The sequence below is a fragment of the Tateyamaria omphalii genome (assembly GCF_019802125.1).
Lineage (GTDB): Bacteria > Pseudomonadota > Alphaproteobacteria > Rhodobacterales > Rhodobacteraceae > Tateyamaria > Tateyamaria omphalii_B.
In genome coordinates, this window is sequence record NZ_JAHVHT010000005.1 from 173,015 (window position 1) to 230,685 (window position 57,671).

Annotated in this window: 52 protein-coding genes (2 of these 52 running past the window's edge); 27 read left to right on the forward strand and 25 right to left on the reverse strand. The window is 59.4% G+C overall.

The window, feature by feature from the left end:
- The 7 genes from KUV51_RS18685 to KUV51_RS18715 form a co-directional block, all read right to left on the reverse strand.
- A protein-coding gene (locus KUV51_RS18685; RefSeq protein ID WP_222522961.1) for a V-type ATP synthase subunit B crosses the window boundary here: on the reverse strand, positions 1-44 show its 5' end (the start). Its footprint begins 1,318 nt before the window's first position; 44 of the gene's 1,362 nt are visible here — the first part of the coding sequence; the start codon lies at positions 42-44; its stop codon lies off the left edge, out of view.
- Entirely contained in the window at positions 34-1,017 is a 984-nt protein-coding gene (gene arcC, locus KUV51_RS18690; RefSeq protein ID WP_222522962.1) for a carbamate kinase, read from the reverse strand. Before arcC ends, KUV51_RS18685 begins: the two co-directional genes overlap by 11 nt.
- Before the next feature lie 2 nt (positions 1,018-1,019).
- On the reverse strand, positions 1,020-2,021 hold the full coding sequence (argF, locus tag KUV51_RS18695) for an ornithine carbamoyltransferase (RefSeq protein WP_222522963.1): 1,002 nt from the start codon (positions 2,019-2,021) through the stop codon (positions 1,020-1,022).
- Positions 2,022-2,042: 21 nt separating this feature from the next.
- Positions 2,043-3,272 (reverse strand): arginine deiminase, encoded by a 1,230-nt coding sequence (locus tag KUV51_RS18700; RefSeq protein WP_222522964.1) that lies wholly within the window; start codon positions 3,270-3,272, stop codon positions 2,043-2,045.
- A complete protein-coding gene (locus tag KUV51_RS18705) occupies positions 3,272-4,633 on the reverse strand; it encodes an amino acid permease (RefSeq protein WP_222522965.1) in 1,362 nt (453 codons plus the stop codon). The genes KUV51_RS18700 and KUV51_RS18705 overlap by 1 nt, the downstream gene beginning before the upstream one ends.
- Positions 4,634-4,636: 3 nt before the next feature.
- Positions 4,637-6,037, reverse strand: coding sequence for a YfcC family protein (locus tag KUV51_RS18710; protein ID WP_222522966.1), 1,401 nt, complete (start codon positions 6,035-6,037; stop codon positions 4,637-4,639).
- A 165-nt stretch (positions 6,038-6,202) separates the two neighbouring features.
- Positions 6,203-7,309: a porin gene (locus KUV51_RS18715; RefSeq protein WP_222522967.1), complete on the reverse strand. Its 1,107-nt coding sequence runs from the start codon at positions 7,307-7,309 to the stop codon at positions 6,203-6,205.
- A gap of 201 nt (positions 7,310-7,510) precedes the next feature.
- Between KUV51_RS18715 and KUV51_RS18720 the strand changes: the two genes are divergently transcribed.
- The 8 genes from KUV51_RS18720 (at position 7,511) to repB (ending at position 17,683) form a co-directional block, all read left to right on the forward strand.
- Positions 7,511-8,545 carry an AraC family transcriptional regulator gene (locus tag KUV51_RS18720; protein WP_222522968.1) on the forward strand — a complete coding sequence of 345 codons (1,035 nt, stop codon included), beginning with the start codon at positions 7,511-7,513 and terminating at the stop codon, positions 8,543-8,545.
- A 140-nt stretch (positions 8,546-8,685) separates the two neighbouring features.
- On the forward strand, positions 8,686-9,759 hold the full coding sequence (locus KUV51_RS18725; protein WP_222522969.1) for a replication initiator protein A: 1,074 nt from the start codon (positions 8,686-8,688) through the stop codon (positions 9,757-9,759).
- Between the two features lie 424 nt (positions 9,760-10,183).
- Complete coding sequence (locus tag KUV51_RS18730; protein ID WP_222522970.1) at positions 10,184-11,905, forward strand: PHA/PHB synthase family protein; 1,722 nt, start codon at positions 10,184-10,186, stop codon at positions 11,903-11,905.
- A 3-nt stretch (positions 11,906-11,908) separates the two neighbouring features.
- A complete protein-coding gene (fabI, locus tag KUV51_RS18735; RefSeq protein WP_222522971.1) occupies positions 11,909-12,682 on the forward strand; it encodes an enoyl-ACP reductase FabI in 774 nt (257 codons plus the stop codon).
- Positions 12,672-14,081, forward strand: a complete 1,410-nt coding sequence (locus KUV51_RS18740; RefSeq protein WP_261385930.1) for a bifunctional enoyl-CoA hydratase/phosphate acetyltransferase — start codon at positions 12,672-12,674, stop codon at positions 14,079-14,081. The genes fabI and KUV51_RS18740 overlap by 11 nt, the downstream gene beginning before the upstream one ends.
- The gene (locus tag KUV51_RS18745; protein WP_222522972.1) at positions 14,078-15,256 is read left to right on the forward strand and encodes an acetate/propionate family kinase; all 1,179 of its coding nucleotides are present in this window, start codon (positions 14,078-14,080) and stop codon (positions 15,254-15,256) included. The genes KUV51_RS18740 and KUV51_RS18745 overlap by 4 nt, the downstream gene beginning before the upstream one ends.
- A gap of 197 nt (positions 15,257-15,453) precedes the next feature.
- The gene (gene repA / locus KUV51_RS18750) at positions 15,454-16,671 is read left to right on the forward strand and encodes a plasmid partitioning protein RepA (protein WP_261385931.1); all 1,218 of its coding nucleotides are present in this window, start codon (positions 15,454-15,456) and stop codon (positions 16,669-16,671) included.
- Positions 16,672-16,693: 22 nt separating this feature from the next.
- The gene (repB, locus tag KUV51_RS18755; protein WP_222522973.1) at positions 16,694-17,683 is read left to right on the forward strand and encodes a plasmid partitioning protein RepB; all 990 of its coding nucleotides are present in this window, start codon (positions 16,694-16,696) and stop codon (positions 17,681-17,683) included.
- Positions 17,684-17,691: 8 nt separating this feature from the next.
- Here repB and KUV51_RS18760 read toward each other — a convergent pair whose 3' ends face one another.
- On the reverse strand, positions 17,692-18,714 hold the full coding sequence (locus KUV51_RS18760) for a tyrosine-type recombinase/integrase (protein WP_222522974.1): 1,023 nt from the start codon (positions 18,712-18,714) through the stop codon (positions 17,692-17,694).
- Positions 18,715-18,839: 125 nt separating this feature from the next.
- Here KUV51_RS18760 and KUV51_RS18765 point away from each other — a divergent pair, with 125 nt between their 5' ends.
- The 3 genes from KUV51_RS18765 (at position 18,840) to KUV51_RS18775 (ending at position 21,797) form a co-directional block, all read left to right on the forward strand.
- Complete coding sequence (locus KUV51_RS18765; protein ID WP_222522975.1) at positions 18,840-19,793, forward strand: DUF1403 family protein; 954 nt, start codon at positions 18,840-18,842, stop codon at positions 19,791-19,793.
- An 80-nt stretch (positions 19,794-19,873) separates the two neighbouring features.
- Positions 19,874-20,416, forward strand: coding sequence for an SMC-Scp complex subunit ScpB (locus tag KUV51_RS18770; RefSeq protein ID WP_222523083.1), 543 nt, complete (start codon positions 19,874-19,876; stop codon positions 20,414-20,416).
- A gap of 265 nt (positions 20,417-20,681) precedes the next feature.
- On the forward strand, positions 20,682-21,797 hold the full coding sequence (locus KUV51_RS18775; RefSeq protein WP_222522976.1) for a Fic family protein: 1,116 nt from the start codon (positions 20,682-20,684) through the stop codon (positions 21,795-21,797).
- A 72-nt stretch (positions 21,798-21,869) separates the two neighbouring features.
- On the opposite strand, the gene KUV51_RS18780 is transcribed toward KUV51_RS18775, so the two are convergent.
- Positions 21,870-24,920, reverse strand: a complete 3,051-nt coding sequence (locus KUV51_RS18780; protein WP_222522977.1) for a valine--tRNA ligase — start codon at positions 24,918-24,920, stop codon at positions 21,870-21,872.
- Positions 24,921-25,061: 141 nt separating this feature from the next.
- Here KUV51_RS18780 and KUV51_RS18785 point away from each other — a divergent pair, with 141 nt between their 5' ends.
- Both KUV51_RS18785 and KUV51_RS18790 read left to right on the forward strand, forming a co-directional pair.
- Entirely contained in the window at positions 25,062-25,367 is a 306-nt protein-coding gene (locus tag KUV51_RS18785; protein ID WP_222522978.1) for a hypothetical protein, read from the forward strand.
- 78 nt (positions 25,368-25,445) lie between these two features.
- The gene (locus KUV51_RS18790) at positions 25,446-26,453 is read left to right on the forward strand and encodes a hypothetical protein (RefSeq protein WP_222522979.1); all 1,008 of its coding nucleotides are present in this window, start codon (positions 25,446-25,448) and stop codon (positions 26,451-26,453) included.
- Positions 26,454-26,532: 79 nt separating this feature from the next.
- On the opposite strand, the gene KUV51_RS18795 is transcribed toward KUV51_RS18790, so the two are convergent.
- The 4 genes from KUV51_RS18795 to KUV51_RS18810 form a co-directional block, all read right to left on the reverse strand.
- Positions 26,533-27,402, reverse strand: coding sequence for a phosphotransferase (locus tag KUV51_RS18795; RefSeq protein ID WP_222522980.1), 870 nt, complete (start codon positions 27,400-27,402; stop codon positions 26,533-26,535).
- 109 nt (positions 27,403-27,511) lie between these two features.
- Positions 27,512-28,234, reverse strand: a complete 723-nt coding sequence (locus KUV51_RS18800) for a hypothetical protein (RefSeq protein WP_222522981.1) — start codon at positions 28,232-28,234, stop codon at positions 27,512-27,514.
- A 45-nt stretch (positions 28,235-28,279) separates the two neighbouring features.
- Positions 28,280-29,191: a glycosyltransferase family 2 protein gene (locus KUV51_RS18805; RefSeq protein WP_222522982.1), complete on the reverse strand. Its 912-nt coding sequence runs from the start codon at positions 29,189-29,191 to the stop codon at positions 28,280-28,282.
- Positions 29,192-29,194: 3 nt separating this feature from the next.
- Entirely contained in the window at positions 29,195-30,661 is a 1,467-nt protein-coding gene (locus KUV51_RS18810) for a hypothetical protein (RefSeq protein WP_222522983.1), read from the reverse strand.
- Positions 30,662-31,056: 395 nt separating this feature from the next.
- Between KUV51_RS18810 and KUV51_RS18815 the strand changes: the two genes are divergently transcribed.
- Genes KUV51_RS18815 through KUV51_RS18825 form a run of 3 tightly spaced genes read left to right on the forward strand, consistent with a single transcriptional unit; the run spans position 31,057 to position 34,888 of the window.
- Complete coding sequence (locus KUV51_RS18815) at positions 31,057-33,189, forward strand: peptidase domain-containing ABC transporter (RefSeq protein ID WP_222522984.1); 2,133 nt, start codon at positions 31,057-31,059, stop codon at positions 33,187-33,189.
- Complete coding sequence (locus KUV51_RS18820) at positions 33,186-34,253, forward strand: hypothetical protein (RefSeq protein ID WP_222522985.1); 1,068 nt, start codon at positions 33,186-33,188, stop codon at positions 34,251-34,253. The genes KUV51_RS18815 and KUV51_RS18820 overlap by 4 nt, the downstream gene beginning before the upstream one ends.
- Complete coding sequence (locus KUV51_RS18825; RefSeq protein ID WP_222522986.1) at positions 34,250-34,888, forward strand: hypothetical protein; 639 nt, start codon at positions 34,250-34,252, stop codon at positions 34,886-34,888. The genes KUV51_RS18820 and KUV51_RS18825 overlap by 4 nt, the downstream gene beginning before the upstream one ends.
- Before the next feature lie 9 nt (positions 34,889-34,897).
- Here the strand turns inward: KUV51_RS18825 and KUV51_RS18830 are convergent, their stop codons facing one another.
- The 5 genes from KUV51_RS18830 to KUV51_RS18850 form a co-directional block, all read right to left on the reverse strand.
- A complete protein-coding gene (locus KUV51_RS18830; protein ID WP_222522987.1) occupies positions 34,898-35,062 on the reverse strand; it encodes a hypothetical protein in 165 nt (54 codons plus the stop codon).
- A 273-nt stretch (positions 35,063-35,335) separates the two neighbouring features.
- Entirely contained in the window at positions 35,336-36,547 is a 1,212-nt protein-coding gene (locus KUV51_RS18835) for an HlyD family efflux transporter periplasmic adaptor subunit (protein ID WP_222522988.1), read from the reverse strand.
- 33 nt (positions 36,548-36,580) lie between these two features.
- Positions 36,581-37,651, reverse strand: a complete 1,071-nt coding sequence (locus KUV51_RS18840; RefSeq protein ID WP_222522989.1) for a hypothetical protein — start codon at positions 37,649-37,651, stop codon at positions 36,581-36,583.
- 399 nt (positions 37,652-38,050) lie between these two features.
- Positions 38,051-39,223, reverse strand: a complete 1,173-nt coding sequence (locus KUV51_RS18845; RefSeq protein WP_222522990.1) for a glycerate kinase — start codon at positions 39,221-39,223, stop codon at positions 38,051-38,053.
- Positions 39,224-39,277: 54 nt separating this feature from the next.
- A complete protein-coding gene (locus tag KUV51_RS18850; RefSeq protein ID WP_222522991.1) occupies positions 39,278-41,011 on the reverse strand; it encodes an SLC13 family permease in 1,734 nt (577 codons plus the stop codon).
- Between the two features lie 398 nt (positions 41,012-41,409).
- On the opposite strand from KUV51_RS18850, the gene KUV51_RS18855 reads away from it, so the two are divergent.
- The 6 genes from KUV51_RS18855 to KUV51_RS18880 all read left to right on the forward strand — a co-directional run bounded on the left by KUV51_RS18855 (position 41,410) and on the right by KUV51_RS18880 (position 48,029).
- Entirely contained in the window at positions 41,410-41,799 is a 390-nt protein-coding gene (locus KUV51_RS18855) for a hypothetical protein (protein WP_261385946.1), read from the forward strand.
- Positions 41,800-41,946: 147 nt separating this feature from the next.
- Positions 41,947-43,011: a hypothetical protein gene (locus KUV51_RS18860; protein WP_222522993.1), complete on the forward strand. Its 1,065-nt coding sequence runs from the start codon at positions 41,947-41,949 to the stop codon at positions 43,009-43,011.
- On the forward strand, positions 43,008-44,534 hold the full coding sequence (locus KUV51_RS18865; protein ID WP_222522994.1) for an ABC transporter transmembrane domain-containing protein: 1,527 nt from the start codon (positions 43,008-43,010) through the stop codon (positions 44,532-44,534). Before KUV51_RS18860 ends, KUV51_RS18865 begins: the two co-directional genes overlap by 4 nt.
- A 1-nt stretch (position 44,535) precedes the next feature.
- Positions 44,536-46,119: a sensor histidine kinase gene (locus KUV51_RS18870; protein ID WP_222522995.1), complete on the forward strand. Its 1,584-nt coding sequence runs from the start codon at positions 44,536-44,538 to the stop codon at positions 46,117-46,119.
- Between the two features lie 101 nt (positions 46,120-46,220).
- Positions 46,221-46,892, forward strand: coding sequence for a response regulator transcription factor (locus KUV51_RS18875; protein ID WP_222522996.1), 672 nt, complete (start codon positions 46,221-46,223; stop codon positions 46,890-46,892).
- Positions 46,893-47,147: 255 nt separating this feature from the next.
- The gene (locus KUV51_RS18880; protein WP_222522997.1) at positions 47,148-48,029 is read left to right on the forward strand and encodes a LysR family transcriptional regulator; all 882 of its coding nucleotides are present in this window, start codon (positions 47,148-47,150) and stop codon (positions 48,027-48,029) included.
- A gap of 31 nt (positions 48,030-48,060) precedes the next feature.
- Here KUV51_RS18880 and KUV51_RS18885 read toward each other — a convergent pair whose 3' ends face one another.
- The 4 genes from KUV51_RS18885 to KUV51_RS18900 form a co-directional block, all read right to left on the reverse strand.
- Positions 48,061-49,518 (reverse strand): pyridoxal phosphate-dependent decarboxylase family protein, encoded by a 1,458-nt coding sequence (locus KUV51_RS18885; RefSeq protein ID WP_222522998.1) that lies wholly within the window; start codon positions 49,516-49,518, stop codon positions 48,061-48,063.
- A complete protein-coding gene (locus KUV51_RS18890; protein WP_222522999.1) occupies positions 49,511-50,449 on the reverse strand; it encodes a DMT family transporter in 939 nt (312 codons plus the stop codon). Before KUV51_RS18890 ends, KUV51_RS18885 begins: the two co-directional genes overlap by 8 nt.
- Positions 50,446-51,471: a quinone oxidoreductase family protein gene (locus KUV51_RS18895; protein ID WP_222523000.1), complete on the reverse strand. Its 1,026-nt coding sequence runs from the start codon at positions 51,469-51,471 to the stop codon at positions 50,446-50,448. Before KUV51_RS18895 ends, KUV51_RS18890 begins: the two co-directional genes overlap by 4 nt.
- 178 nt (positions 51,472-51,649) lie before the next feature.
- On the reverse strand, positions 51,650-52,174 hold the full coding sequence (locus tag KUV51_RS18900) for a LysE family translocator (RefSeq protein ID WP_261385947.1): 525 nt from the start codon (positions 52,172-52,174) through the stop codon (positions 51,650-51,652).
- Here KUV51_RS18900 and KUV51_RS18905 point away from each other — a divergent pair.
- On the forward strand, positions 52,122-52,277 hold the full coding sequence (locus KUV51_RS18905; RefSeq protein WP_222523092.1) for a hypothetical protein: 156 nt from the start codon (positions 52,122-52,124) through the stop codon (positions 52,275-52,277). The genes KUV51_RS18900 and KUV51_RS18905 overlap by 53 nt on opposite strands.
- On the opposite strand, the gene KUV51_RS18910 is transcribed toward KUV51_RS18905, so the two are convergent.
- Genes KUV51_RS18910 through KUV51_RS18920 form a run of 3 tightly spaced genes read right to left on the reverse strand, consistent with a single transcriptional unit; the run spans position 52,270 to position 55,132 of the window.
- The gene (locus KUV51_RS18910) at positions 52,270-53,478 is read right to left on the reverse strand and encodes a hypothetical protein (protein WP_222523002.1); all 1,209 of its coding nucleotides are present in this window, start codon (positions 53,476-53,478) and stop codon (positions 52,270-52,272) included. The genes KUV51_RS18905 and KUV51_RS18910 overlap by 8 nt on opposite strands.
- Positions 53,475-53,984, reverse strand: coding sequence for a cobalamin B12-binding domain-containing protein (locus KUV51_RS18915; RefSeq protein ID WP_222523003.1), 510 nt, complete (start codon positions 53,982-53,984; stop codon positions 53,475-53,477). The genes KUV51_RS18910 and KUV51_RS18915 overlap by 4 nt, the downstream gene beginning before the upstream one ends.
- Positions 53,981-55,132: a fatty acid desaturase gene (locus tag KUV51_RS18920; RefSeq protein WP_222523004.1), complete on the reverse strand. Its 1,152-nt coding sequence runs from the start codon at positions 55,130-55,132 to the stop codon at positions 53,981-53,983. Before KUV51_RS18920 ends, KUV51_RS18915 begins: the two co-directional genes overlap by 4 nt.
- A 946-nt stretch (positions 55,133-56,078) precedes the next feature.
- Between KUV51_RS18920 and KUV51_RS18925 the strand changes: the two genes are divergently transcribed.
- From KUV51_RS18925 to KUV51_RS18940, 4 genes are all read left to right on the forward strand, one after another.
- Complete coding sequence (locus KUV51_RS18925) at positions 56,079-56,507, forward strand: hypothetical protein (RefSeq protein WP_222523005.1); 429 nt, start codon at positions 56,079-56,081, stop codon at positions 56,505-56,507.
- 70 nt (positions 56,508-56,577) lie between these two features.
- On the forward strand, positions 56,578-56,940 hold the full coding sequence (locus KUV51_RS18930) for a hypothetical protein (RefSeq protein ID WP_222523006.1): 363 nt from the start codon (positions 56,578-56,580) through the stop codon (positions 56,938-56,940).
- Between the two features lie 39 nt (positions 56,941-56,979).
- Positions 56,980-57,345, forward strand: a complete 366-nt coding sequence (locus KUV51_RS18935; RefSeq protein WP_222523007.1) for a hypothetical protein — start codon at positions 56,980-56,982, stop codon at positions 57,343-57,345.
- 119 nt (positions 57,346-57,464) lie between these two features.
- Positions 57,465-57,671, forward strand: partial view of a hypothetical protein gene (locus KUV51_RS18940; RefSeq protein ID WP_222523008.1) — the beginning only. The gene runs 9,870 nt beyond the window's last position; the window shows 207 of its 10,077 coding nt (coding positions 1-207); its start codon is at positions 57,465-57,467; its stop codon lies beyond the right edge, outside the window.

Sequence of the window (57,671 nt, forward strand, 5' to 3'; positions counted from 1 at the left end):
ACGATCTCCAGCACCTGCGAATAGCGGATCAGCTCACGTACCATGCCGCACCGCCTCTCCTATGACCGGGCCGCGCTCGGGCGGCGTGTCGTGAAAGGTGATCCCCGTCACGTCGGTCGAAATCAGCGTGCCGCGCTTGCCTGCAACCATCCCGCTCAGATCGGACAGGCTGCCGATGGCCGCCGTCTTGCCGGTCTTGCGCACGAACTGGCAAGCTGCCGCAACCTTCGGCCCCATCGACCCGGCGGCAAAGCTGTGCCGCTCCAGCGCGTCGGGCGACGCGATCTTGATCGCGCGCTGATCCGGTGTGCCCCAGTCGAGAAAGACGGCTTCGGCATCCGTGGCAGAGATGAACAGGTCGGCACCGATCTCCCGCGCCAAGAGGGCCGAGGCAAAATCCTTGTCGATGACCGCTTCCACCCCCTCCAGATCGCCCGCATCGTTGTAGGCAGTGGGAATGCCCCCGCCGCCTGCGCAGATGACAACCGTCCCCTGCTCGACAAGCCACTTGATGGGGCGCAGCTGAAAGATGCGGCGCGGCAGGGGCGAGGGCACGACCCGCCGCCACGCATCGCCATCGGCCCGCATCTGCCACCCCTTCTGGGCCGCGATGCGATCCGCCTCCTCCTTGTCATACACGGGACCGACGAATTTCGTGGGCGCGTCAAAGGCCGGGTCGTCCCGGTCCACCTCGACCATGGTCAGAAGCGTGGCAAGCGGCGTCTCGAAGGGCAGCCAGTTGCCCAGCTCCTGTTCGATCATGTAGCCGATCATGCCATCGGTCTGCGCCCCCAGCACATCCAGCGGATAGGCTTCATCGGGTTTGTAGGCATGCCCCTGCAAGGCCAGCAGGCCCACCTGCGGCCCGTTGCCATGGGTCACGATCAACTGGTGATCCAGCGCGATCCGGGCCAGCGCCTTGGCCGCGATGACGGTGTTGGCGCGCTGGTTTTCGGCAGTGAGGGCCTGACCCCGACGCAACAGGGCGTTGCCGCCCAAGGCTGTGACAATCCGCATGATCAGCGCCCCAACGTGGCCACAAGAACGGCCTTGATCGTGTGCATCCGGTTCTCCGCCTGCTCGAACTGAAGGGCGGCCGGGCTCTCGAACACCTCCTCGGTCACCTCCATCTCGGAGATCCCGAACTTATCGAATATCTCCTGCCCGACCTCCGTGTCGGTGTTGTGAAAGGCGGGCAGGCAATGCATGAACTTCGTGCTGGACTTGCCACTGGCCGCCATCAGGTCTGCATTGACCTGGTACGGAGTCAGTTGGGTGATCCGGCGCTCCCACACCTCATCCGCCTCGCCCATCGACACCCAGACATCCGTATGGACGAAATCGGCGCCCTTCACAGCCTCTACCGGGTCTTCGGTGATGGTCAGGGTCGCGCCATAGGTGTTGGCCGCCTCCTTTGCCGGGCCGCGGAACGCATCGGTGGGCCACAGGTCTCGGGGCGACGCAATGCGCACGTCCATGCCCATCAAACAGCCCGCAATCATCAGCGAATGACCCATGTTCGACCGCGCATCGCCGACATAGGCATAGCTGATGTCATGCAGCGGCTTCTCGGCATGTTCCTGCATGGTCAGCAGATCGGCCAGCATCTGGGTCGGGTGAAACTCGTCCGTCAGCCCGTTGAAGACGGGCACACCCGCATGATCGGCCAACACCTGCACCAGATCCTGCCCGAACCCGCGATACTCGATCCCGTCATACATCCGGCCCAGCACACGGGCCGTGTCCTTCATGCTTTCCTTGTGCCCGATCTGCGACCCCGACGGCCCAAGGTAGGTGACCCCCGCCCCCTGATCCATCGCCGCCACTTCAAAGGCACACATCGTCCGGGTCGAGGTCTTTTCGAAGATCAGGCAGATGTTCTTGCCGACCAGATGCTTCTGCTCGGTGCCCGCATATTTCGCCCGCTTCAGATCGCGCGCCAAATCCAGCAGATACCGCAATTCGCGCTGATCGAAATCCAGCAGTTTCAGAAAGCTGCGGCCGTTCAGGTTAAAGGCCATGGGGCTCGTCCTTTCATTGTCTCAATACGCCACCGGGTCACGCCAGATCGGGCAGGTCATGCAGTGACCCCCGCCCCGGCCCCGGCCCAGTTCGGACCCGGCAATGGTGATGACCTCGACACCGGCCTTGCGCAGCAGCGTGTTGGTGTGGGTGTTGCGGTCGTAGGCAACGACCACGCCGGGTTCGAGGGCGACGACATTGTTGCCATCGTCCCACTGCTCCCGCTCCTGGTTGAAGGCATCGCCGCCGGTCTGCACGATGTTAAGCGCCTTGATGCCCAGGCACTCGGCAGCCACGTCGAACAGGTGGCTGTCCTCCTGCCGAAAATCGATCGTACCCTCGCGGTTGCCGGGGCGCAGGCTGACGCAGGTGATCTCGTTGCAGACCTCGACAAAGGCGGTCGCCGTCTCGCGGTCACACTGGCTGAACACGGTATCCAGATGCATGGCGGCCCGGCTGCGCGGCATCTGGCAAGCCACGATCCGCTCGGCCGCACCCTTGGCGAACAGCGCCTTGGCCACCTGCCCCACGGCCTGCGGCGTGGTGCGCTCACCCATACCGATCAGAACGGTGCCGTTGCCCCAGGGCATGACGTCGCCGCCTTCGACCGTGGCCGGTCCATAATCCTTGTCCGGGTCGCCCCACCAGATCTGGAAATCGCCCTCCCGAAAATCGGGATGAAACCTGTAGATGGCCGTCACCAGCAGTGTTTCGGGCTTGCGCGCCCGCCAGTACATCGGGTTTACGGTGACGCCCCCGTAAATCCAGCAACTGTTGTCGCGGGTGAATTGCGTATTGGGCAGCGGCGGGATGACAAAGCCCAGGGTGCCCAGATAGCTGCCGAACATGCCGGAGGGGGTGAACGGCAAATCCTGCACGGCGATCCCACCGATCAGGAACCGGGCCAGATCCCGCGCAGGCAATTCGTCCAACCAGCCGCGCAACTCGCCCAACATGCCGACGCCGACCTGGTTTTCCGTGATACGACGATCCAACACCCAAGCGCGCGCCTCGGCATCTTTCAGCGTGGTCGCCAGCAGGGCCTGGAACTCGAGCACCTCGACCCCACGCTCCTCCATCTTCATGCGGAAATCGGCATGATCCCGACGTGCCTTGTTGACCCACAATACGTCATCGTACAGAAGCTCTGATGCGTTGCCGGGGGTCAGCCGCGCATGGGCCAGGCCGGGCTCACAGACCATGACCTTGCGCAGCGTCCCGATCTCTGAATGCACACCAAATCCGGACATCACGTTGATCCTTCCTCGCTGAAATCACCGGCCTTTGCCCAGCACTGCCAGACGTAAACAGGCACCCCCGCCATCAGCAGCAGGAAGCCATAGAACACGACCTCCGCCCCCGACCCGAAGATCGCCCAGATGGAATAGACAAAGCCCAGGGCACCGAGCCCGATAACCTTGCCCATCTCACCCGGCGCATGGCCGACCGCACCGCGTGCACGCAGCGCCAGTTCGGCGAGCGCGCACAGCAGATAAGGAAACAACGTGGACAGGGTTGCCAGCAGGACGATGAATTCGAACTGCTGGGCCAGGTTCTCGCTGAAACTCATCAGGATCAGACCGCTGGCCAGGGCATTGGACACGATCAGACCGAAGGCGGGCGTGCCGCCCGCGCTTAGCCGCGCAAATGCCTTGGGGAATACGCCATCCTGCGCCGCTCCCAGCGGCACCTGCCCGCTCAGCAAGGTAAAGCCGTTCAGCGTGCCAAAGGTCGACACGCAGGCACCAAGGGCGATGAACACCGCCCCGCCCGCACCCCAGATCGCCCCGGCGACCAGCGCCAGCGGCGCATTCGACCCCACCAGCTCCGCCGACGGGATCACGCCAAGGGCCACGACAGTGACGCCGATATAGACAAGGGCGGTCAACGCCGTGCCGATGATCGTCGCCAGCGGAATGGTCCGCTCCGGCGCGTCCACATCACCCGCAGGCACAGTGGCGGATTCAAGGCCCAGAAAGGCCCACAATGTCAGCGCCGCACAGGCGGAAATGGCCGACATCGCACCGACCTCACTCGTGTTGACGGGCGTGAAGTTGCCCGGATCAATGTAGGCGACACCCAGCACGATCAACGCCAGAAGCGGAAACAGCTTCATGCCGGTGGTCAGGATCTGGACAATGCCCGCCTCGCGCACACCCCGAACGTTCAGCCACGTCAGCAGCCAGATCGCCCCGAGCGCCGCCGTCACACTGGCCACCGGGCTCTCCCCGATCTCGGGCCGCAGAAACCCAAGATAGCCAGCAAAGGCAACAGCAATGGCCGCGTTGCCGGACCACAGCGCAATCCAATAGCCCCACGCCACGAGGAACCCGGCAAAATCGCCGAACCCGTCCCGTGCGTAAGCGTATGGGCCGCCCGTGCGCGGCGCAATCCGCGCCAGCCGCCCAAAGATCAGGGCCAGCACCAGCGCGCCCGCCGCCGTGACAAGCCAGCCCACCAGCGAAATGGACCCGTAAGCCGCCAGCGAAGAGGGCAGCAGGAAGATACCCGACCCGATCATGTTGCCCACGACCAGCGCCGTACAGGCGATCAGGCCCAGCCCGGCCCCCTGCCCTGCCCCTTGGGCGGAAATATCGGGTGCTGCGCTCATGTCTCAGCCCATGGTCGCAATGCTGAGACCCAACATGATGATCGCGCTCAGCACGATCAGCAGCGGCACCATGAAACGGATCCAGCGATCATAGGGCACCCGCCCCAGCGCCAGCCCACCCATCACCACGGCAGAGGTCGGCGTGATCAGGTTCACCAAACCGCTCGCGGACTGGTACGCGGTCACGACCAGCGACCGCTCCACACCCGAAAAATCGCCAAGCGGCGCCATGATGGGCATGGTCAGCACAGCAAGCCCCGAGGACGACGGCACCAGAAAGGACAGGCCCGCCTGCAAGCCGAACATGGTGTTGATAAAGGCGACCTCGCCCAACCCCTGCACGGCCCCCTCGGCCCAGAACAGAACGGTGTCGGTCATGTTGCCCGCATCCATGACGACAACGATGCCGCGCGCGATCCCGATGATCAGCGCCACGCCCAGAAGATCGCGGGCGCCATCGACAAAGGTGGTGACAAAACGCTCCTCTCCCATCCAGTCGATCACGCCGACGATCAGGGCGGCGACCAGGAACAGGGCCGACATCTCGGCCATCCACCAGCCGCCCGCGGCCACACCCCAGATCATCACGCCAAAGCTGGCGGCAAAGACGATCAGGATGATCTTGTGACGGCCCGTGAATGCGATCTCACCCGCATCAGCGCTCTTCAGGAAATGCGTCCTGTTCTCGGCCTCCATGTCGGCCACGACGGACCGCGCCGGATCCTGCCGCACCCGCGCGGCATAGCGCATGACGTAAGCCACGCAAGCCAGCCAGCAGGCCACCAGCAGAGCCAGGCGCAGGTTGATCCCATCCGTAAACGAAATGCCGGCCGCATCGGACGCAATGACGGTAGCAAACGGGTTGATGGTCGAGCCCAACGTGCCCACCCCGGCCCCCAACATGATGATGGCAACCCCGGTCAGGGCATCGTATCCGGCGGCAATCATTACCGGGATGATCAGCGCATAAAAGGCCAGCGACTCCTCGGCCATGCCATAGATCGTGCCGCCCGCCGCAAAAAGCGCCATCATGATCGGGATCATCCACCGCTCACGCCCCTTCAGGCGACGCATGGCGGTGGCGATCCCCGCATCAATGGCCCCCGTCTTGGTCACGACCGCCAGAAAGCCCCCGATGACCAGCACGAACAGCGAGACGTCGATGGCCCGCGCCTCGTAACTGCCCGGATCGTAGAAGCCCGCGATGGGCGCCAGAAAGACATCAATAATGCCCTGCGGGTTCGGCTCTACCGTCTGGTAGGTCCCCGGCACCGGCACGTCGCGGCCCAGGGCCTCGCTGGCAACACGCTCGTATTCACCGGCAGGCACGAACCACGTGGCGATGGCGACAAGCGCAATCAGGGCAAAGAGGATGGTATAGGCGGTCGGAAACTTCATCTTCATGGTGCGAGGGCTTTTCTGAACTCACGGACGCGGCAGGGCTCAGCCCGTAGTCTAGGCACGGGATGGCACGGGTGCGTTGACCTGCGTCAACCTGGCGAATGATTGGATGGAAGATGCCGATGGCCCGCGCATCTGACGCCAGCGGGCCATGGCAGGGTCAGGACCTCAGAACGTCCACAATGCCCCCAGAACGATGGTGGAATTGTCCTGGAAATCGCCGGTGCCGTCGGAATAGTCGTATTCCTGGTAGGTCAGGTACAGATCCGTGTTCAGGCGGCTGACCTCCTGAACGACACCAATGCCCCAGACATCCGAATCCGACCCATCCACGTTAAAGTCGGACCCGTCCCAGTAGTGCAGACCAAACCCGGTCTTGCCCATGGCAAGCCAATCGGCCTCGTAACTTACCTTGGCATAGTAGTAACGCGGATCGCTGCCCGCATCGTCATCACGATCCCCGGTTGCGACGGTAAATCCCAACCCGTTCTGCAACAGGACAGAGGCGGAGGCGACGATGTCCGACCGATCCGCAGTGTTCAGATCACGGCGCTGGTAGGCCAGACCCGCCGACAATTCGGCGCCGCCCCCGATGGTGGCGTTGTAGAATACGCCCACGTCGTAATATTCACCCTCATCTTCCTGATCGAGAATGTTCTCACCTGCGGATGCGCTAAAGGTGAAACCGGAGATATCCGGTGAATCGTAGCGGATGCGCCCCCGGCGGGAACCATCGAAGTTGTCGGTGGTGTCGGCAATCGCGGGCCCGCTCAGCACGTCAAAGCCATCCCGGAACAGGAAACTGGCATTGGAATCCGCCGTGTAGGAATACAGCGCCGTGCCCACATAGGACAGGTCCACCTCGGCCACACCGTCCGCAGCCATGCTGCCCTGCCCCAGCGACACACGGCCCCAGTTTCCTTCCAGCGAAAAGTCGAAGTGCCGGATGTCATCGCGGGTAAAGCGGCTGTAGTCGGATCCGGCCTGGCTCACCTCGGTCGAGTTGGGCAGGCCCAGACCAGTCTCAAGCCGGAAACGAAATATACTGTCGCCGAAAGCGGCGGCATAGCGCAGGCCGACACGGCTGCTCGACAGATCATTGTCCAGCAGGTTGGTTTCAGTGTCGCGCCCATCATCGACAGAGATGATGGCCGGGTTGAGCTGACCGTAGAAGGTGACCGTCGCACCGGAGCCCAGCGTGTACTCCAGATCGGCCAAGGCCGGACCCGACAAAAGGATCAATCCTGCGGTGGTGGGGATAAGTGGCGATTTCATCTGAGCCCTCGCATCTTGCCATTGCGCATCCCGGCCTTCCTGACAAAAAAACGAGATGGCGACCTACCGCAAACACCTCGCAATTCACACAAAGACCGGGAAAAATTCTTTCATTCCCAACGCTATAGACACGACAGAATGACGAAATGGCATCTTCGGACAGATGCTTGATAATTCCGGCCAAATACATACCTGCCGCACATGAGACAGCTGTCCAACTTGCGCACTGCAACCGGCATCCGTGCCGTTTGCGATGTTGCACAGGACATGGGCCTGGACCCGGCAGAGGTCCTCAAGGACACCGATCTTGCATACGAAGAACTGGTCGAACCCGACAGGCAGGTCACCTGGCTTCAGGAGGTGCAGGCGATCCGCAACATCGTTCGCTGCGCGCCTCGGGACATCGGACTGGGCGCGCGCGCAGGCCGCAAGCTGCACGCCTTTGCCTATGGTGTCTACGGCTTTGCCCTGCTGACCGCACCGACCTTGCGGGCCTCGGCCCGGCTCTCCATCGAATTCATGAAGCTCTCGACAGGACTGACCACCTACTCGGTCGAGGAAACGAGTGATCGGGTCCGGATCAGGTTCGACATGACGGACCTTCCCCCAGACACGCACACCTTCGCGATCGAAGCACAGTCCGTGATCACCATGGACTTCATTGCCGAGATGCTCGGCACCCCCGACTTCAACGACATGGTGGTCGAAACGCCCTATACGGACACCCGCTATGTAAATGATATCGAAGAGGAAATCGGCACCGAGGTCAAAGGATCGATGCCCGGTTTCGCGCTGTCGTTCTCCTCCGCGCTGTTCGATGAGCCCCTGCCGAAGTCGGACCCGGCCACGTTCCAGTACTGCGTGGACCAATGCAAGGCATTGCTCGAACAACCGGATGTGCAGCCGGACCTCTGGTCGCAAAAGGTCAGGGACGTCATCCACGAAAACATCGGCGAAGAGCTGAACATCCAGACCGTGGCCGACCTGCTTGCCACCACCGAACGCACCCTGCGACGCCGCCTGTCCGAAGAACACACCAGTTTCCGCGAGCTGTATCTGGACGCGCGGCTGTCCCGCGCACGCGATCTTCTCGAAGTCTTTGGCCTTCATGTGGACGCGGTGTCGTGGCGCGTGGGCTATTCGGAACCGGCCAGCTTCACCCGCGCCTACACCAAGCGGTTTGGCGTCTCACCCGGTCAGGCACGGCTGCACAAGTCCTCTGTCGGCTCGGGCTAAAGGCGATGCGCGGCACGGCTTTCAAGGTCGACTTGTGCCAAAATCCACCGCCACAACAACATCTTGAAAATATCGGTACATCGGGAACGCAAAACTCGGTATAACGGGAACACGCCAGATTCGGTACATCGGGAACGGACGTGTCAGACAAACAGGTAGACCTCTTCCTCGATCAACTCGCCGACGCGCCCGTCAAGGACGAGCGCGCCCTGATGGAGTTTCCCTTCTTTTCCCTGCAAAAACGGCCCCGCATGACGCCCTTCGTCTTCGACGATGGGACCGTCAAGATCGAGATTCAGCCGGGCCACAAGGGCATCGCCACGATCTGGGACAAGGACATCCTGATCTACCTCACCTCGCTGGTGAACGAACGCATCGAGAGCGGCCGGTTCGAGGTGGACACCTCAAGCACCATCCAGGACAGGACGATCACCTTTTCCGCCTACGACTTCCTCAAGGTCACGGGCCGCAGCTCCGGCAAGCGCGCCTACGAGCTGTTCCTCGACGCGCTCGACCGCCTCCGCTCCACCAACATCCTCACCAACATCACCGCAGGCGACGAACGCGAACGCCGCGGTTTCGGCTGGATCGAGGATTGGCGCGTCATCGAACGCACCAACCGGCGCGGGCAAAAGGTCATGGGCGCGGTCGAAGTCACCATGAACCGCTGGATGTTCAACGCCATCGTCAAGGACCGGCGCGTCCTGACCATCAACCGCGATTACTTCCGCCTCTCCAAAGGGTTAGAACGCCGCCTCTACGAGCTTGCCCGCAAACATGTGGGTCGCCAGCCCGAGTGGTACATCGGCATCAAACGACTGGCGGAGAAATGCGGCTCCATCGACACCGAACGCAAATTCAAGTTCCGCATCAACGAGATTTGCGAGGCCGGGACCATCCCCGACTACCATGTCGAAATCGTGGATCCGGCTGCCGTTTCCACCCCGTTCAAGACCAAGGGCAAGCAGGCGCTGGTCCGCTTCCAGCCGAAATTCGACGACCAAAATGTTCCCGATGTACCGACATCGCAGAACCTCGACGTCGCCCACTCCGTGCTGACCGAGGTCAAGCACGCGAACCCCGAATACGACATTCAGTACATCCTCGGCGCATGGCAGGAATGGGCCACGAAAAAGGACGAACCGGTCAAAAACGCCAACGCGGCCTTCCGTGCCTTCGCCAAAAAATACATCGAGGCCAATCCGATCTGGTGACTCGGTACAACGGGAACACTCTATCGGTACATCAGGAACAACCACATCGGTACATCAGGAACGGCTTTTCGGTACAACGGGAACGCATCTTCGGTACATCAGGAACAGCGAACAAAACCAACAGCTTGGATTCCCTGACTCTTTCCCGACCCGTAACGAATTAACAAACTTAACCAAATTTCTAACAGAAATAACCAATCAAGGGCTTTCCCCGACCCGGTGCGCGTCAACAAAAAGCACAAATTTACTTAGAAAACCGCGCCCCAATGCCAATCAAAGTGTTCCCGAAGTACCGATAACGCGCGTTCACCAACCTGACTGACGCAAATGGCAAGTTTCCGCCGACCTGTTCGGCAGTCTCACGCTTGTGATGCTGCACCTGCATTCCTACCTGCGACCAGAACCATCAGGCGGAGGCGCGCAGATGAAGGACTTCGAGAACGAACCCAATCCAACCAAGGCACTGCCAGATCACCCGATCCGCAAACTGCTGTCCTCCATGACGCACGGCATATCCCCCGCTGCCGAAATCAACATGTGGACCGACTGGGCCCTGCACCTCGCAACCGCCCCCGACAAACAACTGGCCCTCGCCCGGCAAGCCCAGCAAAATTGGACCAGCTGGCTGCAATTCATGGCCAAGGGATGCCCCACCGACCCCAAACACTGGCCCGCACATCCAAAGAAAACCGACCGCCGCTTCACCAACCCGCTCTGGACAAAACCCCCCTACTCCGCCTGGGCACAAGCCTTCCTTCTGGCCGAAGACTTTGCCAACAGCGCCACCTCCGACATCCCCGGCCTCACCCCCGCCCATGATCGGGCCATGACCTTCATGGTCCGCCAGATGCTTGATGCCATGGCGCCCAGCAACTTCCTGGCCACCAATCCGGAAGCGCTCAAACGAACGGCGGAAACCAGCGGTCAGAACCTGATCGAAGGCGCGTTTCACGCCTTTGCAGACACGCAGAACACCCTTCAGGGCACCCGCAAGAAACCGACCAAAATCGTGGGCAAGGACGTCGCCGTAACCGAAGGCAAGGTCGTCTTCCGCAATCATCTGATGGAGCTGATCCAGTACGCGCCAGCGACAGACACGGTACATCGGGAACCGATCTTGATCGTGCCCGCCTGGATCATGAAATACTACATCCTCGACCTCAGCCCCGACAATTCGATGATCCGCTACCTCACCGAACAGGGCTTCACGGTCTTTGCCATCTCCTGGCGCAACCCCACCTGCGAGGATGCAGACCTCGGAATGCTGGACTACCTCAAACAGGGTCCAATGGCCGCCCTCGACCACATCTGCGCCACCACCGGCACGGACAAGGTCCACGCCACCGGCTACTGCCTCGGCGGCACACTCCTGTCGATCGCCGCCGCCCAAATGGCCCGCGACGGCGACAAGCGACTGGCCAGCCTCACGCTTCTGGCCGCCCAAACCGACTTTACCGAGGCGGGTGAACTGATGCTTTTCATCAACGAAAGCCAGGTCTCCGTGCTCGAGGATGTGATGGACGAACAGGGCTGCCTCGAAGCTGACCAGATGATGAGCGCCTTCCAGATGCTGCGGTCCAACGACCTCATCTGGTCACAGGTGATCCGCCGCTACCTCATGGGCGAGGCCGAACCGGAGATGAACGATCTCATGTCGTGGAACGCCGACAGCACACGGATGCCCGCGCGGATGCACTCCGAATATCTGCGCCAGATGTTCCTCAACAACGACCTTGCGACCGGACGCTACCATGTCGACGGGCGGGCTGTTTCCCTGCGCGACATCCGCGTTCCCATCTTCGGCGTGGGCACCGAAACCGACCACATCGCGCCATGGAAATCCGTGTTCAAGATCCACGATCTGGGCCATGCCGACGTCACCTTTGCCCTGACCAATGGCGGCCATAACGCCGGTGTCGTGTCGAAACCCGGCCACAACCGACGCCACTACCGCATCCACACCATCCGCGACGATGAAAACACGCTCACACCCGAGGACTGGCTCGAGGCCGCGGAGATGAACCAAGGCAGCTGGTGGCCCGCCTGGACGGAATGGCTGTCCAAGCGGGCAGGCGACAAAATTTCACCCCCCGAAATGACCGGCGCGCTGGAGGACGCACCGGGCACCTATGTCAAAATGGAGTAGGCCATGTTGCCCAAATCCCGGCTTCTGACCGGCAAGAAGGGGCTCGTCGTCGGCGTCGCCAACGACCAGTCCATCGCCGCAGGCTGCGCGCGTGCGTTTCACCTCTCTGGCGCCGATCTGGCCCTGACCTATCAGACGGAAAAATCCCGTAAATTCGTGGAACCGGTCGCCCAAGCTGTAGACGCCGATATCTTCATGCCCCTCGACGTCACCGACGACGCGCAGACAGACGCGATTTTCGATGAAATCCGGACCCGCTGGGGGCGGCTCGACTTCCTGCTCCACTCCATTGCCTTCTGCCCTCGTGAAGACTTGCATGGCCGCGTCGTGGACTGTTCGAAGGACGGGTTCGGGATCGCCATGGACATCTCCGTCCACTCCCTGATCCGTCTCGCCAAACGCGCCGAACCTCTGATGGCAGACGGCGGTACCATCCTCACAGTGTCCTATCACGGCGCGGAAAAGGTGGTGGACAATTACAACATCATGGGCCCGGTCAAGGCGGCACTTGAGGCGACAACACGCTATCTAGCCGCCGAGTTAGGGTCGAAGAACATCCGTGTGAACGCCATGTCCCCCGGCCCGCTTCAGACCCGCGCGGCCTCCGGCATCGACCATTTCGACGCGCTGATCGACGACGCCCGCAAACGCGCCCCACTCAGCCAGCTGACCACGATTGACGAGGTTGGCGCGATGGCCGCCTGCCTGGTCTCTGACCTCGCCCGCTCCGTCACCGGAAACACCGCCTATATCGACGGAGGACACCATGTCGTCTGATCTCAATCCCAGCATGGGCTTCATCGAAAACCGCCCCTTCGACGACATCGAAGTCGGCGACAGCGCCGAGCTGGTCCGCACCCTCACCGCGCAAGACATCGACGCCTTTGCCGTGGTGTCGGGCGATGTGAACCCGGCCCATGTGGATCACGAATTTGCAGAGGAAGACGTCTTTCACAAGGTCATCGCCCACGGCATGTGGGGCGGTGCCCTGATCTCCAATGTCCTTGGCACGCAACTGCCCGGACCGGGCACGATCTACCTGGATCAGAGCCTGAAATTCCTCAAGCCCGTAGGCATTGGCGACACTGTGACAGTGCGTGTGACGGTCACCGAAAAACACGCCGAGAAAAAGCGCCTCACGCTCGGTTGTGTCTGCACCAATGGCGACGGAAAACCGGTGATCACCGGGCAGGCGACCGTCATGGCCCCGACCCAGAAAGTCCGCCGCCCCCGCGTCGTGATGCCCGACCTCGTGATGCACCGTCGTGGCGCGGCCCATGACAGGTTGCTGGAAGCCGCGAAGAAGCACCCTGCCCTGCCCACCGCCGTCGTGCATCCCTGCGATGCAACGTCTCTAACAAGCGCGATAGATACGTACGATCAGGGTCTGATCCACCCGATCCTCGTTGGCCCCGCCCACCGGATCCACGCGGTTGCCAAGGCCGAAAACTTGGATATCAGCGCCCTCGACATCATCGACACCCTCCACAGCCACGCCTCCGCCGAACAGGCCGTGAAACTGGTCCGCGAAGGTCGCGCAAAGGCGCTGATGAAAGGCGCCCTGCACACCGACGAAATTATGTCCGCCGTGGTCTCCAAGGCCAATGGCCTGCGTAGCGAACGGCGGATGAGTCATGTCTACGTCATGGACGTCCCCACCTACCCCAAGCCGCTGCTGATCACCGACGCCGCGATCAATATCGCGCCCGATCTGCAGACCAAGGCCGACATCGTCCAGAACGCCATCGACTTGGCCCACGCCCTGGGCATCGACACGCCCAAGGTCGCGCTCCTGTCGGCCGTCGAAACCATCACCCCCCGGATGCAGTCCACGGTCGAGGCTGGCGCCCTTTGCAAGATGGCTGACCGAGGCCAGATCACAGGCGGCGTGCTGGACGGCCCGTTGGCCTTTGACAACGCCATTTCCATGCGCGCTGTGGCGTCCAAAGGGATCAAGTCGCCCGTCGCGGGGCAGGCCGATATTCTGGTCGCTCCTGATCTGGAAGCCGGGAACATGATCGCCAAACAGCTCATGTATCTTGCGGGCGCCGAGGGCGCGGGGATCGTGCTGGGCGCGCAGGTCCCCATCATCCTGACCAGCCGCGCAGATGACCGCCGCACCCGCGTCGCATCCGCCGCAATCGCTGCGCTTTTCAGCGGGGCACTTGTGCGATGAGCCGCGCCATCCTGACGCTGAACACCGGTTCGTCCTCTCTGAAATTCGGCCTTTATCGCAATGGCCCGGAACCCGAGATGCTGCTCACCGGGCAGGTCGACGGGGTAGGGGGCAACGCTCGGCTGGAATTGGAGCGAGACGGCGCCGAGACCGCCCGGAAAGTCGACGCCCCGACCCACGCTGTTGCGCTGGAGCAGGTCATCTCCGCCCTGCGTCCGCACATGGCAGGTCTGACCATCTCCGGCGTCGGGCACCGTGTCGTTCATGGCGGTCCGAAGTTCGCGGAGCCGATGGTTCTGACGCCCGACGTGCTGATGGCCCTCGCGGAGTTCTCGCCCCTTGCGCCGCTGCACCAGCCGCATAACCTGGCGGGGGTCGAGGCGGCACGGGTGGCCTTTCCCGAGGCGGTACAGGTGGGGTGTTTTGATACGGCCTTTCACCGGGGGCATCCGTGGGTCAACGACACCTTCGCGCTGCCGCGGAATTTCTATGATGAGGGGGTGCGCCGGTATGGGTTTCACGGGCTGAGTTACGACTACATCACTGGCGTGATTGCGACCGAGGATCCCGGGCTGCACCGGAAGCGAATGGTCATTGCGCACCTTGGAAACGGCGCGTCGATGTGTGCTGTGCGCGAGGGGAAGAGCGTTGGCTCGACCATGGGCTTCTCGGCCTTGGATGGGCTGCCGATGGGGACGCGGTGCGGGCAGATTGATCCCGGAGTTGTGCTGTATCTGATCGAGCAGCGGGGGATGGACCCCAGCGATGTTTTGGCGATGCTGTATCGGGAAAGCGGGCTTTTGGGGCTGTCTGGGCTGACCAGTGACATGCGGAGTTTGCTGGGCTCGGATGCGCCCGAGGCGGGGCAGGCGATTGACTATTATGTGTTCCGGGCGCGGCGGGAGATTGGGGCTTTGACGGCCGTGCTGGGTGGGATTGATGCGCTCGTTTTCTGTGGGGGGATCGGGGAGAATGCTGCGGTGATCCGGGCGCGGATTGTTGAGGGGTTGGAGTATTTGGGGATTGGGATTGAACCCGATGCCAACCTTCGGAATGATCGAGAGATCGGTGTCGAACCGACGCGGGTGATGGTTATTCCGACGGATGAGGAGCGGATCATTGCGCGGGCGGTGAATGTGGCGCTGTCGGAGCGGGCCGTGCGGGTTGCTGAATAGTTTTGACAGCCGTGCAAATCGGATTACGCTTTTGGAAACAATAGGTTACAGCATATTCACGGTTTCTTAACCGTCCCGGAAGACGGCATTCTACTGCCTATGTGCCACAGAAAACTGTTGTGGATAAGTACACGCTGCGGTAATCACAGTTCAAGAGCACAAATCGCGCAAAAAGCGATATTACATGAGGCGGCAGCATGGGAAATCCCCTGTTAGAGACTGATATGGCCCCTTTGCCTTTCGATGAGATCATCCTGCGGCAGGGGGAGTTGATCTCGGACAGGCTGAACATTCTGCGGCAGGAACAGTATCCGCCGAACGCGCAGAAAGGGCTGCGGTCCTTTTCGCTGGCGGAGGTGGCGTATTTCCTGGGCGTCACGCAATCCACGATCAAGAAACTCCATCTGGAGGGGAAGGGGCCGGAGCCGGAAACCTCGCCGTCGGGGCGTCGGTCCTATACCGCCGAGCAGATGCTGGAGTTGCGCCGATACCTTGATGCGCATGGCCGACCGGGCAAGCGGCGGTATGTGCCGCACCGGGCCGAGGGTGAAGAGCTGCACGTGATCTCGGTCGTGAACTTCAAGGGCGGCAGCGGCAAGACGACCACGGCAGCCCATCTGGCGCAGCATCTGGTGCTCAAGGGGCACCGGGTGCTGGCAGTGGACCTGGACCCGCAGGCATCGCTGACGGCGCTGCATGGGATTCAGCCCGAATTAGACTCTGTTTCGTCGCTGTATGAGACGCTGCGCTACGACGAGGAGCGCCAGCCGATCAGCGCGGTGATCCGGCCCACGAATTTTCCGAACCTCGACATCGTGCCCGCAAGCCTCGACCTGCAGGAATACGAGTATGACACCCCCGTCGCGCTGACCAGCAGCGACCCGACGGAGGGGCGGACGTTTTTTACGCGCATCTCGAAGGCGCTGGAGGAGGTGGAGGACCAGTACGACATCGTGGTCATCGATTGCCCGCCGCAGCTTGGGTATTTGACCCTAACCGCGCTCACAGCGTCGAGTTCGGTACTGATCACGGTGCATCCGCAGATGCTGGACGTGATGTCGATGAGCCAGTTTCTGTTGATGCTGGGTGGCATCCTGCAAACCATCCGCGAGGCGGGGGCGGAGATGCGGCTGCAATGGTTCCGCTACCTGGTGACGCGGTTCGAGCCGACGGATGGGCCGCAAAAGCAGATGGTCGGCTTTTTACAAGCGATGTTCCCGGAACAGATGCTGGAAGCGCAGATGGTCAAGTCCACGGCCATTTCCGATGCGGGGATCACCAAGCAGACGCTGTACGAGGTCGAGCGGGGGCAGTTCGTGCGCGCGACCTATGATCGGGCGATGGGGTCGCTGAACGCGGTGAATGACGAGATTACGGGGCTGGTGCATCAGGCCTGGGGCCGCGACCTGCCGTAACGGGCGAGACTAGGAGGATGACATGGCGCGAAAAGACCTGTTGAAATCCGTGATCGGGCAACCGACCGACACGCCGAGCGGGGCAGGGCGGTCGAGCTACGCCATGCGGGGTGCGTCGAAGTCGATGAAGGTGTCGATTGACAGCCTTGCCGAGAATTCGAAGCGCCTGATGGAAGGCGAAACGATTGTCGAGATTGATCCGGCGCTGGTCGATGTGTCCTTTGTCAGTGACAGGTTGAGCGGGGATGACGAGGCGTTTGACGATCTGAAGGCGTCGATCAAGGCGAGCGGGCAGGATACGCCTGTGCTGCTGCGTCCGCACCCCGATGCGGCGGGGCGGTACATGGTGGTCTTTGGCCATCGCAGGGTGCGTGTGGCGCGCGATCTAGGCCGGTCTGTGCGGGCTGTGGTCAAGGATCTGGACGATGTGGGCCATGTGCTGGCGCAGGGCCAGGAGAACACGGCCCGCGCCGATCTGTCGTTCATCGAGAAGGCGCAATTTGCCAAGAACCTTGCCGATCTGGGGCAAGAGCGGGAGGTGATCCAGCAGGCGCTGACCGTCGATGCAAGCCGGTTGTCGCGGATGCTGTCGGTGGCGCAGACCGTGCCTGAGGTGATCGTGCAAGCCATTGGCCCGGCCAAGCAGATTGGCCGGGACCGGTGGGAAGAGTTCAAGAAGCTGATGGCGGATGATGCCAATCAGGGCATTGCGCTGCGCATTGCGCGCACCGACGGCTTTGACACGCTCGACAGCGACACACGGTTCGAGTTGATGCAGACCAAGGTGGCCGAAGCGGGCACGCTGCCCAAGCGCAAGCGGGCGCGCACCGTGGCCCCCAAGCGCACCTGGACGGCCGGAGAGGGCCGGATCAAGGGCGTGGTGGGCCGCAGTGGCCGTGCTTACAGCATTTCACTGACGTCGACCGACGGGCCGGCCTTTGGCGATTATCTAGCGGACAATCTGGATCGACTTTATGCCGAGTTTCGCAAGGGATCGGAGGGCGGTTCCTGAGCCCTTTTCTAAAGCCCTGCGGCTTTTGTGAGGTTGATGCGGAACCTGTCGCGACGGCGCTGGTCGCGTCGTGTCATGTCGGCGGAGCCGTGGCCGAGCTGTTTCTGAAAATGGCGTTCGTCGACCGCGGCGCTTGAGGCCAGCCCGGCGCGCAGGGAATGGCCGGAGAAGAGGGCGAGACGCTCTTTTTCCGGCAGGTCCGCCCGGATGCCGCTTTTCAGGACTGTGGATTTGATCAGCCGCGCGACGTGCTTGTCGTTGAGCCTTGTGTCGAGCGCGCGTTTTCCATCGCGGGAGGTGCGGACAAAGACGGGTCCGGCGTCGATCCTGGCGAAGGTCAACCATTGCTCCAGCGCGTGGACCGGGCAGGACTGGTCGGACGAGCCCCGCCCGATTTCGACCTCGCGCCAGCCTGTTTTGCCGCGGAGCGTGAGGAGGGCGCCGTCTTCGACGATCTGGATCCAGCCGCCGGAATTCGGGGTGTCGTCCTGCCTAGCGTCGAGGCTGACGATTTCGGATCTGCGCAGGCCCCCGACATAGCCCATGAGCAGGATCGCCCGGTCCCGGAGCCCGCGCAGGTCAAAGGGCAGGGTCGCGACCATGGCGCGGATGTCGTCGGGCAGGATGGCTTCCTTCTGCGCGGGCGGGCGCGCGTGTTTGCGTTTGATGCCTGCAAGGATGGCGGCGATGTGCCGGTCCCTGCGGTCGAGGGCAAAGCCGCGCTGCGCGTAGTTCCAGGCGAGGCCGGAGAGGCGCCGGTCTATGGTGCTGGCGGAGAGCGGGCGTTGCGTGGTGTGCGCGGGTGCGGCGAGGTCCGTCAGGTAGAGCCCGATCAGGTCCGGAGAGGGGGGCAGCGGCTCTGCCCCCCTTGCGCGGCACCAGCGGGTGAAGTGTTTCCAGTCTGCGCTGTAGGCCTTGTTCGTGTTCTGAGCGGTTGACGCCCTGGCATAGTCCTGGTTCGTTTCGATCAGCCGATCCAGGGCGCCTGGATTTCCGGTCGGAAGAGGCGTGTTTCGGTGTGTGTCGCTCATGAGTTTGCGCCTATCCCATAATGTCCGATAAGGCAATATTATTGGACATAGGTACGAGCTAAAAGGTGGGGCGGTTTGTGCACTATATTGTGGGCAAAAGCGCCGTCATCGGATAGTCTTGTGGCATGACGCACCACCCCTTAGCCATTCTGAACGACCCGAACAATCTACCGCAGCTTCCGGGATGGGTCACCCGGGAACGTGCTGAAACCCTTGCAACTGTGGCCTTTCGGTCAGGGGCGGCGCTGACCGTGCTGGATCAGTTGATCTCTGGCCCGGGTCCTGGCGTGCCGACCAGGTTGCTTGCCAACGGGTTGGCGCTGGGTGCGGCGACGGCGACGTCGAAACTGGAAGGGCGGATGGCCCGGGAGCCGGATATACGCGATGCGTATCATCTGACGCCGCCGGGTGAAGTGCGGGGTCCTGATGGCGATCTGCTGGCGTTCTGGCGCGATGCGGTACGGCTGCGGATGGGCGCGACGGGGGGGATTGTCGAGCTGGTTGGTCCGCATCTGGGAGGCGCGGTGGACGGTTGGCTGGATGCGGGGCGGGATCGTGTCCGAAGTGACGGGCCATTGGCGGGCTGTACCGCCGTCTTGCGGGATGTTCTGGCCGCTGATGACCGCGCGGAGCGGGCGGCCTGTCTGCTTTCGGACGTCGTCCTGGCGCGGGCGCTGAATTGGAAGACCGTGCTGCCGGTTTCGGCGCAGCACCTTTCGAAGGCGATGTTGCGCAGCCTGGCTGCGGAAGAGCAGGGGGCCGGGCTGGCAGTTCAGCGCGGGGTTCTTGCATCCATCGAGGACACGATCCGGCGGGCCGGGGTCTTGGCGCGGCGCGCGGCGGCGCTGCGCCATGTGATCCCCAAACTCAGGGCGAAGGGGTCGGAGGCGGCTGCCGATCTGTTTCTGACGGAGGATGCGGTGGCGCCGGCGTCGATGCTGTCGCCGCGCATTCGCGGAACGTCGATCCCGATGACCGACCGTGCCGCCCGCCGCTTCTGCGACCGGCTGGTCGAACTGGGGGTCGCGCAGGAGCTGACGGGACGGTCGACCTTCCGGCTCTACGGGATCGCGCCGTGACGGTGCTGTCGACGGGAGCGCCCGAAAATGGGCGAGAGGTCAGCGTGGGCGATGACGGGTTTGACCGGGAGCTTGACGACATGCCGCAGGAGCGGCGCTGGCGTGTCTGGATGGGCCGGATCGAGGCGGTGCTGTTTGCCAGCGCCACGCCGGTGGGCCGCGAGGACCTGGCCCGCGTGGTGGGGCAGGGGGTGTCTGTCGAGATGCTGATCGAGGACATCCAGGCCGAGCTGTCCGGGCGGCCCTATGACTTGGCGCAGGTGCCAGATGGCTGGATGTTCCGCACCAGGACGCAATTTGCAGATGCCATCAAGGTGGCGGCCGATCTTGGTGAGCAGCCATTGGCCTATACCCAGGTGGAGATGGGGGTGCTGTGCGCCATCGCCTATCATCAACCGATCGACCGGGCGGGGCTGGCGGATATCTTTGGCAAGGAGGTCAGCCGAGACCTGCTGGCGCGGCTGCGGTTCAAGGGTCTGATTGCCTCAGGTCCACGTGCGCCACGCCCCGGCGCGCCCCATACCTTTGTGACCACGGAGACGTTCCTGACAACCTTTGATCTGCAAAGCCTACGCGACTTGCCCGAACTTGAATTGATGGCTGATCCCGCGGCTGAGGATTAGGGCTTTGGCGATGTGAGCCGTTCGCCTTCGGTCGTGCGGACGTGTGAGGAGATCATAATGCAGGACGTGTGTGCGTCGGCGCATGTCCAGCGCCTACGGAATACCTGTTACCCACCGACCTGCAATGTTGGGCACCTTCGCGAGCGGTTCCATTGTCGTGGGAGCCTTTCAGCGGGTGCGCCACGCCCTCTGTTGAGGCATGGGATTGACCTCTATAACCCAAATATGATCTTTTTTTGAGTTATAGGAAAGGTGTCTATAACTCATGACCTGGAACTGGCAGATCCCCGGCTGGCCGGACTTTCGGTATGACGCGGCAGCGCTGGCACCGTTGGAACAGCGTTTTTTATTGTCCTCGGGCGAAATCCTGGGGGCTGTCCACCATGTCAGCCCAACCGAACGCGATCAGCTTCGTATTGACCTGTTGAGCGATGAAGCCATGACCACCAGTGCCATAGAAGGCGAGATGCTCGACCGGCTCAGCGTGCAGTCGTCGCTTCGGCGACAACTTGGACTGGCGCCGGATACCTATCCGAACAAACCCCGAGAGCAGGGGGTGGCCGAGATGATGGTCGACGTTTACTCGACCTATGCGGAGCCACTTGGGGATGACACGCTGTTCAGGTGGCACGAGATGCTCTTGTCCCATGACCAGCGATTGGAGGCGATCGGGTCCTATCGGACGCATGAGGATGCGATGCAGATCGTTTCCGGTCGTTTTGACCGGCCCGTCGTGCATTTCGAGGCCCCGCCTTCGGAGCAGGTTCCGAACGAGATGGGCGGCTATGTCGACTGGTTCAACAGGACGGGGCCGGATGCCGGGGCACCATTGCCCGCGCTGACGCGCGCTGGCCTTTGCCATCTGTACTTCGAGAGCATCCACCCGTTCGAGGATGGGAATGGCCGCCTGGGGCGGGCTCTTGCGGAAAAGTCGCTTGCTCAGAACATCGGGCAACCCAGTCTGATCGCGCTTGCCTTCACGATCGAACGGCAACGAAAGACTTACTACGATCAGCTCGAGAGGCACCAGAAGACGCTGGATGTGACGCCCTGGCTGGTGTGGTTTGCCGACGTGGTGCTGACGGCGCAGCAGGTCACCCTGCGACGTGTCGGGTTCTTGATTGCCAAGGCTTATTTTTATGACCGCCATCGCGAGGCGCTGAACGTGCGGCAGGCCAAGGCGATCGAGCGGATGTTCCGGGAAGGGCCAGATGGCTTCAAGGGGGGGCTGAGCGCGGAAAACTACATTTCCATTACCGGTACCTCGCGCGCAACCGCGACGAGGGATCTTCAGGATCTGGTTGGCATGGGTGCGCTGACCCGCACGGGCGAGCGGCGCTACACACGCTATTGGCTGGATCTGGACGCGATGGACGCATGAACGGGACGGCCCGTCGCCGGGCCGCTTCCGCAAGGAAGATGCGGGGTGGTCCGTGGACCGCCCCGCGCTGTTTCAGCCAAGCTCCTGAAGGCGGGCGATGGCGGCTTTCATCTCGGCCTCTTCCCCTTCGCGCAGGCGCAGGTTTTCCTTGGCCTCCGTGACCACGTCCTCTGGCGCGGAGGCCATGAACTTGGGATTGTTCAACCGGCCACGCAGTCCGCCCAGTTCCTTGCCCAGCTTCTGCATCGTCTTTTCCAGACGCGCAATTTCCGAGGCGACGTCGATCAACCCTGCCAGCGGGATGCCGAAGGTGCCGCCATCCATCGGAATGGTGACGCAGCCCTTGGGGAAACTGTCGACATGTTTCAGGCTTTCGATCCGGGCCAGTCGCTGGATGAGCGTCGCGTTGTTGTCCCAGGCCGACTGTCCCTTGGCCTCGAGGCCCATGACGAGCAATGGCACCTTTGCGCCTGCCGGCACATGAACCTGTGCACGGGCCGAGCGGATGTTTTCGATCAGCCCGATCACCCAGTTCATTTCCCGGTCCGCATCGGCGTCGATCAGTTCGGTGCCGTATTGCGGCCAGTCGGCATGGATCAGCATCTTGGCACGGCTGTCCGCCAGCCCCCACAGCTCTTCGGTGATGAACGGCATGATGGGGTGCAGCATGATCAGGCATTGATCCAGCACCCAGCGCAGGGTCTGTTCGGTTTCGGCCTTGGCGTCGGGATCGTCGCCCTGCAGGATGGGTTTGGAAAACTCCAGATACCAGTCGCAGACCTTGCCCCATGTGAACGCATAGAGCGCGTCCGCCGCATCGTTGAACCGGTAGCTTTCCATTCCTGCATCGACGGCCTCGCGCACCTTGCCGGTTTCGCCGATGATCCACTTGTTCAGTGTCTGAGCGGCCTCCGGCCGGATCGCGTCGCCCGGATAGGGGATCTGGTAGTGATTGGCGAAGCTGAATGCGTTCCACAGTTTCGTGCCGAAGTTGCGGTAGCCCTTGATCCGGTCCTCGCTGATTTTCAGGACACCGCCGAGGGCTGCCATCTGTGCGTTGGAAAAGCGCAGGGCATCCGCGCCATAGGCGTCGATCATGTCGAGCGGGTCGATGACGTTGCCGCGCGTCTTCGACATCTTCTCGCCCTTGGCGTCGCGGACAAGCTGGTGAAGGTAGACGGTGTGGAACGGATCATCCTGCAGGACGGCCTGTGACATCATCATCATCCGCGCAACCCAGGGGAACAGGATGTCCTGGCCGGTGACGAGCACATCGCCGGGGAAGTATTTCATCGCGGGATCGTTTTCGTCGGGCCAGCCGAGCGTGCCGAAGGGCCAGAGACCGGAGGAGAACCAGGTGTCGAGGACGTCGGGGTCGCGCCACATCGGGACGCCACCGTTTTCGTCGAACGCCTGTTTGGCTTCGGATGCACTGCTGTAGCCGCTGTGGAAGACGTCGAATGAAACGCCATGTGCCGACAGCGTGCTGGCGATGCTCTGTCGGGCCTCGTCTTCGGTGGCGGCGCAAAATGCCACCGGATCGTCAAAGTCCAGTGTCGCGTCTTCGATCTTGCCCGTGGCGCCGACGTCCTTGATTTTCGGCATGTACCAGACCGGGATCTGGTGCCCCCACCAGAGTTGCCGCGAGATACACCAGGGTTCGATGTTTTCCAGCCAGTGGTAGAACACCTTTTCGCCCGACTCGGGCATGATCTTGACCCGGCCTTCGCGGACGGCATCAAGCGCCGGTTGGACGATTTTGGACGAGTCCACGAACCACTGGTCGGTCAGCATCGGTTCGATGACCACCTTGGAGCGGTCCCCGAAGGGCTGCATGATCTTCTTGGCTTCGACAAACGGGATCGTTGGCGGCACGTCGGCCTGATCGCTGTCGCTTGCATCGAACGCCGGGTTCGCGACCATGACGGCGTTCCCTTCCGCCGTGATGTCGGCAACGATACGCTGGCGCGCCTCGAACCGGTCGAGGCCGCGGTATTCATCCGGCACGAGGTTCATCGCGGCGATCTGGCTCTCTTCGAACGCTTCTTCACCGCGCGCGATGCGATGTGCGGTGGCCGCTGCCGTGGCATAGGGCGCGCCGTCGTCGCGCATGTGGCCCTTGCTGTCCATCAGGTTGTACATCGGGATGTTGCCGCGCTTGGCCACTTCGTAGTCGTTGAAGTCATGCGCGCCGGTGATCTTGACCGCGCCGGACCCGAAATCGGGATCAGGATAGCGGTCGGTGATGATCGGGATCAGGCGGCGGTGTTCCCGGGGACCCACCGGAATTTCACAGAGCTTGCCCACGATCGGCGCGTAGCGCGTATCATCGGGGTTCACCGCGACGGCGCCGTCGCCCAGCATGGTTTCGGGCCGCGTCGTTGCGATGGAGATATAGTCTCGCGTCTCGCGCAGGGTGACGTTCCCGTCCTCGTCCTTTTCGATGTATTCGTAGGTCTCCCCATCGGCGAGTGGATACTTGAAGTGCCACATGTGGCCGGCAACTTCGTTGTTCTCGACCTCGAGGTCAGAGATCGCCGTTTCAAAATGGGGATCCCAGTTGACCAGCCGTTTGCCGCGATAGATCAGCCCGTCGTTGTACATTTGCACAAAGACCTTGAGCACAGCGTCGTGGAAATTGCCCGGCTTCTCGGTCGCGGGCGCGCTTTCCGCGCCGGACATGGTGAAGGCCGAACGTTCCCAATCCATGCTGTCGCCCAACCGACGCGCCTGCTGTTCGATCACGCCGCCCTTGTCTGCCTTCCATTCCCAGACCTTTGAGATGAATTCGTCCCGCGGCATCTCGGAGCGTTTCCGGTTCTCGCCGTCCGCGGCCATCTGTTTTTCGACCATCAACTGGGTGGCGATGCCGGCATGATCCAGACCCGGTTGCCACAGCACGTCAAATCCCTGCATCCGCTTCCAGCGCGTCAGCATGTCCATCAGGGTGTGGTTGAACGCGTGACCCACATGCAGAAAACCGGTCACGTTGGGCGGGGGCAACTGGATACAAAAAGTGTCTGCGCCCGGCTTGGCATTGGCCCCGGCTGCGAACGCGCCCGCGTCTTCCCACATTTCATAGATGCGCGGCTCGGCCTCGGCGGCGTTGAATGTCTTTTCCATCAGCGACTTCCATTGTCTTGCATGGGCTGTACTCCCGTACCATATCCAACAGTCCGGCGGTAAAGCCCAGCCGAAATAGTGGGGTTCGGGTGCTGTCGGCGCCTTGTACGGCGATGGACTTGTGGGTTCGTTTGTCTGGAGATGGCTCCGCGGCTTTTGATCGGCCTGCTTGGGGTGGCCGATGAAACGGCGCCTGACGGTGCCAAATGCGGCGGTCTGGCCCTGGAAAGCCGGGGGCCTTTCAACACCGATGTTTTCATCCGGCCGTTATTGGCGGACATCAGGCAAAGGCTTAAATCCGCGCAAAGGCGTGTGTGCCGGGCTGTTGGCGTGACATTGGTGATACCGCTGCCTAGCTTGCAATCAATGAATTGGATCGCCGTCATCATCGGCGAACTATTGGTCGAAAGCATGTGCGATATTGGATTTTCATTTATTGACGGATGAGCCGCAGAACATTTGAGAATTCAAGCCACCTTGCCGAATGTCGATGATTGAAGTGGTGTCACCACAAGGAGCGTTTCAATGGGTTTGGAGCCGCAGGATCTTCATGAGAAACTGGGCGGGTATTTTGAGGCACGATTTGGTGAAAACCTGAAAATCGGACTGATCACGGGATCCGTTGCGGCGGGCGTGGCAAATAGCCGTTCTGACCTTGATCTGGTAATTGTGCTGGACGACTGCTCGGCGCTGATTGATGGCGATTGCGGGTTCAAGGCGTTCAACATCGAAGGGATGAGAGCCGACACTCTGATCATGACGCAGGCCTGCTTGAAGCGCGTTATATCGCTGATTCCAAAGCAAAGTTTCAAGGACTACACCAAGGACAACATGTGCGTCGAAAAGCTCATGAATGCAGATGTCGTGTTTGGACATGACGCCTATGAGGACGTGATCGACGACACGGTGGCGTTGGAGTTCAGAAAGCGGCTGTTTCTTGGGCAGAGACAGATTTCCTGGGGTATTTTTGACGACTACATCGGAATGTGCCTTGAGAAAAATGATGTCGGTCGCGTCGAAATGCTTCAGGCTTTGGTGAGAAACGAACTTGAATGTTTTCTCATTCAATCCGGCAGTACATTTCGGAAAACCAAGTGGATTTCGAAGAAATTGGAGGCTTTGGGGCAGCGAGGCGATCCGTATACGAAGTTTTACCGCGATACCCTTTTGACTGTTCCAAGTCTGGATGAGCCTGCGCTGACCAATTGGGAAGCGGATGTCTGGAATTTTCAAAGAAAGATTCAGTTGAATTTTCTGTTTGAAGATCTGGCCGACAAGGTTTTGACAGGAAGTGCGCCGTGCGCCAGTGATGAGGACACATCCGCGATGCGATACCTCATCGTCGGAGCCGGTGGTCGATACTTCCTGCAGAACGTCAATGGCAACTATGAGCTTTCCTTAGCGGCTACGCGCATCGCGGCAACGCGTGGCATTCTGGAAACAAGCGCACTTCGCCGCGCTTTGGGCGACATCGGTGACAGCGAACTCAGGGCGGCTGAAAGGGAAGTATCCCTGCTGTTCAACCGGGCGTAGCGGACACGGAGCGGCAGGTCTTTGACCCATGCCGGGGCCGGTCCGGGACGGGAGCGATGTGTCCAGCAGTCATCGCCCGTCAATTGGCCAGAGCGCGAGACACCTCTGCGAGAGTGTCGGACGGGTCCAGATTTACCGTGGAGAAAAATGGACTGCCTGGTGGAGCAGTCATCCGGTATCGGATGGCGGAATTGATCGTATCCAGAATTCGGGACTTGTCGAGGTGGGCAAATGCACCTTTGTATCCAGACATCAATGCATTGACCCGCTCGCGGCATCGGGTGAGATCATTGTCGATGATCAGGATATGACCCAGGCACCATCCAATGTCATGCTCTCGGTATCCAATTCTGCAGTTTTCGAAATCGAGAAACCGAACATCATTCTTCGAGAGCAATATATTCTTCGTATTGAGGTCTCCGTGGATGATATGGGTGCCGGGCTTTGGCGTGGTGTTTCGCGAAGGATTGTCAAAGAGCTGATTTGCCGAGGATTTGTTGAGCGCCGTGTGCAAGGATGCAATCCCGTAGCCCAATCCGTTCACCTGATCGTTTGAAAGCACGTCTTCATGCTGCAGGATCGGCTGGAAACCGGCGTCTTCCAAATCTTCCAGAACAATAGCCGCAGGGTGGTGTATGAACCCGTGAACAGATGGCACCAGGCTTTTTTCGACGGCGTTGACGCATTCGAGTATTCGGTATTCGAAGTGCAGCCGTGTCGGATCGAGCGCTATGTTTGGGTCACTCGATGCGAATATGTGCCGTACTTTGAGGTAGAAACTGCGATCGCGGTAGCGCAGTCGTTTTATGAAATGTGTGTCGCCAAGCCGGTTTGTTGAACGTCGCTGGATGGCTGCGATTGCACAGTCGCGCGCCACGGATGCGAAATCCGTATCCCAGACACCTGGTGGCATCCTTTGTCGTGCGATTTGACCGTCGTGCTTTGCCAAAAGCGGTCCTCTTGCTGTCAAAGTTATCGCTTCTGATGGGGCTTCCGGCTTGCTGGCCCTGGCAGCAGGTCACAAGCGGAGGTTATCGGTGCCACTTTAGCCATGATCGCTAGCTCACGGCCGTTTTCTGTTTCCGGGTGTTTTCCGGCACCCTGTTTGACGCCATGAGGCAATGTTCCAGCAACAGGGACATATTCTCGTCATTGGCGTCCGATACGTGCAGCCAATTGGCAAAGTTCGCATCGTCGATTTGCCGTCGGCATACAAAACGCAGGAAAGTCTTCATTCGTTGCAGAATTCCATTTTCCTGCATGCCTGCGTAAAGATGTACCTCAACCTCGTTGCCAACCAGGTAGTCTTGTACGCGCCCCTGAAACTCGAGATCCCACTTGTGTCCGTACAGGAGCCGATAGGTTCGCATCGACAGCAGTTGCCGCCCCGTGAAGAACCGTTGGAAACCGACGCATTGCGTTGTCTGGTGAACCAGATCGGAAATGGAGATTTCCGTGCACGTCCCGAGGCGATTGGCCAGTTCGTCCAGGCACATCTGGCATTCTTGTGATCTGATTGGCGGTGCACCGTACCATTCGGTCAGCTCTGCGCGTTGCGCTTTCATCCAGAAATGATCGTCGGCTGCTGCCGCCCACCGTACACTTGCCGGAACTTTGGGAGTTGGCACGTCCCCGTTCTTGCCGTTCAGATAGTATGCAAACAGCCTGACAAAATCATGCGCCAGTTTCCCGTCAATCCGGGAGAAGCGCCCGGTGAGGGCGTCAGGTTTCAGTACCAATGGAACTATTGACCAGTAAGCGGTCAGTTTTACGTCATCCAATGCATATCTCCGACGGGCCCAGAACGTTCGACATCTGTCTGACAGTTACGGTATGCCCAGTTGCTCGGTCAGGTTTGAGAGAAGTTTCAACTCGCGATCTTTGGAAAAGCGTGTGGCTCTTTCGTGATCGTTGTTGGCGATAAGAAGAAAGTCCTGAAGCAGCGTCGGTTTTGCCGCCACGACATGCTCGGCCATTCGCTTTGAGCATTTCAAATCCATTCCAAGGATTTCATTGAAGAAGGGCAGGTGCTTGCGCACCGTGATTTCGCACATTTCCAATTCACTCACCGGCAAGGTGGAGATTCGAGTATGCGTTGCGTGAATGCGATAGCCGTAGAAGGGCCCGTCGATAAACCCGACTTCCAGACCTTCCCCCCTTGCCCAACGCCGGGCGCAAAGCTCAACGCCAAAACCCCAATCCTGCCACTTCAAAATCGACTCGTCGTATCGGAGACCCAGCTCAATCTCCCGTCTGCGATATATGATTGAGTTCTGGACGTGATGCTTGTGGAGCAGTTGCAACACGTTCAACGGGTACGCAGAGCGCGTATCGCCATTGAACATCCCAAACATCCTCGTCGTCGAGTGGACGAAGCATATCTGGTCATTTCCTTCGAGCTTTTCCTGTACTTGGCGCCAGAATTCGTCCGGGTTCAGCCCGTCGAAACCGGTGAGCACGTCGTCGGAATCCACAGTCATCACGTAGTCCCCGGATGCCACCGACAGCCCGGTGTTGCGCGCCACCTGCGCCCCGCTGTTCTTGTCGAGCAGCAGAACCTTGACCGATGTCATTCCAGACACTGCATCAAGGGCGCGTCGGTCACTTTCGGTGTCCGAGCAGTCGTCAACCACAATGATCTCAAACTCAATGCTTGCGCAAAACGACTGGATGGATTCGACGCATTCGAGCAGGTAGTCGCCCGCTTTGTAGTTCGGAACAATGACGGAAAGGATCATCCCTTACCCTGTCTTGTAGGAGAAGGAAGTTGCGTCATCCATATGGCTATACCAAGGGTCCTCGAGCTCTTCGTTTGGCAGGTAGCTTGGCAGCGCATAGTCATAGTCGATGACCTGTGTTTCGTGCGGTTGCCGCGCGACTTTCAAGAGCGCTTCGAGAATCGCACAGGTGGGCACGTGCGAATTGAAATCACTTCCGGTATTCGCGCCCTGCAGCCAGAGTTTGAATATCTCGGCTTCTGCGGAATAGGAGTAGGAGTTGCTGTATGGTCTTTCGAAGTTTTGAGAGCGGAAGAAACCCTGGGTGCCCGTCAATCTGGCGTTGGAGCGTGTTACGACGCTTCCCATGTTTTGGCCACGCAGGTCGTTTTCGCCGATGCGTGCGCCAATAGGTGACTTCGTCACATTTGCTGCGATCCCAAAGAATGGACCTATCCTTGCATCAATATCGGTACAGTGCAGGCGCCCATTGATGTTATAGGGGACTTCGGGAAACTCTTGCCATGACCTGAGTCCGGGCGTGGTTTGTTCGAGTGATACCGTGCCAAAAGTCAGAACTCTTCCGGACGATTTAAGGCACAGTGAATAGGCGACAATAATATCGGTTTCGCCATAATGTTCATGCGCAACCAAATGGTCCTTGCTTCCGTTATATCCGTTTACAAGCCTGCTTGCGGAAAGGGGGATGCGGATGTTCTGATCTTCCGGGCCTGCCTTGAACCCTTTCATCTTTATCTGAAAGTTTTCCTCCGGATATACAATTCGGTTCATAAGCAATAGCTGCGAAAAGATATCGACGTAATGGTAAGCGCCGTGCAGAAGCATTCCATATCCGTATTTGTACGGATGGTCTTCGCGGGAATAAAATTCATCAGGCAAATTCCAGACACCGGAGGCCGTTTTCAGATGGATGGACGTGATGGGCGATCTTAGCCGATCGACCATTGCCTGCAGCGGTTTGCGAAAATGATCCTCGTATATTTCGTGATGCCGGCCCAGGCAAATGACGCCGCTGTTCGCCTTGCAAGCCTGCGCCTTGTGCGCAATCAATTCCATGCGTTCGCGGTATATCGAAGCGTCAAGTATGCCATTGTCGCTGGGCAAAACGGCGGGTTTGGCTACGAGTACATCGCTGCCGGTGTCCAGACCGGCGTTGATGTAATCCTCGTGAAAACGCGGCTCGGTCGTGATTACGTATTTTGCGTTCTCGCCTTCACGAAAAAGGCCGCCATGAATCTTGAGCCATTCTTTTGTCGCAGGCCATCCGCATTCCAGTTTTTCATCCGGAATAAAAACCATATCGTCAGGTGGTCGTGGCACACCCTCAAGTCGCGCAAGAACAGCTTCGCGCTGTGATTCTAAATCGACCACTTTATAGGAGGTAATAGAGCCGTCCTTGAGTGCGGTTTGAATACATCTGGAATATTTGTAACCCGCGACAGGGCCGAAACCAATTATGATTAGCTGCATATTCTCTCGACTGTTTGTCTATGTAGGGCGGTGTGATTAATGCGACCTAAGGATATTGATAGATGGAATGCAATAGTGAGGGTGCTCTTGGAAATTGTCGCATTGAGGTCCAAACGCAACGATCTGAAGCGCGGTAGACTAGATATTAGCGCTGGAAATAATTTAGGTAACCCTTGTCGAAACCATCAACTTTGTTCGGTGAAAATCCGCTCGTTTTGGTTGTATGTTGGCCGTATGTTGCCTATGGCTGTTCCGGTCGATGCTTAGAGGTGGACGGGGGCAATCGTGATTATTACGGATTGCTGAAGTACCTGGCGCGCGGAATTGCAAAACAGCGATATGTTTTGCATCAATTTGCGTTGGCATTTTATGACTGACGTAATAGAGTATTTATCTTGAAGGCCAAAGTTCAATTTCAGCGTGGAACGTCGGATTGTGGAGTGGCGTGTTTGGCAATGTCCGCTCAGATACTGGGCGTCGACTACGATATTGACGAGATTCAGCATCGATTTTTTGTTCCGCCGAACGGCACGTCACTCCTTCACCTGGTGACGATTGCCGAGGGGCTTGGACTTTCGTGCCGCGCGGTAAAGGCCGATTACAAGGCTTTGGAGAAGGTGGATCTTCCGGCCATCCTGCACTGGGGCATGAACCACTATGTGGTCCTGGAGCGCTTGCGCCGTGGGTCTTACCACATCCTTGATCCCGCGCGGGGTCGCCAGGTCATCGGCGTGGAGGAGTTGAAGGATCGCTACACCGGCGTGGCGGTTTCGGTGTCTTTCGAGAGCGGGGCGGTGTCGCTCGACAAGATCGAAAGACTGGGGATTATGGACGCTTTCAAACTGGTGCCTCAGTGGAGGGCGCGTCTGTTCGCGACCGTCTGTGTTGGGGTTGTGCCGGCGCTGTCCGTTTTTGCCTATCCCGTATTCCTCAGAATGGTCATGAACCACAGCACTGTCGGGCTGAGCCTGCAGGGATTGGCGGTGCTGACCGGTATTTTCATTGCAGTATCGTTGGCGTTCTTTTCATTCGGGATGATCCGCTCGTACCTGATCGGGGAGTTGTCGACCCGGATCGATGCGCAGCTGGCGCGGATGCTGCCACGTGCAACCCACGACATTTCCTATGAACACTATCTGAAGGTGTCGCGAAGCGCGGTTCTGGATGTTTTTTCCGACCTGCGGCAGTTCCGGACAAACCTGTCGGCCGGGGCGGTTCAGATCATCAGCAACGGGTCCGCATTGCTGCTGCTGCTGGTGGGCGCTTTCTTTCTGAAGTTCTGGTTTGGCGTGTTGCTGTTGATCTTCGCCGTCCTGCATTTCTGGATTTCTCATGCGTCGCGGCTTTCGCGCGAGGAGGAGCGCGAGCGTCTGCGCCGATCTGAAAGCCGGGAAGCGATGATACTCAACGAGAATTTCACGAACTTTCAGACATTGCGATTGAATGCGGGAGAGACCCCGCGCCTGCGTTTGTGGTGGGAGCTGTATCGCTTCATCAGCCAGCATCGCATTCGTGCCACTTTGCGACTTTCGATCGAGAAGACGGCGGTCGAGTTTCTGAGGGCACTCCTGCGCGCCGCCGTCGTTGTGGGTGCGGCCGTGCTCATAATCAGCGGTGCGGTGTCCATAGACGTGATGTTCGTGTTGGTTCTGGTCGCGATGCTCTTTTCTGCTTTCGTGACCAGCGTGATCGAGGATTTCGAGAAGTTGACGCTGGCCCGGGAAGCGTTGACGCGCGCCAGTCTGATCCTTTCGGCAGAGCGTGACCCGATGCATCCGGATGTTGTACGCGAAGCGCAGAGCAGCGACGGGAGCGGCAATATCGTCCCGCTGGTCTGGCCATCCAGCATGAACAAGACCGCGCTCAGACTGTCATCCTTGGCTTACCGCTATGACAGGACGTCGGATTTCCTTTTCGAAGACCTGAGCTTTGACGTGCGCCGGGGAGAGACTGTTTGCATCACCGGGTCTTCCGGCGTGGGAAAGACTTCGTTGCTGCGCCTTTGTGCAGGTCTGCAATTCCCGGAGAAGGGCCAGCTTTTCTGGTTCGGGCAGGATATGCGCCATATTCCACGCCCCATGTTTGTCGAGACGGTCGGTTGCGTGCTGCAGGAGGACGGCACCTTTTCCGGCACATTTGCGCAGAACATCGCGTTGTTCGATCCCGCCCTCGACGAAGCGCGTATGATCCGGGCGTGCGAGGACGCGGCCTTGACCGACCTTCTGGAGCGTTTGCCAATGGGGCTTTTCACGCCGCTGCATGGCAGTTCCTTCCTGTCAACGGGCGAGAAGCACCGCCTGATGCTGGCCCGCGCCCTGTACCGCAACCCCGAGGTGCTCATCCTGGATGAGATGACCGGCAACCTGGATGCCGAGGTGGAAGAGGTCTTGTTCGAGCGTCTGGCTCAACGTGGTGTGACGCTGATCCTGACCTCGCACCGCGAGCGGACGATCAGGCGCGCTGACCGGGTGATTGCACTGAGCCGCCGGCCGGGAGGCACCGCCGTTACCGCAAGAACAATGTCATGATCTATCCCGTGGCGCCCGAGGTGATGGCCAATCTGGGCTTGATGCAGTTCCTTGTTCCGATGGAAGGCGTCGATGGCGATGGACGGTCGCTGTTGGAGGGGCGATCCATTCAAAATCGGCCTGCGCAGGAGGACTACCGGCAGTGCCGATATCCGGGGAGCCGGCGGCTGCACGCCAAGCCCATGAATGTCAAAGCCCTGTCGCTTTACGTCGCTCAACGGCACACCGTTGATCAATGGGTCGGAACCATGCTCGCCGCCCAAAGTGCGGACCAGAGCGCGGCCCTTCGATTTCTTTTTGGGACCCACACGGCCTATCACACGCCCAAGCTGTGGTTGCATGGGCCAGAGGACGGACCCGTGCCCCCGACCGTCGCGACAGCGGCGAAGATCTGTCATGGAGCCTATGAGTTGGCCCTGCACTGCTTTCGATTTCGGGGGCCTGCCGATTTCGGGCGCATGGATGCCGAGGCGATGGTCCGGGATGCGGAAGAGCACAAGCGGCTGGTTGGCCGAAGCGAGGTCTGCGCAGGTCCGCCTGCGATGATCCGTGACATGCTGGGGCTGATGTTGGGCGAGGAGCGCGCGCCAATTGCGGATGCGACGCCAGAGGCCGCGTGCGCAAGGCGTGCCGCGGCGATCATGCATCTTTATTGGCGGCTGGAACGGCTGGCGATATTGAACACCTTTGTTGCATTGTCGCGCAAACGGGTCGCGCCGGGTCGTGTCGTGACCTTTCCGAACGCGATCCGTGTCATTCAGGCAGTTCAGGCAAACCAGCCGCTGAACGCCAGTTTCGTGTCAGCCTATCAGCTTGTCCCGCCGCCGGAGGTCGACGGTCTGAATGAAGCCGACCGTCTTTTGGAACGCCATGGCGACCTATGGAGCCGGACACCTGAAGAGGTTGGCCGCGAGGGTGCTGCGTCCCTGGGTGGGTTCGCTGCAGATGTGGCGAAGGTGCTCGACACACTACGCCAATCCGCGCAGACGCTTGGCGTTGTCGAGCGGGACGCGCCGGAGTCTGCGGCGGTGATTGACCTTCTGTTTGGCAGGGCTGCGCCATGATTATTGCTTTGAATGGTACGGTGAGTTGCGGAAAGAGCTACCTTGGCGCGGCCTTGAGCGAGGTCATGTCCGCAGAGTTCAGGGGTGAGCCGCCAATGGCTGAGTGGCCGAATGCAGCCCGCGTGCCGCGATTGCATCGGGATGTTCAGGACATGTTTCTGCGTTCATGGCGTGTGAGCAACCTGAACGAGGCAAAGGTTCTGTCCAAGTTGAGACGGATGGTCGTGTTGGACAGCGTTTACGACATTCTGCACCATACGATCGTGACCCGGATTGCGCCCAGGTTTTTCGGAAGCGGAGCGTATGCCAGCCTGCTCACGGAATGTGCCCGGATCGATCACGAGCATCTTCCGATCCCGGATGTGATCGTGAATGTCACGGTCACGTCAGGCACATGGCGACAGATGTGCAAAGCGCGTGGATTGGATGACTTTTACGCCGAGGACCATCTGTCCGAGCTTTTCGGTCTTCAGGATGTTTTTCACACCGCTGCCCGCTTGCGCTGCGCTGAGATGGATATCCCCGTTCTGACATACGAGAATACGATGTCAGGCCCATCTTGCCTGTCCGAGTTGGCTGAAAAGATCAGGGCGCTCGAACCCACAGGATCCGAGCGCCCATCTTCAAGCCGTTAGACTGCGACCTTAGACGGCCCAGCCACCGCCGCCACCAACGCTCACGCTGGCGCTCATGCCGCGGCCGCCAGACACGAGAAGCATCTCTTCCAGTGTCAGCTCGCGGACGTCTGCCTCGTCAAACTTGCCGACCAGGTCTTTTTTCAGTTCGTCACGCGCTTTTGTTTCCTGCATGAGAGTCTCCTTTATTTAAATTATGCCGTTATTGGCAGTGGGTTGAGAATTCCGGGCGCCACGGGGCTTTGCAACGCGCCGACACCTGTCGCCTCGGGCTGTGCCGAAACCTGCACTCGGATCGGCAAGGCTTCGCTGATTCGCATGTCATCCAACTGAAAAGTACGCAGAAGATGGCAGTGCTCTGGCTGTTTCGCCCCAACGCCTATGGTTTCGGCAGGTTTGGTGCCGTGTCAGTTGAGCCTTGGGGCAAGATGCCGGTCGCCTGAAACGTTAGAGGTTCAGCCAACTTCCGATCCCGCCCGACATCTGGACGTGTCCGGTGAAGCTGTCGTTCAGGTTCAGCGAGCCTGCGCCGAAGCGCGCGGCAATCTCGTCCGGGGCCGCCAGCAAAACGCGGTACATGCCCGTTTCCGGATCGTGTCTGATATCCGTGACCTGGGTGGGGAGGATCCTGGCGCGTCCGTCCTCGCGAAATGTGATACTGGCCGTTGCCCCAACCGCGATATGGTCAACCTTGGTGTGATCGAGCGCGGCCTCGAGCATCGGGCTTGCACGTTCGGGTATGATGATGGCCAGGGGGCGCCCGCCTGTGACCAGCGCATCCGGTTCGGGCACGAAGCGAACAACCGCGTCGCGCGGAGAGCGCAGCGTGACCGTGCTGTCCTGCGCGAGTTGTCGAACTTCTTCGGTCAACCCTTCGATGCGATCCCGGGTTTGCAGGACCTGCATTCGGATCCCGTGTATTTCGCTGCGAAATTCGAGGCCGTCCTGAAGGCGTGATGCGATCTGCGATGAAAGTGACACCTGCTCGTCGAGGATGCCGGCACGGGCGTCAAGCGCTTCTATTTCGCTTTCCATCATCGACACCTGGGATGTCATGCCGCGGCTCGACAGTTCGCTCGAGATTTCCGAGATGTCCTCGAGCCGCTGTGCAATGGCATCCTCGCGCGATACGCGCTCTGCCTGCTGTTCGAACACCGTGGCAATCTGGGCGCCGAAGTCCTCGTGCAAGGCGCTGACCCCCGTCAGACGTGTTTCCTGTTCCGACAGCGCCTGGCGGGCCAGGTCAATTTGCCGATGCAAGGCGCCAAGCCGGGCCGTGAGTTCGTCCTCGTTGGCGAAGGCGTTTGTCTTGCGTGCTGTGACCAGCTTGTCGCCGGTACTGATCGACTGGCCGAGATCGGACAGTCTTTGTTCCACAATCACGTCTGTCTGCGTCGTCAGGGTGATGGGGGCAGGAAACGTTGTGAGCTTGAAAGTGGCGGGGAGAGAGAGCTGCAGATAGAACACCATCGCCACGGTTGCTGCGGCAACTGCGGCAAGAATGCCGGAGATGTACAAGAAGAAGCGGCGCTTTGTCTGGCGGTGCTGCAGTTCTGTTCGCAGGTCGTTGAGCAGGAAGTTGGTGGATGCGTAGGGGTCGTAGTCCTTGCTGAAGATGCTGCGTGACCGGGACGGCGGGGTTACGTTTGCCTTGTTCATCCGTCGTCGTCCTCTCCTGTCGTCGGGAACCGTTTACTGAATTGTGAGCAGACCGAAGCGCGCCAGGCTGCCGTATGCCTTTTCGAGTTGCACCGTGGTTGCACCGGTCGGGACCGCCAACTCGCCCGCTTGCGCTGCAGCACTTGGCTGACACGCCAGACATGCCGCGAGTTCCGACAACTCGAATTGCCGGTCGGTGGTCTTGCAGAAATACTGGTCGTCGATCTTAAGTATGAAGAGCGGTTTTGCGACGTCGCGACATGCACTTCGCACACCCGGCATGACCTGATCGATGCGCATCGTGACCATCTTCCGGTCTCCGAACAGGATGTCCCGCTGAATGTCATGGTGGCGAGACCACACCGTGTTCATCCATTCGGTCCATGCGGCGGTTCCCAGCGTCTCGGGGCGCAGAAGCAGATCGCGATAGGTGGTGTAGTATTTGGTTGCCAGTTCACCGTTGCGTCGAATGCGTTTCGGAAGCCATTTCGTGTTGCGATATGTATCGCCTCTCAGAATGAGCGCACATTCCAACTCGGACCGGAAAATGCTTTGCAGCAACTCGGTGATGAGGGCGGGTTCTCCGTCTTCCAGCGCGCCGATGTAGTCGAGAAAGAGCGAGAGCGAGGTATCTCTCTGCCCAGCCAGCAAACGCTCCATATAGGTTTGCTTCACCTCGTTCGTGATCAGCTTGTCAAATTGCTCGTTTCCGGACAGGCGCTTTGAATTCATGACACTTTCCAAACTGACGGAGTCCCGTGATCGAACCGACAGATCAATCTGTGCAATTCGCCTCACAAGCCGGGACCATTCTGATTTACGGATCAACAGCGCCTTGATCGTCAGACCGCTGTGCCGATGCCTCTCTCTGATCGCGGGCCTGTCGATCGGATAGCCCACATCGTCCAGAACGACCCATGCGTCCAGATTGGAGGTGGTGTTCGACAACTCGGCGGCGACTGAACCTGTAATGCCACTGATCACAAGGTTTTCGGCAAAGGTCTCGTGCGCCCAGTCTTGCACCATCGTTTCGAGCGATGCGGTGGCGTGCGGGCGCGACGCATCAGGACCACCGGCCGGACCGCAAGGTATGGACGTCGTCAAGACGCGCTTGCCCCGCTGCCCTGTTTGCATTGGTCTGTTGTCATTCGCATCCTCTGCCTACTCGCGAGACATGCGGCCCCGGAGAAAGACCTACTCGTCGCAAGTAAGTGGTTAGGGTGGCAACAGAGCCGGGTGGTCATCGTGTTCAATCGGCAGGTGTATGCCTATCGCATACGTTGTCCGCCTAAATCGACGTTACGGCCCATGCTTCAACCTGTGTCCGCATCTGGACATTCCTGAGAACTGCACCCTCAGGGAGGCGATCCCGAGCGCGGACGAACACTGATACTCTGTATCGTGGTCTGAGCCAAAAAAGGCCTGGTCGGGGACTGCGATCTGCTCTCAAGAGGTCGCCCGTGCACGTCGGCCAATCAGTCCTGGCCGACGTTTGAGCGCGGTTCACGCGGCTTGCTGTCTTTCGGACAATCTTAGACCGACGCGCATCATCCTCATGGCATCCTCTGCGGCGCGACGCAGCAGACGGTCACCATCTCGGATTGCTTCTTCCAACGTACAGGGCCGTTTCAGGATCGAGGCAAACGCGGAGACGCCATGGTCAAAGGTCTGGTGGACACCCTTGCCGATGGTGCCTGCCAGCGCGATGGTCGGAATGCCGCGTTCTTCGGCGCGACGGGCCACTTCGCAAGGCACCTTGCCATAGGGGCTTTGGCCATCAAGGCTCCCCTCGGCAGTGACAACCAGATCGGCCTCGGCCAGCAGTCGATCAAAGTCGAGATACTGCATGATGATGTCGAAGCGCGGGTGCAGGGTTGCCCCGGCGAATGTCAGAAGCCCGGCGCCCAGACCACCGGAGGCACCGGCCCCTTGTTCCTGGCCGACGTCGATGCCTGTTTCGGCGCGTATGACAGTCGCCCAGCGTTGCAGCGCCGCATCAAGGTAGTCGACCTGTGTCGGCGTCGCCCCTTTCTGCGGGCCGAAGACGCGGGCCACGCCCTTGGGGCCAAGCAGCATGTTGTGCCAGTTCACTGCGGCGTCGATCTGAACGGTCTTCAGTCGAGGATCGAGACCGGACAGGTCAATCCGGTGCAGCCACATCAGTTCGGCGCCGCCGCGCCCGATCTCGGCCCCCTGTTCGTCCAGAAGCCGGGCGCCGAGCGCCTGCGCAAGACCTGCGCCACCATCATTGATGCCGCTGTCACCGCAGCCGATCAGGATCTTTTCGACGCCTTCATTCAGAGCATGACGGATCAACTCTCCGACACCGTAGGAGGTGGTCAGCATCGGGTTGCGCTGGTCGCGCGGCACCAGGGACAGACCGGCGGCCGCCGCCATCTCGATCACGGCGGTGCGCGGGCCGTAGCCGCCCAGAATCCCAAAGAAGCTGTCGACAGGTTCCCCGACGGGGCCGGTCACCTGCACGGGCACAAGCGTGCCATTCGTGGCGCGGACAAGTCCTTCGGTCGTGCCCTCGCCGCCATCGACCATGGCTGCTTGCAGAATGCGGGCATCTGGCATGGCGCGCAGGATGCCGGTGGAGATGGATTGGGTCACGTCGGTGACAGACAGGCTTTCCTTGAAGCCGGAGGGTGCGACGAGAACGGTCATGGTCATTTTCTTGTTCCTTTTTTCAGAGTTGGCAGTTGGGGGGAGGAGAACTGCACCGGATCACCGGAACAGACGGGATAGATCGCGCTGGAGTTGGCTGCGCGCGATGCGCAGGTCTGTCCTGACGCGAGCAAGGTTGGGACGTGATTGGCTGATGCCGGCAGGTTGCGCGCTGGCCACGGCAGATCGGCGCGAAGCAGCTCGTGTCTCAGGGAATGAGGAGGAGCTTTCCGGGCGTGCCTGTGGGCGCAGGCTCACTGCGATGCCTGATGCGACGACAGTAGCTGCTGTATCGTTGCGCTCGGCAATCTGTTGTGGGGCCTGGCGTGCGCTGCCGTGCGAAGCCGCTTGCGCAGGGTCGAGCATCGCCACCTGGTGAGGCCAGATCCACACTGCAAACGCGACAAGCAATGCGACCTTTACCGGGGCGAGCGGCACAGCCAGTCGAAACAGGTCCTTTTGGGTAAAGCCGGCTTCTTCCTGAGCTCCGAAGATGGCAACCGGTTTCGCGCTGACCATCATGGTCTGGCAAAATCCTGTGCCCATAACCGCGATCAGGATGGCGAGCGTTGCATCATGACCGAGGCCGGCCACGGGCAGGGCGAGCGCCGGGATCAGGATACCCGCCCGCGCCGAGCGAGAGGTAATGGCCAGGTGTGACGCGACAGCGACCACTGACAGAAACACGATCACGGCAAGGCCGTTCGACGCCAGTTCGGCCGGCAGCATGGCCAGCGCAGCGTTGGCGAGCCAGCGGTCCAAGCCTGTATCGATGACGGCGACGGCCAGCATCAAGGTTGCTGCCATGTAAAGCACCAGTTCCACATCAACGGCGCGAAAGATGTCCTTGGGTTTGCGCGTGCAGAACGGCGGAAACAGTAGCAAAACTGCACCACTCAGGGCCACAATCGGTTCATTTAGGCCGTGCAGCGGTTTCGTGATCCAAAGCGCAATCAGTCCCACAAGAACAAGCAGAATGCGGCGCTGAACAGCGGTCAGACGGCTGCCTTGAACCGATGGCGACAGGCGGGCGTTGCGCAGCTCTCTGGGCACAAACAGAGCAAAGATCAGCAACGTCGCCAGAAACACGGATACAAAGGCCAGCGGTGCGCCGATCATCAGCCAGTCGAGATAGCTGATCCGGGGGCCGCCGGTGGCTGCGATCGCTTCGACCGCCACCACATGCGCACCGGCCCCGATCAACGAACCACCTGCCGACAGGAGAATTGCGGTTGGAAAAAGCAGGGCGAGAGGCTTGGCCAGTCTGGGATCCGGCAACATGCTCAGCAACCCAAGGAAGACGGGCAACAGCAATGCGGCCCGACCCGATGTGCTGGGCAGCAGGAAGGCGGTCGCCGAGACGGCCGCACCTGTCATGAAGAGAAAGGGCAGGACGCGCGGGCCGCCTTTGGTCAGTGGGGCGACGAGACGTTCGGCCAGCCCGGCATCCTTGATTACGGCCGCGATCACGAAGGCAGCCAGCAACAGCCAGACAATCGGCTCGCCCAACGTATCCGTCAGCGCGCTCTGGGGTTGTGCCCGCAAGAACACCAGCGCAAGCGCGGCAAGAAGTGCCACGAGACTGTCAGGCAGGCGCGTCGCCACCCAACCGGTCACGGCAAACAGGGTGACGATGAAAACGATCTTGGCATCCGCTTCAAGCGTGGTGGCTTGCGTCCAGATGATCAGCGCCAGACCCGCTGCGCAGGCCATTGGCAGACCCGCAGACACGACACCCGATGGCAAGATCCAGCGCGGTGTATCTTTGTGCGCGTGCTGTGCGGTCCTGTTCATCGGAAGCTCCCATTGCCGTTTGGCGTTGCCGTGTTTCGATGAGCAGGGGTGTAGCAGCCGGACTTGACCCTTTGTTTTCATGGCGATGAACGCGGGCGGTGCGGAATTGTGAACGTTTTATGACAGTGGCCCGGACGTCGTCGTTGTCGGTGGTCGGCCCGAGGGCAAAATCCGCTTTCGATCAGCGGAGCAGTTGCGCTGATCGTGCGTTCATCCGACGTTCATCTTTCGGGATGGGCTGCATTCATCTGGCGCCTGTACGCCAGTTTGCCTGACTGTACAGCCTCCAGCGCGCGAGCGCGGCCTCCAGCCTGAAATCGAAGCGGTACGACATCATGAATGCAAGGAACACAGTGGCAGATGCGCCGCCTCTCACCATGCGCCATGTTATCAGGCGGATGGTGCGTTACGTCATATTGTCAGTGTTTTTCCTCAGTCTGGCGGCAGCGGCCGTTGCCCAATCCGCAAGTTTCAGGGCCGTGGACACAAATTCTGACGGCGTGCTGAGTTTCAACGAGCTTGTCGCGACGTTCGGGCGCGATGGGGCTTTGCGGTTGATGGGATCAACCGACCACAATGGTGACAACATGATCACGATTGCCGAGTTGCGCCGCGGGCCGGATGAAGACCGGGATGACGGTGCCCGCCGAGACACAAGTGACGAAACAGACGATGACGATGATCGGGACGATGATGATCGTGATGACGATGACGGTGATGAGGGTGGCGACGATGGCGGCGGAGACAGCGATGGTGGTGGTGATGATGGGGATGGCGATGATGACTAGGGCTGTTGCGCCATGTGTTCTTACGGTCCGCGCATTCATCCATCGTTCATGCATTCACGCCGCGGTGGTTCATCTGCCTGCCGGATTTCGATCACGCTGGTCGTGCAAAAGGGGGTCATCCAAACGCTGAAATACGGAGTACAGCAGATGACTGAGATGACCCAAATGACCACCGCCCTGTGTGATATTGCGAAATGGGCCTTTACCACGCGCCGTGTGGATCGGAACGATGTGCGTGGGTTGTCGCCCCATCTGCAATCGGCCAAGGCAGGTGATCTGATCCTGTGCGAAATCATGAAAGTAGGCCATCACAAGAAAATCCAGCTTGCCGAGCGCCGCGTGTCCGCCAGCTATCCTGGTGACCTGGTGGTGCTTTGCCTCGGGGATCGCTATGCGCCCGACCAGTTCCTGGCCAGCGCAGTGATCGAGGGGGATGTGATCGACCTCGTTGCAGGTGGCGGTGTCGCCGGTCGCGTCGATGCGGCCCATGCGTCTACGGGCAAACCGACCCAGCTCAAGCCTCTCGGATTGTTGATCGGCCCACGCGGTCGGGTGCTGAACGTGGAAGATTACGCTCTGCCGAAAATGCCCGCAAATGAGAATGTCACGGTGATCGGCGTGTTCGGTGCCTCGATGAACTCCGGCAAGACCACGGCGGCCTCCAGCCTTGCGCATGGGCTTTTGCGATCCGGCTATTCCGCCGCAGGCGTCAAAGCCACGGGCACCGGCGCATTCGGTGACTTCAACAGCTTTGAGGACGGGGGCGTGCCAGCGCTTGATTTCACCGATGTCGGCATGGCCACGACCTTCCGCATGCCGCTCGACCGGATCGAGGCCGGTTTCGACACTCTTGTTGCCACCGCCGCGTCCCGAGGGGCGGAAGTGGTCGTGGTGGAGATTGCCGACGGCGTCTTCCAGCAGGAAACCCGCGCGATCCTGAGGTCGTCCCGGATCCGTGACAGGATGGATGGCATTCTGTTTGCGGCCCCTGATGCACTCAGCGCTGCGGGGGGTGTAACAGTGTTGGAAAGGATGAACCTCACGCCGTTCGCGATATCAGGCATGGTCAGCTGCTCCCCGCTGGCGACGGCGGAAGCGGCCGAGGTGACCGGCTTGCCGATCCTGTCGCGAGAGGACCTTTGGTCGCCGAAATCCATTGATCTCCATGTTGCGCCCCTGATGCGCCATGGGCCGACAGACGTGGCCGCATGAGACCCCTCCCATCTCTGGCCACAAGGGACCGCGTCACTGACGCGGTCCTCGTCGTGTCCTGCGGTATTGCGCAGGCTGCCGCCCTTGCGGTTGCAGCCTTTGCGACCCGCGACGCCTTTGCCGCGTTGCACGCAGGCCATGTCCTGCAAGTGGTGACGATTGTTGAGCTAACGCTGTCGGCGGTCGTTGCGGCATTGTGCCAATTGCAATCACGCTGCCGGGGTGAGGCGCTTGGCCAAAGCTATGCAATTGCATTGCGTCGTGCGCTGTATGCCCAGATTGCCCGTCTTCCGAAGGCCCGCCATGACGCGCGGCGTGTCGGAGCGCTTTCGCTCAGGTTCGTGGGTGACCTGTCCGCTGCGCGGATGTGGTTCGGGCGTGGGTTGCCGGATGTGTTGACGGCTGCCGTGGTTCTTCCTGGTGCGGTTTTCATCCTCTTCTCACTCGACCCGATCCTTGCGGGTTTCGGGTTGATGCCGCTTGGATTGGCGCTTGGCGTTATGGCAGGGACGGCCTGGCATCTTGAACGTCGCCACCGCCAGCTTCGTCGTCGCCGTGCCAACATTGCCATTTCGATGATCGAACGCATTGCCATTGCACCCGAACTTGACCTCATGGGCCGTACCGAGAAGGAATTGCGCGGCCTTGATGAACAAGGCGCTGCGCTCAAGGTGGATGCGGTGGCGCGCCGCGGCCGGACGGTTGGCCTTCAGAGCATTCTGCAGATGGGTGTCGGCCTGTCCGGTCTTGCCATTCTTTGGCTTGCAAGCCGAAGCGGCATCGCTCCTGCCGTCGTGGCTGCCAGCCTGTCCGTTCTGGCGCTGGTTGCCTTGCCCCTGCGGGATCTCGGTGTTGCCTGGGATCACTATTGCGCCTGGCGCGTGGCGCGGGAAAAGGCGCGCAATCTGCTTGCGGAGCCAACGGTGCGCCGACAATCCGCGCAGCATAGTGTTCCGATTGGTGTGCGGCTGATCGGCCGGATCGAAGACAATCCGGTTGATTTCTCGACTGTCGGTGGGACCATCGCCAGATTGGAACATGAGAATGCCGCACAGCTTGCGCGCATCGTTGCGGGCCTTGACCATGTCGAGGGCGTCGACCTGCAGTTTGATGGACAAATCCAGACACCGCGGGTCAGCTTTATCGGGGACGATCATGTCGGGTTGCAGGGCAGCTTGCGACGGTCTGCGACGCTTAGCGCGGTCAAGCGCCCCAAAGGCGCAACCATTAGAAAAACGCTCAGGGCTTTCGGGCTCGGAGCGCTCCTGGCATCACCGCGAGGTCTGGACCAACGCATTGCCGAGAATGGGCGGGGGCTGACTGCGGCGCAAACGCTGCGGCTGGATCTTGCGCGCGCGGCGCTCGGCAAAGCCGATATTGTCGTAATATCGTCCTTGCGCTGGCAGGCAGACGCCGATCAGGACGCATTGCTCACCACGCTCAGGCGGTTCGTGCCGGCAACTGTCATACTGGCGCAATCATCGCTTCCTTGCGGCGCTGCTGAAAAACAGAAGGTCATCTGAAATGCGTTCCACCACCCTGTTCGGTATCTATGCGGCTGTCATTATCGCACTGCTTGGCGGGTTGGGGGGCATCACCCTTTTCAGTCTTGAAAAAACCAGATGGTGGGATGCACGCACGCAGCTTGCCCAGGCCTCCTATGGGCTGCACCTGAAGCTCGAGGCGAACATTTATCGGCTGTTCAAGCAACATGGCGATGCACTGTTGATCGGTGATCGTGACGGAGGCGAGGAAGAGGACAGCTTGCGCGACGCCATTGCGCAGAACCTTGTCGACATCCGCAAGATCATCGCCAGCGAAATCCAGATGGCTGGAGATGAGGAGATCGAGGAACTTGAGCTTCTTGAGTCGATTGAGGCGGACATCCGATCAGTCAATGCGGCCATGGCGACCCTGACAGCTTCGGGTGACCCGATCGATTCCTTCATCCAGATAGAGCGTCTCGCCGCGCTTTTGGATGGTGACATTGATGTCGAGCTGGACCGAAAGATCAACGCCGCCCTCGAAGAGGAACTCGAAGAGGTCGAAGAGGTGCTGGCCGAGGCGACCGCCTTCCGCGCCAGAAACGAAACATTGGTCTATATCCTCCTGATTGCGGCAGGCGCTGTGCTGATTGTCGGGCTCTTGTCCTTCGATGGTCAGATCCGGCAACCCATCATCCGACTTCAGAACGGGCTGGATCGGTTGCGCAGTGCAGACTATTCCGCACCGGTCAACCTTGGAGGCAGCAAGGAGTTCCGCGATCTGGGTCTTGTCCTGAACGGAATGACCGAGGGCCTTGCTGCGCGCGAAGTCAGTCGTGCCGAACAGCGCAAGCATCTGGAAACGACGGTGGCCACGCGCACGGAAGAGCTTCAGAAGCTGATCGACAAGCTCGAGGCCGGGGAAGAACAGCGCAAGCGGCTGATGGCCGATATCAGTCATGAATTGCGCACGCCGCTCGCGATTATCCTGGGCGAGGCGGATGTGACCCTGCGCACGACCACCAGCCTGAGCGCGGGTGTTTCCGACGCGCTTGCGCGGATCCGGGACAGTGCGAAACACACCAACCAGATCGTGGACGACATGTTGACCGTGGCCCGTTTCGAAGCCGGGCAACTGCGTTTGGATCGCAAGGAGACCGATCTGCGCAAGATCGTTCATGACGCGGTTGCCATGTTCCCCGGATCGGTCGCGGTGGTCAGCCCCGATACGCGGGTCATGGCGCCGGTTGATGAGGTGCGTTTGCGCCAGTCTGTTTTGGCACTGCTACAGAACGCTCGACGCTATGGGGGATCGACGATTTCAGTCATGGTCGAGACGAACCCGTCTGACCATGTCGTCAGCGTCGAGGATGACGGACCCGGCCTGAGCGCCGCAGAAAAGTCGCAGGCCTTCGACCGTTTCTTTCGCGGGTCCAACGCATCCGGTCAGGGGATCGAAGGCAGCGGACTTGGTCTGCCGGTCGTGAAATCGATCATCGAGGCACATGGAGGCACGGTCACGCTCCATACCGCGGAGAGCGGCGGATTGCGGGTCGTCATCTCGCTACCGAAGCATCCTGCGCAGAAGGCTGTTCCTAGCGAGACTTCGCTCAAATCCGCCTAAACTCCAGTTATATGCCGTAAGAACCAACTCTTAGCCGATACTCGGTGCTGCGAGACGGCTTTAAGGACTTGGCTGAATTTCGTTTGCGAAGGGAGCCATTCATGAACATCCTGTTGGTTGAAGACGAATTGAGGGTCGCCGATTTCATCCGGCGCGGACTGGGTGCAGAAGGGTGGTCGGTAGATCACGCCGCCGATGGGGAAGACGCGCTCGAACACGCGGCCTCGAACGTCTACGATGTGATCCTGCTGGACCTGATGCTTCCGGGCATCCAGGGGCAGGACGTGTGCCGCAAACTCCGTGCCCGCAAGTCAAGCACACCAATCCTTATGCTGACGGCGCTCGACAGCCCCGAGGAAAAGGTGGAGGGCCTCAGAATGGGGGCTGACGATTACCTGCCCAAACCATTTGACTTTGATGAACTCATCGCCCGTGTCGAGGCACTGCACCGCCGTGCCACCGGGTATACCGCTGATGCCAGTGAAACGGTCATCACCAGCGGGGCAGTCACTTTCAATCGCGCCTCACTGCAGGTCATGGTCGATGGAACCGAGGTTGAGCTTTCAAAGAAGGAACGGGATCTCTTGCTGCTTCTGTTGACCAGCAAGGGGCGGGTTCTGTCCCGCGAACGTATTCTCAATACCGTGTGGGGTCTGAACGAAGACCCGCTGACCAACGTTGTGGACGTTTATGTTGGACGTTTGCGCCGGAAAATCGGTGCGGAGGGCAAGCGCATTGTTACCTTGCGCAATGTTGGCTACCGAATGAATTGACAGCATGAGGCGCAAACCTGCTTGACGATGCGCGTTCGTTTGTCGCCGCGGATCGCATCGGCGTATTACCGCGCGAATGAACTCCAATCGATTGTTTAGTTGTATTTGTGTCTACCCGATAGACTTTCCCTACTCTAAGAATTGAAACTTGCAGTACCATTGGTCCTGAGCCGAAAAGACATTCAAACAGGACGGTAAATCGGTGACATCGAGACATTAAATAAAAGTTACATCAGGTGACCGGGAGTTGATGGAATGAATTGGGATGATCTTTCCTCTTTTATTTTGGTATCGAAGACCAAGAATATCACCGAAGCGGCGCGCATGATGCAGGTTTCCGCCGCGACGGTTGCGAGGAAGATCGCTTCACTCGAAGAAGCGATGGGTGTCGGTCTTTTTGAGAAGACGACCACCGGATACTATCTGACGGAGGCCGGAGAAAAGCTGACCCCGCTTGCCCTGGAAGTCGAAAGCAAGATCGCCTTGATGAGAAGGCAACTGTCTGCCCCCGAAGACTTCATGGCTGGCCGTGTGAGTATTGATTGTCCGGAATTGATGGGCGCTCATCTGATATTGCCTGCATTGGCAAGTTTTCATGAGGAGTACGGTGACATCTCCATCGACTTTTCCAACACCGTAAAGTCATCGATGCTGTCACAAAGCCAAAGCGATATCCTGATACGTCTTCACAAACCGGATCAGGGCAACTTTACCATGCGGAAGATCGGGGACTTGTCCCAGGCGTTGTACTGCTCGGAAAGCTATGAGCAGAAGTACGGCGTTCCAGCCTCCCCTGAAGAACTTCGCACACACAGATTGATCGGGTTTTCGAGTGAGCTTGGGTATCTGCCGCTTGCCCAGTGGCTTTCCAGTTTCAATCAGACCCTAACCCCCTGGATTAGAGCGCAAAACCTTGGTGCGCAGCTTCAGGCGACATTGAACGGCCTGGGTATCTGTGTCCTCCCCAGGTTCGCGGCGCGGACATATGGTCTCAAACAGGTTCTGTCTCACCTGCCGCCCCATATGTCGGAGATATGGTTGCTTCGAAGTCAGTCCACGCGCGACTTGGTGCGCGTTGATGTCGTGGCCGACTTCTTGAAGTCGACCATCGAGGCAAACAAGGAGCTACTGCTTTAGGTGGCAGGCGGCGCGTTGCAAATGCTGGTTGTCAAAGCAGTGACTTCTGCTGTTCGATCTCAAGGGCGTCTCCGACCTGACGGATGCGATCACACAGGTCATTGAGGTACAGTTCACTGATATCCGAATGTGCCAGGATCATTCGAATACCGGTCCGCCCCGAGAAGGATGCGTAGTCAATAAAGGCTTCGCCCGTTTCAGCCAGCCTTTCACATATGGCTACATTGAGCTTCGAAACATCTGGTTCTGCGATGGAATTGTGTTGAGGTCGGTACTGAAACAAAACATTCAGATAAGGCGCGGGGGCGATGATATCAAAGTCGGGCTGATCATTCAGATAGGCAAGAAAATGTGCCTTTTGCTCCATCAAGTGATCAACTTTTTGCGCAAAACCGTCGCGACCGACGGCTTTCCACGCTGACCATACCTTAACGCAATCTGCGCGGCGGGCACTTTGAATAGAAAGCTCACCGAGTTCCGGTTCGGGCTGCTCTTGCTTCGCTTCTTTGTGGAAGAGGTAGTTTTCACCGCCTCCAGATGTGGCTGCGTGGAGCCAACCCTTTTGGCGCGTGAGAATGATGCCAGCGGTCAGTGGAACGTTGAGAAGCTTGTGGGCGTCCCAGGTAAATGAATCCGCTTCGTCACATCCCGACAGCAAATCCGCGTGGGATTGCGAGAACAGCACCGGCGCCCCCCAAGCACCGTCCACATGCACCCACAGGCCGAATTCGCGCGCCAAGGCGACCGCTTTGGGAACCGGGTCGAAGGCGCCCAGCACGGTCGTGCCGGCGGTAAGTCCAATGTAGAAAGGGATCTTGCCGTCTTTGATCGCCGCCTCAATTGCATGGCGTAGGGCGTCTGGCATCATTCGACCGTCAGCGTCGCTGCGCACAGCAACGAGGTTTCGCGTGCCTATTCCGATGACGTTTGCGGCACGTGCCATCGAATAATGTGCCTGGTCTGAAACAAAGGCGACAAGCTCTCTTCCGGCGTAGCCGGTTTCCTTCAGATCGGGAAACAGGGCGTGCCGCGCCAGCATCATCGATACGAGGTTGGCCTGACTTGCCCCACTTACCATCAGACCTTCGCCGTTTTCGAAGCCAACAAGTCGAGACAATTGGTTCACCACCTCGGCTTCCATCAGGTTCGATACCGGACCGACCTTGAAGGTATGCATCACCGAATTGGACAGGGTCGCGACCCATTCGCCAAGCACGGCAGGCAGATTGACACCCGAATAGAGCTGCTTGTGAAATCCCAACCGGCCCACATCAGGGTTCAGCCGCAGGAAATCCGACAGCGCGGATTCAAGCTCTTCCGGCGATGCGCCGGTCGGGTCTTCCAAGCTCACGTCTATCTGGCTGCGGAAGCTGTCTTTCGTTCCGGTGTGGCAGACGGGTCGTTCAATTGCCGTGTGGCGGTCTGCAATTCGCACAAGGCTCTCGACAGTTGCGCTGAGGGTTGCCGGTTCTTTGCTGTTATCAAGCATTCTCCTGTTCCTTTAGCTTCTGGCCTGTGAGGACGGTTTTGGCATTTGCGCGCCATCTTTTGATTTTCGGCGCTGGCGTGATCACGCAAAAAACACCGACAACAGTTACAAGACATCCCGCCACAGCGACTGCGCCGAGCTGTTCGTCGAAAAGCAACCAGGCTTGAATGACAGTGGCGGGTGGCACGAGATAGAAGTAGCTTGCGACCTGTGCCATTTCGCCGGAACGCAAAACCACCATCAAAAGCAGAAGCGCGGAAATGGACAGGCCGAAGATGAGCCACGACATCGCAAGTACGAGTTCGACGGTCACGTTGACGTCTTGTGTTTCGGTCGCCGCGGACAACAACCCCACAACACAGATCGCACCCATGTACTGGTAGGTCGCGCCGCCGAGCAACGGCAAATCTGAGCTTGATGATTTTTGCAACACGGAGCCAATGGAGATCCCGAACAGTGCAATAACGCAGGCGATGAGGGCCACGATGTTGCCCGCGGGTCCGGTGAACTTGCCTGTGCCGTAGATGACAAGCGCTGTCCCCAGAAATCCGATCACAACGCCCCACCTTTGCAAAACATCTATCTGCTGGCCGAGCCAGATGCGCGCCAGAAGTATCGTGAGAACGGGCTGAAGGCCGACGATGATCGCAACGACACCTGCCGACATTCCGGATTTGATGGCAAAGAAAACGCCGCCCAGATAGGCTCCGTGAAGCAGGGTGCCCACGGCGATCTGTCCGCGTCTCTCCGTTGAATTGAGGCCTCGTTCGCCAAACAAGCGTGCGAGCAAGGCAAGCAGGATGATTGCGCATCCAAAGCGTATCGTCAGCATGAAGTGAGGCTCAATGTAGGGGAGCCCGTACTTTGCTCCGATGAACCCCGTGCTCCACAGCCACACGAAGATGAAGGGAAAGGCAGCGCTCAGTTTCATAGCGCGCTGGTGTCTGGCATGGGCTTGTGGCTGGGCAAGAGCACGGTGGACCCAATAAGTCGCCGTCCTTCCAGAGCGCGATGCGCCGTTGCAGCATCATGCAGGTCGAACTTGTTAACTTTGCCGGGTGTAATGACCCCTGCCCGAATGGCCGCGAAGACTTCCGAAACAGCTTGCCGAAACTCATCGGTGTCGCTGATGTAGTGCGCGATCGACGGTCGGGTCATGTACACCGATCCTTGTGCGCCAAGCCTCGACGTATCGAAACAGTCCACTTTCCCGGACGCATTTCCAAACAAGACGAGGTGGCCGCGTGGTTTGAGAACGGCAAGGGAGGCATCGAACGTCGCGGCACCAATGCTGTCAAAAACCACATCGACGCCGCGCCCGCCCGTCAGGGCTTTGACGTCCTCGACCAGGGACGGCGATCCGCTGAGCAAGACCTCGGAATGTCCGTGATCCTTGGCGATGGAAACCTTTCTTTCGTCGCCGACCGTCCCGATGACACGCGCACCTTTGTGTTTCAGCCATTGCCCTGCAATGCAGCCTACGCCGCCGGCGGCAGCGTGCCACAATACAGTTTGCCCTGACGTGACAGGTGTGCAGCGGTTGATCAGGTACTCGACAGTGAGCCCCTTGAAGAGAAGGGCTGCCGCCACCTCGTCAGAGATATCATCCGGCAGCGGGATGATCCGATCATGCGCAACAAGCCGATGGCTTGCATATCCGCCCGGATTTCCTCCGACAGCAGCTGCGCGTTGGCCGACGAGTTTCTGCGATACCCTCTCGCCCACCCTGACGATACGTCCCACGCTCTCAACACCGATACCGGATCCCGGAACGATCTGGCCCGGCAGTTGGCCGGAGCGCAGATATACATCGATGTAATTGACGCCCGCCATGCTGGTTTCCAGCAAAACCTGATCAGGGCCGGGCTCTGGGGTGTCCACGGAAACTGAATACAGCGCATCAGGTGGACCAGCCTTGTCAAAGACAACTTTTTCCATGTCGAACCCTTTCATGTTCTCTTTCCATTGATCGTAAGAAACAAAGATCTATGGGGGTACGCCCAAGATTGGTGAACCGTTCTCAGGATTTCGGTGTAGGGGCGGGAGCGTTTGATGACCTTTCCGTGCCCCTTTGCCGTTACGGTTGCTCAGACGTCAGGCGCAGTTTCGTGCGGCACGCTCAACCTGCGTTTCATCGCGCCATCAGCCAGACGCCCACACCCGCCATCATTGCTGCAAACAGCCAGTTCTGTGCCTGGAACAGTCTGGGATTGCGCACCAGGGCTTGTTTGATACCTACGCCGAAACTGACCCAGATGAGGTGGGCGCAAAAGTTCAGCAGAACCAAAACCGCGCTCATCAACAGCACATCACCCACGAGCTGAGCGGAGGGTCGAAAGAACTCTGAAAACATCACGACCAGCATGATCAGCCCTTTTGTATTTGTGAGCTGAACCACGACACCGTCCACGAAACGGAAGGCCTCTGCGCCCTCGTCGGCGTTGGTCACGCTGGCCACCATGAACCGGTAGGCCAGGTAAAAGATGTACGTGATCCCGACAATCTTGATCGCCACGGTCGCGCCCGGAAAACTGAGCAGGACTTGACCAAGACCCAGTCCCATTATCAACGCGAGTAAAAAGTAGGTTCCGTCCAGCCCGTAGATGAAGCGCATCGACGATCGGATGCCGCTGCGCGCACCAGACGCTGCCACCATCACGTTGCCCGGTCCCGCACTGAAGATGAGCGGGATCATAGTCGCGAGCCAGGGCGTCCATTCAATGTTTGAAGTCATCGGAGTTTCCTCGCTGTTTAGATGAAGCCCGATGGCTGCACATCGTACTGGCTTTGGTTGAACTTCAGGGCGGCGAGCAAGGCGTCCGTGCTGCCGCCATCCGATTGCGCCGGAGCATAGCGACCATCCATGATTGCCGTACGTGCGCGCGACCGGTTGCTGGTATGCAGACAATAGGGGACGTCCAGAATGCCATCTGCAAATGCGGCCAGTAAGGCGCGGCCTACATCTGGATCCTTGCGCAAGGTTTGTTCGATCAGCAGATCTGCACGGGCCAATACGGCTTCGAACTCGCGATTGTCGAACGGGTGCTCAGGCATCGTGTTCTGCGCCATGGAATGGTGCGAAAAGTTTAGCGATGCGACGTTCTCTGCCACGGTCGGTATGCGGCGGTTCTCCACCGGCGTTTTGACGATCACCCGGGCGACGTTTTCGGACTGTGCGATGGACAAAAGGTCTTCTGTGATGCGGCAAAAGCCGATCATCGTGTTTGGAAACAGCCCCATGAATACGTAGGCCACGATGTGGAACGGGTGACCATCCAAATAGTGGCTCGTCAACACATCGAGAGCGCGCAATGCCGCGCGGTCCTGGGTCGGGCTGATGCCCTGTGCGTAGCTGACCGAGACACTTGATACGCCGCATTGCTTGAGGAACAGGGCCTCGAGAACACTCAGTGCGACCAAAAGGGCGGGATCGGCCATTTGACCCATCATACAACCCGCGAAGCTCTCTATGTGGCTGATGTCGCTTGCTTCCGCCAAGGCTCTCGCGCCCTGACGCCAATCATCGACAGCCTGTTCCAGGGGAAGCCGGGAGTACGGCAGGCAATAGGACACAGGCCCACCCTCCGTGGCAGTCATTCCAATCTCTGCCATGCGCTGAAAGACCTTTGACGGCAGTGCTGACCCATGGCGCACCTGTACGGGGCGTCCCGTCGCCGATGCTATTTCAGAGACAAGTTCCCGAACGGCTTCACGCGGGTAGGCCATGATGGGAAAGCCGTTCAGATGCGCGCCGGATGCCAGCGCGGCGGCGGCTTTGTCAAAGGCACATACCCTCGTGAAGCTGTCCAGTGTAATGGTGCATACCGTGGCCGGGTTGGCTGTCGCGGTTGCCATCAGACCATCGCGCATGTCCTCCAACGGTCCCACGCCCATTCTGGGTTGCACGAGCGGGCCATGTTTGCCCGACGTGCGTGTCACATATGCGTTGAAGTCGATCATTCTGCGGCCACTCCCATTGCTGATGTCGATGCCGCGGCGGCGTTGGCGCAGCCGGTGCATCCCAGGCATGTTGACGGGTGACAGGCTTCCAGCCGATCGAGGAAGATGTTGAAGTCGTCGAACAGGGTCGAACTGGTATCGGGAAAGACCCCGTCGAAGCCTGCCTGGGCCAACTTATCGCCTGTTTCGAGATCCGAACTTGTGTCGAGCTTGCCGCCGACCGCCACCGGCGTTGTGACCCCCGCGTGGCGCAGGGCGTTCAAGATGTCCGGTGCTTCGATGACCCCATGCCCATTGATGGAGCTGATCACAATCACGTCGTAGGTGGTTTCCTGCGATTGGGTAACTGTCAGTTCTGTTGGGCAGCACGGCCCCAGATTGGTCACTTCAAACCCACGCTCGGCCAGGAAGAGTTCCATGAAGATGAGGTTCCAGCTGTGAGAGTCCGAGGAAACTGTTGTCAGCAGTGCTTTGCGAGATGGTGTATTGGGGACGCCGGGCTTCATGCGAAAACCTCCTTTTCATTTGTGGTGTGTTGGGATGGGTTCCGGGCCTCCGTCTGGTCGTAATAGTCTGCCGCCAGTTGGAATGACTGGAAGTTGTTGGTGACGGCGTTTCCGTAGCCCCAAAAGTCGAGGTAGTTGGATGGGAACGGTTTGGACCCTTTCAAGCGATCTGCCTCGCGCGCGGTCACGTAGTTCGGCCACTCCCGTGATCGCGGGCGGCGGTGGTGGAAATCGTGGCACGGTGTATCTCCCACCATGACGAAGAGCCGGATGAACAGGTGGTAGCTCAGCATCCGCACAAGCCAGATGCTCGTCAGATGAAACCGCATAAGTCGGCTTGCATTGTCCGGGATGTTCAGTGGCTCACCAATAAACACGCCGGTGGTCGATTCCGCTATGAATGCGATACCCCTGGCCCGCAGGACTTCGACCGGTGGCCAAGTGTGTTCGGCAGCAAGGCGAAAGGTCGTGCAGATATGGTATCCAACAAAAACGGGAAGAGCATATGCCAGCAGGAAGATATGGAGCCCACCTGCCCAGATGGCTGCACCGATACCGATCCCCCATGCCCCGATCGTCAACGCTGCAACCTTGCGGTTTGGTTGTAGCACAGTGGCCGCCACGCGACCCCACACCGACCGTACCATGGCGATGGGTGAAAAGGCGTGGATCACCAGTTTTGTCCACATCTGTGCAACTGTGTCGCTCGTCCGCAATCCGACGTTGTCACGCAAGAAAGTCAATGTGTCGTCGAGGTCCGTCAGAAGGCTTTGGTGATCGTGGTGATGCACATGTTCGGATTTGTATGTTCTGAAGGGCTTGAGCATGAGGGCGCTGGAAATCACGGTTCCCAGGATCTCATTGGCCCGCTTGCCATCGAGCACCATGTCATGCACTGCCTGATGGCAGATCATCACCTGAAATTGCTTTGTCCCGGCGGTCGCCAGGATGAAGCCAAATGGCAGCAGGCCGTACAACCCTTGGATCGCACCGAGGACGGACAACGCGATGCCGGTCGCGAGCAGCAAAGCGGACACGACAATGTGGTACAGTGGCGTTTTGCTTCGCCGCGTATCGAGTTGTTCAATCAGGGGTTTTGCCGTGAGCCACGACCAAAAGGGCTGGCTCCAGCCTGGAAGGGACCGCATTGTATCTCTGGGGAGAATTTGGCCTGTCATTTGAATACACTCCAAAGGGCAAAGTGGTGAAGATGCCCTCAGTGTGGCCATTCCGGTTTCCCGCATAAATTGAAGAAAACGCGGATTCGTTTTTCAAATTTTCAAGTTGTTTTGCGCAAGGCCTGATTTAAGGGCAGCGCAACGGCGTGATCTCGGACTGTGATCTAACCCACCTTGTTCTCGAGCTGTAGCAAGTGTCCGAGTTGGTGTCGGGTGCGCAGATCGGCATGCACCGTGCAAACGGGCGCGTGGATCATCTAGATCTATGTATGCAAAAAATGACGGTGGTCTGGAAATTACTCATTCTATCAAACCATTAAGTCAATTTATGTGCCGGTGAGCCGGGTAGATTGGCCCGATCTCTGCCTTCGGCTGCCGGGCATGATCTTGATGTGCGTGCCAAGGTATTCTTGCGGAAGCTGCAACCTCACATCGGCCTTGCTTTGCCGGGTGGAGGTCGCCGTCGCAACGCTTTGTGTTGGCGAACCAGCACGGCGCAGCCGACTGTTCCATGGCAGCACGAAATGCGCCTACGTGTTCTTTGATTTTGGTTCGCCGTTTCGTCAAAATATGCATCACAGCGCATACGAATTTATGGCCTTGATTCAGGTGATTCTAAATCTGGACCCAAGAAATACAGCGACTTGTGTACGAAAAATCTCTTTTATTTTCAGTATGTCAAGTGACATATCAACCGCAGCGAGAAATTGTTGTCGTGACTCCTGGCAGGCTAAAATTCTAGCATAGCGGGAGAAGACTTAGATTTTCGGTTTTCGGACCGAACCAAAGGCCCGTCAAAAGATGTATTCCGCATTCTTCGAATTCACGCGTTCTTCCAATGCGACAAATGACGCAATGGTCTCGTCGGCGAACAGGGCACTTTCAACATCGCGGTCGAGCAGTTACGCAATAGGCTATGGCCAGGGCATATTTCATCAACGCAACGCCGTTCTCGATGACGGTCAACTTGAATGCAGCTGCGAAAAACAATCCGCTGAAACCCTTCGATATCGGAAAAGAGCACGACAGGCCCGTGTTCAAATGTCACTCGTGGCCTGCCGAAATAGACGCCTTCGCGGGGCGCAACGTTTTTGGCGGGTCCAACCGTATCAACGCGGTCACGGTGTTCATGGAGTCCCACACCGCGCCTCTCGTGTTCAATGTACAATCGGGCGTGTCGATCGCACTGGATTTGTATTTTTACATACAGGACGGTGCGATCACCGGTGCAGACATGACCGGGGATATCTCCAAGATAACCATTGTTCCCTGGAACCAGGATTGGACGCGGGCCATGCGCATCCAGTCCCGGAATGCGCGCAGCATTCAGCAGTGGAAGATGTAGCAGGCGCGCGCGGTACTGCCACACATTTGCCCGTCGATCAGGTTCACACCGCAACCAGAGGAGGGAGCGGATGGCTTCGGACCTGCGCATAATCAACTGGCAAGCGGACAAGATGACGCCGACGCTGAATTTCCAAGGGTTGTCCGAACTCAAGCCGAGCGAAGCCAGGCACCACTATCTCCCATATTCGCAAACAGTACCGCGCAAGCCTGCAGATGCGCCAAAACCCGGGGAGTGGGGACGGATCAACACACTCGTCATCACGTCCAGGGCCAGTTCGGAAGCGCAAACGTACAATGATCTTTATGACCCGGAGGGCGCGGCGCCAAACAACGAAATGCTCTTGTGGGTATTCAAAGATTACCTGGTGATTTCGCAGCTTGGAAAACAGTTGGGTGGCAAGATTTATCCAAGTGTATGGGATCAGCCGTAAAACTCAGATTTCACCATCCAACCAGGAGGAAGTCCAGAAATGGCAAAAGCTTACTTTGTAAATGCAAGTCCCACGGACGTTAAGGTGACACTGAATACCGGCGCTCAGAACCCGGTGGCAGCAGTGTCAGTGAATCTCGACGGGACGGCAGTCATTGGTCCAACATGGGCGGCTGAAATCTCGGCGCGCCCCAGCCCGGACGTCTTCGGCGGCGACGGACACCAAAACGAGGTTTTGTTTGTGTCTGGGCAGAAGGCGAAGACCCGGCGTTATCAGATCGAGTCCACGGTCTCTACGGTCCTTGATCTGTATTTCTTCATGTTCGAGGACACGATTGTGGGCGAGGACGCGACCGGCGAAAGTAAAGATATCACAATCACCCTGATCGAACAGCGAGACGGTTAGCCTGTCCGGGCTGTGCCGTCGCAGCCTGGCTGATTGCACAAACAGACAGTGCCCGACCGGCCGGCTTTTCGGTCGGGCATGATCCCTTGACCGCACACACTTTTGGGGGGTGTTGAACCATGGCGCACGCATATTTCCTAAACGGATCAGTCGGCCACGTCGAATTGGTTCTGAACCAGGGTGAGAAACGTCATATCAAGGGGCTGGATCTCCAAAACGCCGATTTGGAGATGACCACCGTATACGATTGGGGGCCGATCCCGGGGCCGGATGTTCTAGGCACCGGATGCAACGAGTTGTTGGTCACTGTCCATGGTGGCGTGCCG

Excerpts from the sequence above, each read along its gene's own strand:
- KUV51_RS18785 (WP_222522978.1), top strand. The coding sequence starts at position 25,062 with ATGGCTCCGCGGCTTTTGATCGGCCTGCTTGGGGTGGCCGATGAAACG.
- KUV51_RS18705 (WP_222522965.1), bottom strand. The coding sequence starts at position 4,633 with ATGAGCGCAGCACCCGATATTTCCGCCCAAGGGGCAGGGCAGGGGGCC.
- KUV51_RS18715 (WP_222522967.1), bottom strand. The coding sequence starts at position 7,309 with ATGAAATCGCCACTTATCCCCACCACCGCAGGATTGATCCTTTTGTCG.
- KUV51_RS18700 (WP_222522964.1), bottom strand. The coding sequence starts at position 3,272 with ATGTCCGGATTTGGTGTGCATTCAGAGATCGGGACGCTGCGCAAGGTC.
- repA (WP_261385931.1), top strand. The coding sequence starts at position 15,454 with ATGGGAAATCCCCTGTTAGAGACTGATATGGCCCCTTTGCCTTTCGAT.
- KUV51_RS18870 (WP_222522995.1), top strand. The coding sequence starts at position 44,536 with ATGCGTTCCACCACCCTGTTCGGTATCTATGCGGCTGTCATTATCGCA.
- KUV51_RS18780 (WP_222522977.1), bottom strand. The coding sequence starts at position 24,920 with ATGGAAAAGACATTCAACGCCGCCGAGGCCGAGCCGCGCATCTATGAA.
- argF (WP_222522963.1), bottom strand. The coding sequence starts at position 2,021 with ATGGCCTTTAACCTGAACGGCCGCAGCTTTCTGAAACTGCTGGATTTC.
- KUV51_RS18925 (WP_222523005.1), top strand. The coding sequence starts at position 56,079 with ATGGCCAGGGCATATTTCATCAACGCAACGCCGTTCTCGATGACGGTC.
- fabI (WP_222522971.1), top strand. The coding sequence starts at position 11,909 with ATGTTGCCCAAATCCCGGCTTCTGACCGGCAAGAAGGGGCTCGTCGTC.
- KUV51_RS18860 (WP_222522993.1), top strand. The coding sequence starts at position 41,947 with ATGACTGAGATGACCCAAATGACCACCGCCCTGTGTGATATTGCGAAA.
- KUV51_RS18825 (WP_222522986.1), top strand. The coding sequence starts at position 34,250 with ATGATTATTGCTTTGAATGGTACGGTGAGTTGCGGAAAGAGCTACCTT.
- KUV51_RS18710 (WP_222522966.1), bottom strand. The coding sequence starts at position 6,037 with ATGAAGATGAAGTTTCCGACCGCCTATACCATCCTCTTTGCCCTGATT.
- KUV51_RS18910 (WP_222523002.1), bottom strand. The coding sequence starts at position 53,478 with ATGATCGACTTCAACGCATATGTGACACGCACGTCGGGCAAACATGGC.
- KUV51_RS18900 (WP_261385947.1), bottom strand. The coding sequence starts at position 52,174 with ATGGTGGCAGCGTCTGGTGCGCGCAGCGGCATCCGATCGTCGATGCGC.
- KUV51_RS18850 (WP_222522991.1), bottom strand. The coding sequence starts at position 41,011 with ATGAACAGGACCGCACAGCACGCGCACAAAGATACACCGCGCTGGATC.
- KUV51_RS18730 (WP_222522970.1), top strand. The coding sequence starts at position 10,184 with ATGAAGGACTTCGAGAACGAACCCAATCCAACCAAGGCACTGCCAGAT.
- KUV51_RS18830 (WP_222522987.1), bottom strand. The coding sequence starts at position 35,062 with ATGCAGGAAACAAAAGCGCGTGACGAACTGAAAAAAGACCTGGTCGGC.
- KUV51_RS18810 (WP_222522983.1), bottom strand. The coding sequence starts at position 30,661 with ATGCAGCTAATCATAATTGGTTTCGGCCCTGTCGCGGGTTACAAATAT.
- KUV51_RS18895 (WP_222523000.1), bottom strand. The coding sequence starts at position 51,471 with ATGAAAGGGTTCGACATGGAAAAAGTTGTCTTTGACAAGGCTGGTCCA.
- KUV51_RS18765 (WP_222522975.1), top strand. The coding sequence starts at position 18,840 with ATGACGCACCACCCCTTAGCCATTCTGAACGACCCGAACAATCTACCG.
- KUV51_RS18920 (WP_222523004.1), bottom strand. The coding sequence starts at position 55,132 with ATGCGGTCCCTTCCAGGCTGGAGCCAGCCCTTTTGGTCGTGGCTCACG.
- KUV51_RS18855 (WP_261385946.1), top strand. The coding sequence starts at position 41,410 with ATGGTGCGTTACGTCATATTGTCAGTGTTTTTCCTCAGTCTGGCGGCA.
- KUV51_RS18720 (WP_222522968.1), top strand. The coding sequence starts at position 7,511 with ATGAGACAGCTGTCCAACTTGCGCACTGCAACCGGCATCCGTGCCGTT.
- KUV51_RS18760 (WP_222522974.1), bottom strand. The coding sequence starts at position 18,714 with ATGAGCGACACACACCGAAACACGCCTCTTCCGACCGGAAATCCAGGC.
- KUV51_RS18930 (WP_222523006.1), top strand. The coding sequence starts at position 56,578 with ATGGCTTCGGACCTGCGCATAATCAACTGGCAAGCGGACAAGATGACG.
- KUV51_RS18740 (WP_261385930.1), top strand. The coding sequence starts at position 12,672 with ATGTCGTCTGATCTCAATCCCAGCATGGGCTTCATCGAAAACCGCCCC.
- KUV51_RS18805 (WP_222522982.1), bottom strand. The coding sequence starts at position 29,191 with ATGATCCTTTCCGTCATTGTTCCGAACTACAAAGCGGGCGACTACCTG.
- KUV51_RS18905 (WP_222523092.1), top strand. The coding sequence starts at position 52,122 with ATGAAGCGCATCGACGATCGGATGCCGCTGCGCGCACCAGACGCTGCC.
- KUV51_RS18875 (WP_222522996.1), top strand. The coding sequence starts at position 46,221 with ATGAACATCCTGTTGGTTGAAGACGAATTGAGGGTCGCCGATTTCATC.
- KUV51_RS18865 (WP_222522994.1), top strand. The coding sequence starts at position 43,008 with ATGAGACCCCTCCCATCTCTGGCCACAAGGGACCGCGTCACTGACGCG.
- KUV51_RS18770 (WP_222523083.1), top strand. The coding sequence starts at position 19,874 with ATGCCGCAGGAGCGGCGCTGGCGTGTCTGGATGGGCCGGATCGAGGCG.
- KUV51_RS18845 (WP_222522990.1), bottom strand. The coding sequence starts at position 39,223 with ATGACCATGACCGTTCTCGTCGCACCCTCCGGCTTCAAGGAAAGCCTG.
- KUV51_RS18790 (WP_222522979.1), top strand. The coding sequence starts at position 25,446 with ATGGGTTTGGAGCCGCAGGATCTTCATGAGAAACTGGGCGGGTATTTT.
- KUV51_RS18890 (WP_222522999.1), bottom strand. The coding sequence starts at position 50,449 with ATGAAACTGAGCGCTGCCTTTCCCTTCATCTTCGTGTGGCTGTGGAGC.
- KUV51_RS18820 (WP_222522985.1), top strand. The coding sequence starts at position 33,186 with ATGATCTATCCCGTGGCGCCCGAGGTGATGGCCAATCTGGGCTTGATG.
- KUV51_RS18775 (WP_222522976.1), top strand. The coding sequence starts at position 20,682 with ATGACCTGGAACTGGCAGATCCCCGGCTGGCCGGACTTTCGGTATGAC.
- KUV51_RS18915 (WP_222523003.1), bottom strand. The coding sequence starts at position 53,984 with ATGAAGCCCGGCGTCCCCAATACACCATCTCGCAAAGCACTGCTGACA.
- arcC (WP_222522962.1), bottom strand. The coding sequence starts at position 1,017 with ATGCGGATTGTCACAGCCTTGGGCGGCAACGCCCTGTTGCGTCGGGGT.
- repB (WP_222522973.1), top strand. The coding sequence starts at position 16,694 with ATGGCGCGAAAAGACCTGTTGAAATCCGTGATCGGGCAACCGACCGAC.
- KUV51_RS18885 (WP_222522998.1), bottom strand. The coding sequence starts at position 49,518 with ATGCTTGATAACAGCAAAGAACCGGCAACCCTCAGCGCAACTGTCGAG.
- KUV51_RS18835 (WP_222522988.1), bottom strand. The coding sequence starts at position 36,547 with ATGAACAAGGCAAACGTAACCCCGCCGTCCCGGTCACGCAGCATCTTC.
- KUV51_RS18935 (WP_222523007.1), top strand. The coding sequence starts at position 56,980 with ATGGCAAAAGCTTACTTTGTAAATGCAAGTCCCACGGACGTTAAGGTG.
- KUV51_RS18745 (WP_222522972.1), top strand. The coding sequence starts at position 14,078 with ATGAGCCGCGCCATCCTGACGCTGAACACCGGTTCGTCCTCTCTGAAA.
- KUV51_RS18880 (WP_222522997.1), top strand. The coding sequence starts at position 47,148 with ATGAATTGGGATGATCTTTCCTCTTTTATTTTGGTATCGAAGACCAAG.